Origin of the sequence: Parabacteroides chinchillae, assembly GCF_900108035.1 — a bacterium.
GTDB lineage: Bacteria > Bacteroidota > Bacteroidia > Bacteroidales > Tannerellaceae > Parabacteroides > Parabacteroides chinchillae.
Window position 1 is genome coordinate 1 of the sequence record NZ_FNVS01000018.1, and the last position, 57,671, is coordinate 57,671.

A 57,671-nucleotide genomic window follows, 5' to 3' on the forward strand; every position below is an offset into this window, starting at 1 on the left:
GACGTACCCTACGCCGGAACGGCAACGGCCAATCTATCATCCGGTTCTTTTGATGGCGTTGTTTCTGTCTCATTATACCGCACGCTGGCGAAAGTCACAGTAGTGAATCAAACCTTCTCCATACCCTACAGCTCACAAGGCGGAGGAAACATACCGCGCACAGGAATCCAACTCGTAAACGCAGGGAAAAAGTGCTTCGGAACAAAAAACAACTACGACGGAACAGGAAACAACACAAACCCTGTTGGCATAGAAAACTCCACCTCCCTAAACACAAACACCGCAACCTGGTATGTAGGAGAGAATGTACAATCCGGCTACTCGGCTACTAACGCCACCGAAAGAAACAGGCTGAAAGCACCCGATGCTGCGAGGGTAACGCTGACAGGAAGCAAAACCCTCGCAACAGACGATGCCTACACATGCCACTTCGACGTCTTTATGGGCAAAAGCAGCGATGTAAGCGACTTCTCACTACGCCGACACACAAACTACACGCTGACAGTAAACGTAAACAATTCACTCGAATTCATTAGAAACTATGTAACGAATAGTAGTGGCAACCTATATTACAAGAATGACGATCCCCGGATATGGCACAGCGTCGCTTCTGTGTGGATATCGGTTAATCAACCGTTGGCCAATACATATAAAACTTGGACAGGAAGTGATTTAACTAATTATCTACCTTTCAATTACGATGGTGGCGCTTCTTCCGGTACGGGTTCCGATTATATGGGCGTTTCTTCTACCGCTACTGTAAATACGCCTTATTCTTTCGAAGTCGAGAAGGCTGAACGTGGCAGTTCTGTTTCTAATTATCAGGCTGCTATTGACTATTGTAAAGGATTAGGTACAGGTTGGCGTATTCCTACAATTATAGAGTTAAAAGGAATGTATGATAATAGCTCAGCCCTCCAAAGCACCGGTTGCGCTGCGTTCATCAGCAGTGTCTACTGGAGTAGTTCGGTCTGCGGTGGCTACGCCGACAGACGCTGCGTACTGGACTTCAGCGGTGGCAATTACGGTTGGTACGGCACGAGCGGCAGCGCCGGCTTTGTCCGCTGTGTCCGGGATAACTTGCCACCAAATAAAGTCACCATCAACCAGGCCTTGGCCGATGCTTATAAAACTTGGACAGGAAGTTCAACTAATTACCCTCCATTCAATTACGATGGTGGTACAGTTTCTGGTACTACAGGTTCCGATAGGAACGGTACTTCTTCTACGTTTACAGTCACTAAGGAGTATTCAATAGAGGTAGAGAAAACACAGCGTGTTGGTACTGTTTCTAATTATCAGGCAGCTATTGATTATTGTAAAGGATTAGGTACAGGTTGGCGTGTTCCTACAATTATAGAGTTAAAGGAAATATATGATAATAGAGCTACATTGCAAAACAACGGCTGCGCTGCGTTCACCTACTATGGCTACTGGAGTAGTTCGGTCTACGTTGGCAATGTCGGTTTCCGCTGCATGCTGCTCTTCAGCCATGGCAGTTGCGTTTGTAACGTCACGAACTACAACGGCAACTATGTTCGCTGTGTCCGGGATATCTGATCAATGGATAGAATATGGCTTTAGCCTGGTTTCAATTGCCGTCGGTTTTAACCGACGGATAGTAGAGCCATCTTCTTTCAAGGGCTTTAGCCCAACCGGAAAGAAATTTGGCTAAAGCCAACAGGAATGTACATCCTTTAATCCGTCCACTAAAGTAGACGGCAACCGAACTTAGGCTAAAGCCTACAAAGAGAACCTTCTTTAAGCCGTCCGCTGAAGCGGACGGTAACTAAAACCAGGCTAAAGCCATTACATAGCAAAGAAATTCAAGCAAGTCACGGGAATGACCCAAAACCAATACCTTCCATTTCGTCATACTCTAATTGTAAATCAAACGAAATAATCATACATTTGTTCTATCTTTATATATAGGGTATCAATCCTTTTCAATTAGCATTCGGAAGCAATGGAGTAACATACCATCAGCAGGTTCGGGTAATTACTGGAGATTCGAAGCGGGTTTGCACCAAAGCATAAAGCCAGGACTATCAGAGCGGTTAAGTTATAATTTAAGCGGCAGACTATTTTTTAACCAGCACAACACTTATTTCGCCGATTTTCGTTATTTTGCTAAACATTATTTTCCGGAGCCTTGGGGAGACCATTTCGGAGGTGTTTTTCATAATCCGAACGTCTTTACCTGAGTCAGCTATGGACACCGGTGTTACATAATTACAGCAAATCAGGTTATGGGATAGGTAGCGACTTATTCAATGTCGCGCTTTTTCTTAGTTTCGATAAATTCAAATATCAAGCTCTCAGTGTAAAACTTGCGCTTGGATTATTCAGATAATTCACAACTCATAAAATATGAACTGACATGAAACAAAAAATGAAATCACACCTCCGTCGCGGATTTCTCATACTGGGAAATATCGCATTGGCACTTTCGGCTTTTGCCTGGGACTATGCAGAACATCGTAAAATCGGAGACCGTGCTATGTCACTTATGCCCCGGTATCTTGTAGAAAACGGGATATTTCCCGATGAAGCAACGGCAGACAGTGCTATGCTAACATTATTAAATATGTCACACATGCCCCAGTCTAACGCTTATGCAATGAATGAACTTACTCAATTGCCCAATATCGTTACTTACGGAACATTATGCGGTTTGGCCGGCGACCACGTAGAAAATCCTTTATTACTGGAAACAGGACTACAAACTCATTTCTCAAAGACAAACCGTACATTGGCTCTGGAGAATAAAGCTATGAATGAATTCCTGACCGGAGCATCAAGCAAAGAATTGCTAGACATCAACCTGGCTTATGGCATTTTGGCAATCAAGGACCTTTCCCATTTCTACGCTTACGGAAAAGGATTGAACGATCACCTGAAAATGATCGACGTAAACCTGATCCGCCGTCTGCTGCATCCTTCAGAGGTTAATGAGGTATTCGGCAAACTAAACAGTCTGCCTTCCATGAGTAAATATTTCTGCATTCACATTTTTGCAATCCATCTGGCACAAGAGGCCGGCAAAGAAATGCGCAAAGGAGATAAAGAAATGGCTAGCAACCTGATGTTCTATGCAACTCTTTATGAGGCATTCGCCGAACATTTTCTGCAGGATTCTTTTGCTTCGGGACATCAAATGGTACGGCGTGGCTTCTCGGCATCCGCTGTTTGCAACAATAAAAGTTTGCACGACTTTTATAATACAATTCCCGTACAAACAGCCAACCTGAAAGGTGAAAGCTGGTCTGCCTACGGAGACAAACGCCTTAACCAAAACATGGAAGAATATAAAGACGCTAACGACTACCGGAATATCCGCGTTACTCAAAAACGGCCGTATACACTGGATAAAGGTGATAGCTATGAACGCGAAACCCGTGTATTTTATCAAGCAGTAACTGCCACATGCGAATCTATCACAGAAGTATGGAAAGGATATTATAATGCGCTGAATGGAAATGAAAACGACATTATCAACGAATTACCCGAACACCATGATGATCTGCCTCAATTTATATATGCCCGTTTCCCTGTAGTTAAAGAATTTCCCATTCCATTCGGTACAAACCTGGACGATGTACCGCTTGAAGCAGAAGCCGCTACGCATAAAGAAGAACTACAGCTTATTGTGCAGGAACCTTTCACGCGCAATTTCATCCGTTCGCGAGTGGCAAACTCCTTTATGTTTTTAATAGGCAAACCTATTCATGGTAATAGCAGCGGCGTAATGACTTACGGAGGACGCTTAAATGTCAGTATGATTAACTGGCATAAGTTCGGAGATGGTAAAAGTATGCAAATGAAAGCCGGCGATATTGCTCAATGGCTATCACCTACAATATCCGGCTATTATATGCATGCTCCGTCTGATTCTTACACTATCAAAAACTGGAACGTAAAAGCCGGTGTGAATTATGATATGGATATTTTTGTTTCTCCCAAACGCTTCCTTGGTCTTTACGGTTATATGGAAATGGGTGTGGACCGCAGAAATGCGGAAACACGTTTTCTTGTTGCTCCGTCTTTAGGCATTCAGTTAGGATCACTGATAGGAATGCATAATTTCAATATGCCGGCTTGGTTACGTATTCCATTAGGAATTATTTTGCCTCTGAAATTTGCAGTTAGCTGCAATAAAGTTGCAGGCCGGCCGGTAGAGTGGATCAGCAATATGGAAGTGGATATTTTATTCTAATGGTTCCCATCTATTTTGGTTTAGGTAAAAATCGTTACATTTGTGGCTTACAATAAAATAAGAAAGAATGAGAAACTTTACTTGCGTACAGGATTTAGGCGATCTGAAGCAGGCGCTTAACGAAGCTTTCGAAATAAAGAAAGACCGTTTCCAATTTACAGAATTAGGAAAGAATAAAACTCTGTTAATGATATTCTTTAACTCCAGTTTACGTACCCGATTGAGTACTCAAAAGGCTGCCATGAATTTAGGAATGAACACTATGGTGCTGGATGTAAACCAGGGAGCCTGGAAATTAGAGACCGAACGCGGAGTCATAATGGACGGAGACAAGCCGGAACATTTATTAGAAGCTATACCTGTAATGGGATGCTATTGCGACATCATAGGAGTTCGTTCTTTTGCCCGTTTCGAAAGCAAAGAAGACGACTACAATGAAAAGATATTGAATCAGTTCGTCCAATACTCCGGCCGTCCTGTATTCAGTATGGAAGCTGCGACACGCCATCCGTTACAAAGTTTCGCTGATCTGATTACAATAGAAGAATATAAAAAGACAGCCCGTCCGAAAGTAGTAATGACATGGGCACCTCATCCAAAACCATTACCGCAAGCCGTACCCAACAGTTTTGCAGAATGGATGAATGCAACCGACTACGAGTTTGTAATAACTCACCCGGAAGGCTACGAATTAAATTCCAAGTTTGTAGGCAATGCCCATGTAGAATATGACCAAAGAAAAGCATTTGAAGGTGCGGATTTCATTTATGCTAAGAATTGGTCAGCTTACAATGATCCGAACTACGGAAAGGTTATCAATATGGATCGTAGCTGGACGGTCGACGCAGAGAAGATGGCACTTACAAACAATGCCTATTTTATGCATTGTCTGCCTGTTCGCCGAAATATGATTGTAACTGACGACGTTATTGAAAGTCCTCAAAGCATTGTGATACCGGAAGCAGCCAACCGCGAAATATCGGCCGAAACTGTTTTAAAGAAAATATTAGCCGGATTATAAAAAGAAGATGCTTATTTTTTGACAACAGCACAATTTAATATTTTCTTCCGCAACAGGGCCATTACTATACGTTTCAAAATGATCCCGATGTTTTTCTAAAAACATCGGGATCATTTTCTAAAAACATCGATATGATTTTTCAATAGCATCCGGGGAGATTTAGTTGCCTACCCAAATTCCGGCAAATACAAGTTTCAAATATGTTTACCCTGCAACACAAGAAAACGTTAAGCTATTAAGCTTCGCCTTTCATTCCACCCATCGGAGGAACAAAATCATCAAATTGAGCAGTCTTATCTCCTTTTTGCTGATCTTCGAATTTAGCCAGATTGTCCTGCAATGCAAAAAGCAATCGCTTCGCATTATCGGGAGTCAGAATCACGCGACTTTTTACCTGCGCCTTCGGAGCACCCGGTACAACACGGATAAAGTCCAATATAAACTCTGATGACGAATGGGATATAATAGCAAGATTGGCGTATGTTCCCTGAGCCATTTCTTCAGAAAGTTCAACCTGTATTTCGTTGGTTTGTTTATTATTTTCCATAATTATTACTCTTATATTAATTAATATTCATAGCAAATGTAAACAAATATCTTTTATTGTCGTATATTCAAACACAAATCTGGCAAAACAAAAGGAATAAAGTATCACTTTAATGCATTGTCTATAAGTATTGAACCGTACAAAAAGCGAAAAGGGCGCCCTTCACAGGTAGCCCTTTTCTAGTTGTGTTTTTAATTCTCAATTCTTTAGACCAATGTAAAAATACCTTTTGTGTTCATTATAATAGGTTTTGGCGTTTAGGTCAAGGTTTGAGTTTAAGTGCTAATCTCTTTCACTTGAACTTTACAAAAGTAGTAGGTTTAAAGGAACCTACCAAATACTATTCAAACAATAAATGATATTATTTTGTCAACTCTTGACATATATCAATGTAAATTTCTATAAAATCCTGTTTTAAATTCTGAAACGTGTGCGTGCATATTTCTCTCTGTATTCTGTCGGAGTATTCCCCTTACGGCTTTTAAATATTCTATTAAAGTTAGACAGATTATTAAAGCCAGACTTATAGCATATCTCAGAAATAGAATCACTTGTATCTATTAAACGACAAGCAGCCTCGGCTATGCGAATATCATTTAAGTTATCTATAAAAGTCTTTCCTGTCCACTTTTTCAAGAATCGGTTAAGAGAAGCTTCACTCATATTTATTAACGAAGCAGCATCTGATAATAGAATTTGCTGATAGTAATTTTCGTGCAAATAAAGCATCAGCCCTTCCAGCCTGTCATTGTCGCTCTTATTATAATTTTTAACTTTATTCACTGCATTCAATCGGCGAGCCTCGGAATCCAGAGAAAGCGTCTTTAAAATATCTATTAATTTTAGTAGATTATGAAAAGAATCAGGGCGTTCGTCATTCGACAACATTTTCAGCTCCGGCTGAATAAGCTGTATCATTTTCTTACTAAAAATCAGACCTTGAGAAGCTTTTTCAAACATATCTTTTATTGTTTTAAAATGCCTCTTATTAATCAGGCTATCAAATAAAGAGTGATGGAACTGGATAGTTATCTCGAAAATATCCTTACAAAAACAATTATGATTTGAATAAGCATGCTTTGTATTACCCGCAATCAAAACCAAGTCAAGGTCGTCCATTTCTTCAATAGAGTCACCCACTATCCGAATAGCTCCTGAAGCATTCTCCAGATAGTTAAGTTCAAACTCCGGATGTATATGAAGCGGATACTTGAATCCCTGTTTCAACCGTTGCATTATTAAAAAACAATCTTCGGTTGAAAGTGGGGTTATTTCTCGTAACACATCGCTCTCTTTATTCATAACAGACTTATTGAATTTCCAACACGCTAATTATAGGGCAATGATCCGAAGGAAATAGTTGGTTTAATGTCTCGGTAAGTACCCCATGGCGTAATACCTTGATATTACCTTTTACAAAAATATAATCGATCCATTCCCGTTTATCATAAGGAATCTTACCAAAGTTATGGAAAGTCCATTCCGGACCGTACTTAAATTCTGCAACTGCACGTGTATGTGTCAGATGCCGGGGATCACTCACATTCGTCAATACCCGGACAGGTTCATCTGAGGGAACAGCATTAAAATCGCCGGTTACTATAATTGGCAAATTTTCCGACAATTTTGCGGCTTGCTCCAATACCAAAGAAGCCCCTTCATGCCGTGCAACTTTTCCCATATGATCCAGATGCGTATTCAGAAAAAAGAATTTCTTTCCGGTTTCTTTATCTGACAAGATAGCCCAGGTAGCAACACGCTCACACGCAGCATCCCAACCTTTCTTTCCAACGGCATTTATATCTTCTGCCAACCAGAAATTACCGCTTTTGATAACAGAAAAACGATCTTTACGATAAAATATCGGGGCATACTCCCCTTTTGTCTTTCCATCTTCACGTCCGACACCAACATACGCAAACTCCGGTAAACGTTCTGTCAAATCCATTAGCTGATTATGCAAAACTTCCTGTGCGCCTAAAATATCCACATCGTGGAATTTAACAAGATTTCCCGCAAAGTCCCGGCGAAATTTCCATTGGTTATTTCCATCTTCCGGATTGTCATACCGGATATTATAAGACATTACATTCAATTTGGCATCTGAGTCTTTGGCGAATAAGCAACTTACAGACAGTAAAAATACGGCTAGGCATAGCACAATTCTCTTCATGATAGTCTCTGTTTTTAGTGTATTATTATGCATAAATATGCATATACTCACAAAAATAAAAGTTCTCCATTTATTAACCAAATTAGAAGATATAAAAAAAGGCCTCCGAGTTATCGGAGACCTTTCTTTTTAAGACTTATCTGATTTTATTCATCATCTCTGTCCATACCATTAAAATCAACAACATTCTTACGATTCGCAAAGATGCGTTCGAATTCATCTTTAGCACCAACCACAAGTTTATCGAAATCTCTCTGGCCTGTACCTGCAGGAATTAAGTGTCCGCAGATAACATTTTCTTTCAAACCTTCCAGGCGGTCTACTTTTCCGTTGATAGCAGCCTCGTTCAACACCTTTGTCGTTTCCTGGAAAGATGCAGCAGACATAAAGCTATTCGTCTGCAAAGCTGCACGGGTAATACCCTGAAGAATCTGGTTTGCTGTAGCAGGAACGGCATCACGTACTTCAACCAATTTAAGGTCACGACGTTTCAACATACTGTTCTCGTCTCTCAACTTACGGGCAGTTACGATCTGACCGGCTTGCAATGTCTGAGAATCTCCCGGTTCTATAACAACTTTCTTGCCCCAGATACGGTCGTTTTCATCCATTACTTCCAGTTTATCCACCACCTGTTGTTCCAGGAAGCGAGTATCTCCCGGATCAACCACTTCCACCTTACGCATCATCTGACGAACGATTACTTCAAAGTGTTTGTCATTGATCTTCACACCCTGCAAACGGTAAACATCCTGCACTTCATTAACAATATATTCTTGTACAGCCGTAGGTCCCTGGATAGCCAGAATATCAGAAGGTGTGATTGCACCGTCAGACAAAGGCATACCTGCACGTATATAGTCATTCTCCTGAACCAAAAGTTGTTTTGACAAAGGCACCATATACTTCTTAACTTCACCCAACTTGGAAGTTACTGTAATTTCACGGTTACCACGTTTGATCTTACCAAAGCCAATTTCACCATCAATTTCAGAAACAACTGCAGGATTAGACGGGTTACGGGCTTCAAACAACTCTGTAACACGTGGAAGACCGCCGGTGATGTCACCTGCTTTACCAACAGCACGAGGGATTTTAACAAGAACTTCACCAGCCTTAATCGGATCACCGTTATCTTTCACAACGTGTGCACCCAAAGGCAATGAATAGTTCTTCAAATAATTTCCATTTTCGTCTACGATATGAGCAGCCGGAGCCTTGGTTTTATCCTTAGATTCAATAATAATCTTTTCTTTCAAACCTGTAGTTTCATCACTTTCTACTTTGTAGGTAACGTTTTCAACTACACTTTCAAATTCAATCTTACCTGATACTTCCGATACAATAACGGCATTGAACGGGTCCCATTCAATAATTACATCACCCTTCTTAATAGTATCACCATTATTGAAGAATAACTTAGAACCGTAAGGTATATTATGAGTAAGTAAGACAATTTTTGTATTCGGATCGACAATACGCATTTCAGCCAAACGGCTTACTACAACCTGGTATTTCTTTCCATTGCTTTCATCCGCAGCTTCTACAGAGCGTAATTCGTCAATTTCAATAATACCATCATATTTAGAAGTAATGCTATTTTCTGTTGCAATATTGGAAGCGATACCACCCACGTGGAACGTACGCAATGTCAACTGAGTACCCGGTTCACCGATAGACTGTGCTGCAATTACACCGACAACCTCGCCCTTCTGAACCATACGCCCTGTAGCTAAGTTACGTCCATAACATTTAGCACAAACACCTTTTTTAGATTCACAAGTCAGTACAGAACGGATTTCTACGCTTTCAATCGGAGATTCCTGAATTTTCAGAGCTGCATCTTCGCGAATTTCTTCACCTGTATGTACAATCACTTCACCTGTTATCGGATGAATAATATCATGAACCGAAACACGTCCCAGGATACGTTCATACAAAGAAGCAATAACTTCTTCGTTATTCTTTAGCTCTGTACAAATCAAACCGCGTAAAGTACCACAATCCTCTTCATTAATGATCACATCATGTGATACGTCAACCAAACGACGAGTCAGGTAACCAGCATCAGCAGTTTTCAAAGCCGTATCGGCCAAACCTTTACGAGCACCGTGAGTAGAGATAAAGTACTCCAACACAGACAAACCTTCTTTAAAGTTTGAAAGGATTGGGTTTTCAATAATCTGTCCACCCTCAGCACCGCTCTTCTGCGGTTTTGCCATCAAACCACGCATACCAGACAACTGACGAATCTGTTCTTTAGAACCACGGGCACCGGAATCCATCATCATATAGATAGAATTGAAACCGTCATTATCCGCAGTAAGTTGCTTGATCAAAATATTTGACAACTTACTGTTAACGTGAGTCCACGTATCAATAATCTGATTATAACGTTCATTGTTTGTGATGAAACCCATGTTATAGTTTGCAAGGATTTGTTCTACCTCATCATAACCTTCCTTCACCAATTCGTCCTTTTCAGCAGGAATAAGAACGTCGGCCAGGTTAAATGACAAACCACCCTTGAATGCCATATAATATCCCAGATTCTTAATATCATCAAGGAACTGGGCTGTACGTGCAACACCACAAACTTTGATAACTTTACCGATAATATCACGAAGAGTTTTCTTTCCTAACACTTCATTGATATAGCCAACTTCAGTAGGTACAAATTCATTCACCATCAAACGACCGACAGAAGTTTCGATAATTTTCTTCACCAACTTACCATCTTCTTCTACATTATCTACATAGACTTTGATCGGAGCATGGATATCAACCTTCTTTTCATTGTATGCGATTGTTGCTTCTTCCGGACCGTAAAACATCAAACCTTCGCCTAAAGTACCTTTACGCAATTTTGTGATATAATACAAACCAAGCACCATATCCTGTGAAGGGACGGTAATAGGAGCACCATTTGCCGGATTCAAAATGTTATGTGATGCAAGCATCAACATCTGAGCTTCCAAAATAGCCTCATTACCTAATGGCAAGTGAACAGCCATCTGGTCACCGTCGAAGTCGGCATTGAAAGCCGTACAAGCCAACGGGTGCAACTGAATAGCCTTACCTTCAATCAATTTTGGCTGAAACGCCTGTATACCTAAACGGTGCAATGTAGGAGCACGGTTCAACAACACAGGATGACCTTTCATTACATATTCCAAAATATCCCAAACAACCGGTTCTTTGCGATCCACAATCTTCTTAGCAGATTTAACGGTCTTAACAATACCACGTTCGATCAATTTACGAATAACAAAAGGTTTATAAAGTTCGGCAGCCATACCTTTTGGCAAACCGCATTCATGCATTTTCAATTCAGGGCCAACGACAATAACCGAACGGGCTGAATAGTCGACACGTTTACCTAACAAGTTCTGACGGAAACGGCCTTGTTTACCTTTCAAACTGTCAGACAATGACTTTAACGGACGGTTAGCATCAGTCTTTACTGCACTCGATTTACGAGAATTGTCAAATAAAGAGTCCACAGCTTCCTGAAGCATACGTTTTTCATTACGCAAAATCACTTCGGGAGCCTTAATATCAATTAATCGTTTCAAACGGTTATTACGGATAATAACCCGACGATATAAATCATTCAAATCTGAAGTAGCGAAACGGCCACCATCCAGTGGAACCAACGGACGCAATTCCGGAGGAATAACAGGAACAACCTTGACGATCATCCATTCCGGTTTATTACGACCTCTGGATGCACGGAAAGATTCAACAACCTGCAAACGTTTCAATGCTTCATTCTTTCTCTGCTGCGAACCATCCGTGCTTGCACGGTGACGCAATTCATAAGACAAAGAATCCAGATCCAGACGAGCCAATAAATCATATACGGCTTCAGCACCGATCTTCGCAATAAATTTGTTAGGATCAGTATCTTCAAGTAATTGATTTTCTTTTGGCAGACTATCCAAAATCTGCAAATATTCTTCTTCTGACAATAAGTCTAATTCAGCAACTGTATCTACACAACCAGGCTGAATAACAACATATCGTTCATAATAAATAATGGAATCCAGTTTTTTTGTCGGAAGTCCCAACAAATAACCTATTTTGTTAGGCAATGAACGGAAGTACCAGATATGAGCTACAGGAACAACCAGATGGATGTGTCCCATACGTTCACGACGAACTTTTTTCTCTGTAACTTCCACACCACAACGGTCACAGACAATACCCTTATAACGAATACGTTTGTATTTTCCGCAATGACATTCATAATCCTTAATAGGACCAAAAATGCGTTCGCAGAACAAACCGTCACGTTCAGGCTTGTATGTACGATAATTAATCGTTTCGGGTTTTAAGACTTCACCACTGGAGTTTTCAAGAATCTCTTCAGGTGATGCCAGACCGATGGTTATTTTTGAAAAGTTACTCTTTATCTTGTTTTCTTTTCTAAAGGCCATATTTTTTATTTATAAAGAGTTATCAATAGATAAAGCAGATGAGCCAAAGCTCACCTACTCTTATTGTTTTTGAATTAATCCAATGTGAAACTTAAACCAAGACCTCTCAACTCATGCAACAATACATTCAGAGATTCCGGGATACCTGGTTGTGGCATCGCATCACCCTTAACAATTGCTTCATAAGCCTTAGAACGTCCGACAACGTCATCAGACTTGATTGTTAGTATTTCCTGAAGAATATGTGCCGCACCGAACGCTTCCAGTGCCCAAACTTCCATTTCTCCAAAACGCTGACCACCAAACTGAGCTTTACCACCTAATGGCTGCTGAGTAATCAATGAATACGGGCCAATAGAACGAGCATGCATCTTATCATCAACCATGTGGCCTAATTTCAAGAAATAAGTCACACCGACTGTTGCCGGTTGGTCAAAACGTTCGCCTGTTCCACCGTCATACAGATAGGTCTTACCATAACGCGGAAGGCCTGCTTTATCAGTCCATTCATTCATATTATCCAGTGTAGCACCGTCAAAGATCGGAGTTGCAAACTTAACATCCAAGGTACGGCCAGCCCAACCTAATACAGCTTCAAAAATCTGTCCAAGGTTCATACGAGAAGGCACACCCAGAGGGTTCAAACAAATATCAACAGGAGTTCCATCTTCCAAGAATGGCATGTCTTCCTGACGAACGATCTTAGACACGATACCTTTATTACCATGGCGACCAGCCATCTTATCACCTACCTGAATCTTACGTTTCTTAGCAATATAAACTTTAGCCATCTGAACAATACCTGTTGGCAATTCATCACCGATTGTGAGATCGAATTTCCGGCGTCTCAGTTCAGCATCCAGTTCTTTATATTTCTTCAGATAATTCAGAATAACTTGTTTGATCAACTCATTCTTATCAGCATCTGCCGTCCACTTACTAACCTGAACAGCATTATAGTCTAATTCTTCTAAAGCTTTACGAGAGAATTTAGCACCTTTGGCAATCACTTCGGTATTCATATAATCTTTCACACCCTGAGAAGTTTTGCCATTTGTAAGAACTAATAGTTTCTCAACTAATAAGTTCTTCAAGTCTATCATTTTTTGTTCGTATTCTTCATCCAGTTTCGGAAGAATAGCTTTATCTGTCAGTCTGGATTTACGTTTCTTGACAGCCTTTGAGAACAATGATGTTTCGATAACCACACCTCGCAAAGACGGGGTAGCTTTTAATGAAGCATCTTTCACATCTCCGGCTTTATCACCAAAAATAGCACGCAACAATTTTTCTTCCGGAGAAGGATCGGATTCTCCTTTTGGAGTAATCTTACCAATCAGAATATCTCCCGGTTCAATACGAGCACCAACACGAACAATACCTCTTTCATCCAAATCTTTCGTAGCTTCTTCGCTAACATTTGGAATATCGGAAGTAAGTTCTTCCATACCACGTTTGGTTTCACGTACTTCAAGAATATATTCGTCTACGTGAACAGAGGTAAAGAAATCTTCACGAACCATACGTTCGTTCAGCACAATAGCATCCTCATAGTTATATCCCTTCCAAGGCATATACGCAACTTTCACATTACGTCCTAAAGCAAGTTCGCCTTCCTGAGTTGAATAGCCTTCTGTCAGGATATCACCGGATTTCACACGTTGGCCACGATGACAGATCGGTCGTAAGTCAACAGTTGTACTCTGATTGGTTTTACGCCATTTCGGAATATTATATGTCTTAACCGCATCTTCGAAACTTACAAATTCTTCGTCTTCCGTGCGGTCATATTTAATCTTAATACAAGTTGCATCTACGAATACAATCTCCCCATCGCGTTCAGCCATAATCTGAGTACGGGAATCTCTTGCAACCTGGGCTTCAATACCAGTACCAACAATAGGAGCATCCGTACGCAACAAAGGCACAGCCTGGCGCATCATGTTAGATCCCATCAATGCACGGTTAGCATCATCATGTTCCAAGAAAGGAATTAAAGATGCCGCTATAGAAGCAATCTGTTGAGGAGCCACGTCCATCAAATCAATTTCAGCAGGCGGAACAACAGGGAAATCAGCTTCAAAACGCGCTTTTATTCGGTCACGTACAAATTTACCGTTTTCATCAAGCAATGCATTACCCTGTGCGATAGTCAATTCTTCTTCTTCTTCCGCTGTGTAATATTGCATATTTTCATTAGACATATCAACCACACCACTGTTTACCTTGCGGTATGGAGTTGAAATAAAGCCTAATTCATTAATTTTTGCATAGACACACAAAGAAGAAATCAAACCGATATTCGGACCTTCAGGGGTTTCAATCGGACAAAGACGGCCATAATGTGTATAGTGTACGTCACGAACCTCGAACCCTGCACGTTCTCTTGACAAACCGCCAGGACCTAGTGCAGACAAACGACGTTTATGCGTAATTTCAGCCAATGGGTTTGTCTGGTCCATAAACTGTGACAAAGCATTCGTTCCAAAGAAAGAATTAACAACAGAAGAAATTGTCTTTGCATTAATCAAATCAATCGGAGTAAACACCTCATTATCACGAACATTCATACGTTCACGTACTGTACGCGACATACGGGCCAAACCAATACCAAATTGATTATACAGCTGTTCACCAACTGTACGTACACGACGGTTACTTAAGTGGTCGATATCATCAACAATTGCTTTAGAGTTAATCAACTCTATCAAATATTTAATGATCTCGATTATATCTTCTTTAGTCAGGACTTTAACATCCTCACTTGTTGTAAGACCTAATTTTTTATTAATTCTATAACGGCCAACTTCACCCAGGTCATAACGTTTTTCAGAGAAGAACAGGTTCGTAATAACTTCACGTGCACTAGCTTCATCAGCAGGCTCTGCATTTCTTAACTGGCGATAAATATACAGAACAGCCTCCTTCTCTGAGTTACTCGGGTCTTTTTGAAGAGTATTATAGATTATAGCATAATCTGACAAATTCTGGTCTTCGCGGTGTAACAAAATGTTTTGCGTACCAGATTCCAGAATAGCCTCAATATTTTCGTTATCAAGAATAGATTCACGATCTATGATAACATCATTACGTTCAATAGATACAACTTCTCCAGTATCTTCATCTACGAAATCTTCCACCCAAGTCTTCAGAACACGAGCCGCCAGTTTACGGCCGATTAATTTCTTCAGATTTGCTTTTGAAACTTTTACCTCTTCCGCCAGATTAAAAATTTCAAGAATATCTCTATCACTTTCAAAACCAATAGCTCTTAAAAGGGTAGTTACAGGCAATTTCTTTTTACGATCAATATATGCATACATCACATTATTTATGTCTGTTGCAAATTCGATCCATGAACCCTTAAACGGGATAATACGTGCAGAGTACAATTTTGTACCATTCGCATGAATACTCTGTCCGAAAAATACACCAGGCGAACGGTGTAACTGAGACACAACAACACGCTCTGCACCATTTATCACAAAAGTACCTCTTTCCGTCATATAAGGAATCGGGCCTAAATATACATCCTGGATCACAGTATCAAAATCCTCATGATCAGGGTCAGTACAATATAGTTTTAACTTTGCTTTTAAAGGTACACTATAGGTTAGTCCGCGAGCAATACATTCGTCAATAGTATAACGGGGCGGATCTATATAGTAATCTAAGAACTCCAACACGAAGTTGTTACGAGTATCTGCAATCGGAAAGTTTTCTGCAAATACCTTATACAACCCCTCCTTTTTTCTCTTTTCAGGAGGTGTGTCAAGTTGAAGAAAGTCTTGGAATGACTTCAATTGAACTTCGAGGAAGTCAGGATATGGGAACTGATTCTTAATCGAAGCAAAATTAACTCTTTGGTTTTCAGCTGTTGAAGACATCTAGTAAGGAATTTATTGAACTTATTGAAATTATAGACACAAAAAGGTTAAGAGTCTTCCCTAGTCGGAGACTCTTAACCAAATCACCTGATTACCAGGTTATAAATACTATTTAAGCTCAACTTCAGCTCCAGCTTCTTCTAAGCTCTTTTTCAATGCTTCAGCATCAGCCTTAGCTACACCTTCTTTAACGTTGCTAGGAGCGCCATCAACTAAATCTTTAGCTTCCTTCAAGCCCAGACCAGTTAATTCTTTTACTAACTTAACGATAGCCAGCTTATTAGCACCAGCGGCTTTCAATACAACATCGAAAGAAGTTTTTTCTTCTGCAGCGGCAGCAGCACCACCAGCAGCAGGACCTGCAACAGCAACAGCTGCAGCAGCAGGTTCGATACCGTATTCTTCTTTAAGGATAGTTGCCAGTTCACTTACTTCTTTAACGGTCAAGTTCACTAATTGTTCTGCAAAAGCTTTCAAATCTGCCATTTTTGTATGATTTAAATGATTATTATCTGTATAAAATTAATTTATTATCTTTCTTCCAGAGTCTTCAACAGACCATGGATAGTTTGTCCTGATGACTGTAGAGCGGAAATAACATTCTTTGCAGGTGATTCCAACAATGCAATAACATCTGCAATAAGTTCATTTTTACTCTTGATATTTACTAATGTTTCAAGGTTTTCGCCACCAATATAGAAGCTTTCCTGAACATAGGCAGCCTTCAATTCCGGTTTTGTTGTTTCACCTTTTTTAGCACCTTTAGTAAATTCTTTAATCAGACGAGCAGGAGCATTAGCTGTCTGTGAAAACATTACAGCTGTATTGCCTTTTAAAGCAACCTGCAACGGAGAAAAATCACCGCCAACATTTTCAAGTGCTTTCTTAAGCAAGTTGTTCTTAACAACAACCAACTTTACATCTTGCTTGAAACATTCTCTTCTCAATTTGCTGGTTTTCTCAGCATCCAGTGCCTCGATATCAGTCAAATAAAAGTTAGGATATTCCTTTACAGTTTCTGTAAGCTGGCTTATTACTATGCCTTTATCTTCCTTTTTCATTGTGCAATAATTTTAATTAGTTTTCTTCAACTGATTTCGGGTCAATTTTAATACCCGCGCTCATTGTACTTGAAAGATAAATGCTCTTTATATACGTACCTTTAGCTGCAGACGGTTTCAACTTAAGCAAAGTTGAAATAAATTCCTTAGCGTTATCACGAATCTGGTCAGCATTGAAAGATACCTTACCAATTGATGTGTGAACGATTCCGGCTTTGTCTACCTTAAAGTCGATCTTACCTTGTTTAACTTCTTTCACTGCATTACCTACTTCATTGGTAACAGTACCACTTTTTGGATTTGGCATCAAACCACGAGGGCCTAAAACTCTACCCAAAGCACCGATTTTACCCATGATAGAAGGCATAGTAATGATAACGTCAATATCAGTCCAACCGCCTTTAATCTTTTCAATATATTCATCTAATCCAACAAAGTCAGCTCCTGCAGCAGTAGCCTCAGCTTCTTTGTCCGGTGTACATAATGCGAGAACCCTAACCTGCTTTCCAGTTCCGTGAGGTAATGAAACCACACCTCTTACCATTTGATTTGCCTTACGAGGGTCAACACCTAAACGAACGTCAACATCTACAGATGCATCAAACTTAGTCGTAGTAATTTCTTTTACTAAAGCTGAAGCTTCTTTTAATGTATATGCTTTCCCAGCTTCAATCTTGCCCAAAGCCAACTTTTGATTTTTTGTAAGTTTACTCATCTCAATTGAAGTTTATTAATTATTACCCGGGAATGTCCCTTTAACAGTTATACCCATACTTCTGGCAGTACCTGCAACCATTTTCATGGCTGAGTCAACAGTAAAGCAGTTTAAATCGACCAACTTGTCTTCAGCGATAGCTTTAACCTGATCCCAAGTGATTTCTGCAATTTTCTTACGATTAGGTTCTGCAGAACCACTTTTTGCCTTAGTAGCTTCAAGCAATTGAATAGCTACAGGAGGGGTTTTGACAATAAAGTCGAAAGACTTATCGGCATAATAAGTAATTATAACAGGTAATATCTTACCAGCCTTGTCTTGGGTCTTGGCATTAAATTGCTTGCAAAACTCCATAATATTAATACCCTTAGAACCCAAAGCAGGTCCTACTGGGGGAGAAGGGTTTGCTGCTCCTCCTTTAATCTGCAATTTGATTTGTCCAGCAACTTCTTTAGCCATTTTTCTAAAATTTAGATATATAACATCAAAAACAGAAAGCCCCGTACTTTTCGTAACAAAAGCACTTACTCTTTCTCAACTTGCATATAACCCAACTCAAGCGGTGTTTTACGTCCGAAGACCTTAACCATTACTTTGAGTTTCTTTTTCTCAGCATTTACCTCTTCGATCACACCCGTAAAACCATTAAATGGTCCAAAGGTGATTTTCACATTCTCTCCAACAAAAAATTGAATATCCAGTTCTTCCTGCTGTTCCTGCAATTCATCAACCGTACCTAAAATACGATTTACTTCTGCCGGACGCAAAGGCACGGGATTATCCGAACCTCCTAAAAATCCAATCACATTGGGAATGTTTCGCAATCGATGAGCTACTTCACCCACCAAAGCTGCCTCTACAAGTACATAACCCGGCAAATAGGCTCTTTCTTTCATAACCTTTTTACCATTACGCACAGTAAACGTTTTTTCGGTAGGAATCAAAACTTGTGAAACATACTCTCCTAAGTCTGTATTCTTCAACTCAGCTTCTAGATATTCTCTAACCTTATTCTCTTTACCACTTATGGCGCGAAGAACATAAAATTTCTTTTGGATATCAGACATATCAAAAACCGATTAAAAAATTTTCTCGTAGAAGAAACGCATCACGCTTTCAAAACCTAAGTCTACAACAAAGATTACTGCTGCGATTATAAGGGAAGCAAACATAACAACCACAGCACTATTGGAAAGCTCTGTTCTAGTAGGCCAAGAAACTTTATAAACAAGTTCGTTATAAGATTCCTTAATATAAGTAATTATCTTTTTCATCGAATCTATAGATTTTAGCACGGAAGGAGAGGCTCGAACTCCCGACACCTGGTTTTGGAGACCAGTGCTCTACCAACTGAGCTACTTCCGTAAAATAGCCAACCTCTCAACAAGGCTGGCTACATATTTATGTATATTGAATTAGTTTTCTAATTCTGTGATCTGACCTGCACCTACTGTACGTCCACCTTCACGAATAGCGAAACGAAGACCTACATTACAAGCTACCGGGTAAATCAGTTCAACGTCAATTGTTACGTTATCACCAGGCATTACCATTTCTGTTCCTTCAGGAAGAGTGATTTCACCTGTTACGTCCAATGTACGGATATAGAACTGAGGACGGTATTTGTTGTGGAACGGAGTATGACGGCCACCTTCTTCTTTCTTCAAGATATAAACTTCAGCCTTGAATCTAGAATGTTCTTTAACCTTACCCGGATGGCAGATTACCATACCACGTTTGATTTCGTTTTTGTCAATACCACGAAGCAACAGACCTACATTGTCACCGGCTTCACCCTGATCCAACAACTTACGGAACATTTCAACACCTGTAACAACAGATTTCTTTCCGTCAGCACCCAGACCAATGATCTGAACTTCTTCACCAACTTTTACAATACCTGCTTCGATACGACCTGTTGCAACTGTACCACGACCAGTAATAGAGAACACGTCTTCAACCGGCATCAAGAAAGGTTTATCGACATCACGCGGAGGCAGAGGAATCCAAGTATCTACTGCATCCATCAATTCCATAACCTTGTCTTCCCATTTCGGTTCACCATTCAATGCACCAAGAGCAGAACCACGGATAAACGGAGTGTTGTCACCATCAAACTGGTAGAAAGAAAGTAATTCTCTCATTTCCATTTCAACCAATTCCAACATTTCTTCGTCGTCAACCATGTCGCATTTGTTCATAAACACAACCAATCTCGGTACGTTTACCTGACGAGCCAACAAGATGTGTTCACGAGTCTGAGGCATAGGACCATCAGTAGCAGCAACTACAATGATAGCACCGTCCATCTGAGCAGCACCAGTTACCATGTTCTTTACGTAGTCGGCGTGACCCGGACAGTCTACGTGAGCATAGTGACGGTTTGCAGTCTGATACTCTACGTGAGAAGTGTTGATAGTGATACCTCTTTCTTTTTCTTCAGGAGCGTTATCGATAGAATCGAATGAACGCAATTCTGAAAGACCTCTCTTTGCCAATACTGTTGTAATTGCAGCTGTCAAAGTTGTTTTACCGTGGTCAACGTGACCAATCGTACCAATGTTCACATGTGGTTTCGATCTGTCAAATTTCTCTTTTGCCATAACTTAATTGTTCTTTATTTGATTAATGATCATGTTCTAAAAAATACCAATGAGCCGGTGCCGAGACTTGAACTCGGGACCTCTTCCTTACCAAGGAAGTGCTCTACCGCTGAGCTACACAGGCAATAAGAGCGGAAGACGGGACTCAAACCCGCGACCCTCAGCTTGGAAGGCTAATGCTCTATCAACTGAGCTACTTCCGCAATTTACTCTCAACATTAAACCAACCGGCCTGGCGGCATGTTCTATATCTCAAGTGTGGGCAGTGATGGATTCGAACCACCGAAGGCGAAAGCCAGCTGAGTTACAGTCAGCCCCATTTGGCCACTCTGGTAACTGCCCAAGCAGTTGACAGTTGACAGATAAAAAACAGGAAAGCGACATAAACTGCCAACTGTCAACTTTCCACCGTCAACCCTTTTGAGCCTCTTGTCGGATTCGAACCAACGACCCCGAGATTACAAATCACGTGCTCTGGCCAACTGAGCTAAAGAGGCGATAGAAACTTCTAAAAGAAGCCGTTCCGTCATGATGGCGAAACGGCTGCAAATTTAGATATTATTTCTTACATACCAAATTTATCTACCGTTTTTTTTATTTGGCTCTGATTTTTTCTTTGAATTTAATCAATTGCTTTTCTAATGCTTCAACACATTCATCAACAGATGCTTCAAAAGTATCTGTTACTTTTTCCGCAAAGCAATCTCCATTTTTGATTTTCAGCAAAATGCCTACCTGTTTATTATTGGCACTTTCAGGTTTCACAACCTTCAGAGTAACTTCAGCTAATATAATGCCGTCAAAATATTGTTCCAACTTAGACACTTTCTTCTGAATAAACGCCTCAAGCTGTACTGTTGCATCAAAATGGATAGCATGAATTCTAATTTCCATAATTACCTCCTTCTTTTTTTGCTCTGGGATGAGCATGATACACTTTTTTTAATTCCTCAAAGGTTGTATGCGTATAAACACTGGTTGAAGCCAAACTGCTATGTCCGAGTAATTCTTTCACAGCATTCAACTCCGCTCCATTATTTAACATACTGGTTGCAAATGAATGTCTCAATACGTGCGGGCTACATTTTGCCAATGTCGGGATTTCCGACAGCATCTTCTTTACTATATTGTATACAATACCTGTAGAAAGCTGCGTTCCATTCTTTCTTACAAAGAACCATTCACATTGTATGCCAACTTCACGATTTCGAACTTCAGTGTATGCAAGCATTAAGTTTTTTAAACCTTCTGCAAAAGGGATCAACCGCTGTTTATTACGCTTACCGGTAACTTTTAATTGCATCGCATCGAAATCCACATCCGAATTTTTAATTCCGATCAATTCCGAGCGCCGTATTCCGGTATCATAAAATAATTCCAGCATCAAACGATTCCTTATACCTTCAAAATCCTCATCAAACCCATCACCATCCAACAGTATATCCATTTCTCCTTCCTTTACAAAATAGGGTAATGGTTTCTTTGTTTTAGGCCCGGTTACTAACCGAAGCGGATTTACAGAAACAATTCTCTGTTTCATGAGAAACTTAAAAAAAGATTTCAAAGAACTCAATTTGCGATTTACCGACACGGGAGAAATCTTTTCATCCAATAAATAGACTATCCAACTTCTCACTATATCCGAATCAATAAGACCGGGACTAAATACACCTTCCAGACGATCCTTTACATACTCTTCAAATTGACTTAAATCTTTCGAGTAAGCATCAACCGTATAATCGGAATAATTCCTTTCATACCGCAGATAAGTTAAAAAATCATCTATCAGTTCGTCCACGTTGCATCAACTTTTATGCAACGAAAATAGGAATAAGAATTCAATAAAACAAGCCTGGCTCTATATTTATTCTTCTACTTGCTGCAAATGCTGAACGTATATTGCACGCATAGTTTGTTTTCTTTTTGCAACTGAAGGTTTTTCAAAAGCCTGACGACTTCTCAATTCTTTTACAATACCAGTCTTTTCAAACTTTCTTTTGAACTTTTTCAACGCTTTTTCAATGTTCTCGCCTTCTTTCAATGGAACTACGATCATAATTTTTAATGTATTATATTGTTTATTACTATATCCACAAATTGGGCAGCAAAATTACAGATAGTTTCGTTATTACCAAAACTTTCCGTAAAATATTTTCTACCATACCCCCTTTTCCGTAATAATAGCCGTTATCAGCTCACGAGGTGTGACATCAAATGCAGGATTATAAACTTTCACTTTTTCTGGCGCCATTCGTCTATTATACCACATATCGGTAACCTCTTCCGGATGCCGTTCTTCTATCACAATAGATTTTCCGTCGGGACACTGCATATCAATTGTTGATGTAGGCCCTAATACATAAAAAGGAATTCCATAATAACGAGCTAATACGGCAACACCAGAAGTTCCGATCTTATTTGCAACATCTCCGTTAGCCGCTATACGGTCGCATCCCACAAGCACTGCCTGCACCCACCCTTTTTGCATTACACTTGAAACCATATTATCGCAAATAAGAGTAACATCCACGCCTGCACGCTGCAGTTCATAAGTAGTTAACCGGGCTCCTTGTAACAGCGGACGTGTTTCATCTGCAAATACTTTAAAACCAAATCCTCTCTCCTGTCCTAAATAAACAGGGGCTAAAGCCGTTCCATACTCCGAAACTGCCAAATGCCCGGCATTACAATGCGTCAATACTCCCATACCCGGACGAAGTAAAGCCAAACCATTCTCTCCAATTTGACGACAAGCGGTTGCATCTTCTTCACGAATGGCAAGAGCTTCTTTCAACAACTCTTGTTTAATTTGCGGTACACTTTTCTCTTTATTCAATAAAATTCGCCGTTCCATCCTATCCAAAGCCGCTACTAAATTTACGGCAGTTGGACGAGCACCTGACAAAAAAACTTTTATCCTGCAAAATTCATTATAAAATTGCTCAAAAGAAGATGTTTTTATTTTACTACTACATATATAAATACCGTACGCAGCAGCAATACCTATTGCGGGAGCCCCCCTTACTTTCAGTTTAAATATTGCATCCCAAATATCCTGTTCTGTAAACAACGAGACATATATTTCTTTTTCAGGCAACAAGGTTTGATCCAAAATTACAACGGCATCTTTTGTTTCATTCAGACATACGGTTTTTAAACCGGCAAGCTCTTTTATCATATATATCTTCCTTAAAATTCAATATTAAAACTTTCATCACCCGGTCCTAATGCTACTCCGACCACTACACTTGCAACTCCCAGAGCCACCGCCCCAACAGCTATTCCAACACCCGCCCCTTTTACTTTCCGGGCATAAGAAAAGTCTCCGGATAACTGCTGTTGCTCGCTAAAATCCGATGGAGGGACATTGCCTGCTTTTATTAATTTTGAAATATAAAAATTACGTTCAAAAAACATATACTTACGTTGTTTGCCATTATGATCATCAGTATATAACGTAAGATAACTTCTAAAACACAACGGAGAATCACTTTCCGTAAACTCTTTTGTACGAACCGAAACCACGCTTAAATCATTAGTCGTAATATTTTCTTTAACATACTCTTCCTTGAGTATTTTATCAAAAGGAATACCTGGCAGATTCAGAGGTATATTTTCAATTTTCGATTTTGGAGGAATAAAGTCTACACCTTTGGGTAAAAACACAGATCCCGCAAAAGAGCCTCGGGAAGTAGCTACATTTTCTGTTATCCTACTATTCCATCTATATGATTCGCCATGGGAGACCGACTCTGTCTCTCCTTCTACCAACACCTTTTTATCTTGATAAACCGTAGCTATATCATCTATAATCAAAGCCGAACGTGTCCAGTCGACAAACAAAGGTTCATCCAGTTTATTATAAATAATGATAGATACCGGTGCATTCTCTCCATTAAAAGAATAAGAAACAACTACCGTATCCGTTTCTTGCACAAAATCTCCCAGATCGCTTCTTATACCAACACGATCATTTGAACTCAATATCGAATAGTAATAAGAAGAACAACCGCTTAAACTCAACAACAATACGACTGCAACAAAAAAGAAAAGCTTATTCTTCATAATACTAAAACTTTATAGTGTACACAAAAATAAGTAATTATAAATAAATGACAAACAGAAAAAGACATTCATTATAATCATCGGGATCTTTTTACAAATTCATCCCGATGATTTTCTAAAAAGATCCCGATGATTTCAAAAACGGTCAAAATATAAAAAAAGCTCTCTGCTAATTTATCCGTTTAGTTATTAAATTATTTTCTCAAATTTTAGTTCATAAATAAAAAACATTATATTTGTCATTTCTGATACTATAAAATATCTCATATTCATAAAAATCATTTCTTAAATTAAACAACATGAAAAGACGTAATTTTTTGGCACTAGCAGCTATCGCCGGAGGCAGTAAATTTCTCTTTCCATATTCGGCTTTTGCCAACACAGGAAAAGGGCAGATTCCAGGCATAAAAGATAGTCTATCCAACCAATTAGAAGCCGATATCATCATTTTAGGTGGTGGTATGGGAGGATGTGCAACCGCTCTTGCAGCTTGCCGTAACGGATTGAATGTAATAATGACCGAAGAAACCGACTGGATCGGGGGGCAAGCTTCACAGCAAGGTGTTCCACCAGATGAACACCCGTGGATAGAAACGCACGGGGCACCTGCCACCTACCGGGAATATAGAACTAGGGTCATGGATTATTACAAGCGCAACTATCCATTGACAGATGAAGCCCGCAACCGGAAATTCTTAAATCCCGGAGACGGTTCCGTTTCCCGCATTTGCCATGAACCTAAAGTTACAGTTGCCGTTTTAACAGAAATGCTAGCTCCATACATGAGTAACGGCAAACTCATTATATTGACAGACTATAAAGTAAAAAAAGCAGATGTCAACGGCGACAATGTAAAAGCAGTACAAGTTTATAATAAAAAAGAAGGCCGTACTCTTACCCTGATTGCCCCTTATTTCGTAGATGCTACCGAATGTGGAGATTTGTTGCCCTTAACAGGAACCGAATATGTAACAGGAACCGAATCGAAAGCGCAGACAAATGAACTTCACGCTTCCGATAAAGCTCGTCCAGGAAATAATCAAGCATTTACAGTTTGTTTCGCAATGGATTATGTTCCGGGAGCAAATCTGGTAATTGATAGGCCAAAAAATTACGACCATTGGAGCAACTATGTCCCCAACTTGACTCCGGCATGGTCAGGGAAATTACTCAGCCTTGCTTATTCGGACCCACGTACCCTGAAACCCAAAACACTGGGATTCCAACCCGAAGGTGAGCCAACCGGCGACGTTTTGAATTTATGGAACTATCGTAAAATAATCAACCGCCATAACTTCACTCCTGGTACTTATCAGGGAGATATAACGATGGTAAACTGGCCTCAGCAAGACTACATGCAGGGCAACCTGATTGATGTATCGGAGGATGAATTTGAAAAACATGTCAACGCCGCAAAGGAAATGAACAGATGTTTCTTCTACTGGCTACAAACAGAAGCACCCCGTCCTGACGGAGGAACAGGATGGGCTGGTCTGCGTTTGAGAGGAGATGTTATGGGAACAGAGGATGGTATGGCCAAATATCCGTACATCCGCGAAGCCAGACGTATCAAATCGGAATTTACAATTCTTGAAGAACATGTAGGTGCAGAAAACCGGGTACTAGTTGCCGGGAAAACAGCAGGCAAGAAAGCGGCCGATTTCTACGATAGCGTAGGTTTAGGATATTATCACATAGACTTGCATCCAAGCAACGAAGGAGACAATTACATAGACTTTGCATCTCTTCCTTACCAGATTCCATTAGGAGCATTGTTGCCTCAACGAATGAACAATCTGTTACCGGCAAACAAAAATATAGGAACAACACATATCACAAACGGTTGTTATCGTGAACATCCAACGGAATGGGGTATCGGCGAAGCTGTAGGTATGCTTATTACATACGCAAAAGCAAAAAAAGTTCCACCTCGCGCAGTCAGAGAACGCAAAGAGTTATTGGAAGATTTCCAGAAATGGATACGTACGCAAGGGCTGGAAACTCATTGGCCTGCTTAAGTATTGCCCGAATAGAAATAAAACAATCATTCATAATTCCATGCTGTTGAAACCGGAATGTTTCACCGGCATGGAATATAATGGAATACTTTATAAATTATATAAATCACAAAACAATCGGAAACCATGCATTGTATTATAAACATACTATTTAGTCTGTTTCTGGTGATGCCATTCAATTATTTATACAGTCAGAGCTTTACCGAAATTATTAACCGGGGAATACCCGGCAATAGTTCCGGCCAATTGTTAGAGCGCATACACAAAGACGTTATTAACGAACAACCGGATATGGTAATTATCCTCGTCGGAACGAACGACCTGTTAAATACGCAAAAACTTGTATCCGTTGAAACATTTAAACAGAATATCAATCTATTAACAGATTCATGTATAGAACATCATATCCCTGTTGTATTAGTAAGTCCGCCTACGGTAGACCCTATTTATTTATACCAACGGCACGACTCGGTAAAGTTCGGTATTTCTCCGATCAAAAAACTGGAACAAGGAAGAGATGCCATGAAACAAGTCTGCAAGGAAAAAAACATTCCTTTTGTCGATCTGCTGAGTTTTCTTCAATATCTGAATATTCCCCGGCATAACTCGGACGACATTATTATAAACTTAAAAAACAGTAACGCCGTAGATGGCGTTCATTTCACAAAGAAAGGAAACGAACTACTGGCAAACTACATCTATTGTCATTTACTAGCCATCTTCGATCTATCCAAAATAAAAAAGATTGTCTGCTTTGGCGATTCCATTACAAACGGCGTTTACATGGAAGGTGCCGGGACAAGCGAAGGCGATACATACCCTGCCGTACTGAAACGTTTAATCAATTACCCGTATAACAGAGAATAAGTACTGTTTTCTTTTGATTATTATTTTGATTAACTTTGCGAATAGTAATGTTGACAAAATACACAATACGATGAAAACAAATATTCCCGAACGTATTGCCGCCCTGCGCGAAGCAATGAAGCAGCATAGGATGGATGCCTACATCATCCCCAGTTCAGACCCGCACCTCAGTGAATATCCGGCAAGCCACTGGAAATCACGCGAATGGATTTCCGGTTTTGATGGTTCGGCCGGTACAGTAGTAATTACCGCTGATAAAGCCGGTTTATGGACAGATTCGCGGTATTTCCTGCAAGCGGCCAAACAACTGGAAGGTTCCGGTATTGAACTTTATAAAATGGCTTTACCTGAAACCCCTTCTATCCCTGACTTTTTATTACATAAACTGCACGAAGGGCAAACTGTCGGATTGGACGGTAAAACCTATAGTGTTACCGATGCGCGCACACTCGAAAGTAAACTCAAACGGAAACAAATCAGATTGGATGTTTCGTCCGACCTGATAAACGAAATATGGAAAGACCGCCCGGCTATACCTGCTAATCCATTATTTGAAATGCCCGAAGAACTTAGTGGCAAATCAGTACACGAGAAACTAGATGAAATATGCGACTGTCTACACGCAAACGGAGCGGACGGTATCATCCTTGCTGCTCTTGACGAAATAGCCTGGACATTTAATATTCGTGGAACAGATGTAGAATACAACCCGGTTGTTGTGAGTTATGCATTCGTATCCGACAAAGAAAACGTACTGTTTATTGACCCACGAAAACTGACAACTGAAACAGTCGAACATCTTAAAAAAGAAGGTGTCATATTAGCTGACTATAACAAAATACAATCATACCTTATTCACCTGGCAAAAAACAGCCGTATATTCGTGGACACGAACAAGACTAATGTTGCCCTGTTCAACGCAATTCCTTCCGAATGTACCATTATAGAAGGCATATCGCCTGCCAATCATCTGAAAAGTGTCAAAAACGAAACGGAGTTAAAAGGATTCCGCAACGCAATGGAGAAAGACGGCGTAGCCTTAACCCGTTTCTTTATCTGGCTGGAGAAAGAAATGGAGGCGGGGCACAAAGTAACAGAGATGAGCGCTGCAAAAAAACTAACATCCCTTCGGTCGGAACAATCGCAATATATCATGGACAGTTTTGCTACCATCTGCGGATATGCCGCTCACGGTGCCATCGTACACTATGAAGCAACTCCGGATACAGATACAGAACTGAAGCCCGAAAACCTCTTGCTTATAGACTCCGGTGCCCAGTACCTGGACGGTACAACCGACATTACCCGTACGATTGCACTCGGAGAACTTTCGGAAGCCATGAAAAAAGATTACACCCGTGTGCTGAAAGGTACAATCAGCTTGGCTAAATCAAAATTTCCTGCCGGGACACGCGGTTCTCAATTGGACATACTTGCACGCAAAGCATTGTGGGACTCCGGTCTGAACTATCTGCATGGTACCGGACATGGCATCGGGCATTGCCTTAATGTACACGAAGGCCCGCAAAGCATCCGTATGGAAGAAAATCCTGTTCCACTCAAACCGGGCATGGTTATAAGTGATGAACCGGGGCTTTATCGTACCGATGAATATGGCATCCGAATCGAAAACCTGATTACCGTACGCGAAGACAGCGAAACAGAATTCGGCACATTCCTCGGCTTCGATACACTCACCCTCTGTCCTATCGATACCCGGCCGATCCTTATTCCAATGCTTTCCGTACGCGAACGCACCTGGTTGAATAAGTATCATCAGATGGTATATGACAAACTAAGCCCTTATCTGAACGAAACAGAAAAAGAATGGTTAAAGAATAAAACAACAGAAATCTAAATGGCATTAATTAAATCCGTACGTGGCTTTACCCCAAAAATCGGTAAAGACACATTTCTTGCAGACAACGCCACAATAGTTGGCGATGTAGAGATTGGCGAAGGTTGCAGTATATGGTTTGGAGCTATACTGCGTGGCGATGTAAATTCCATCCGTATCGGCAATGGAGTGAACATACAAGACGGTTCCGTATTGCATACTTTATACGAAAAATCGACCATCGAGATTGGTGATGATGTATCGGTAGGCCATAACGTAACAATTCATGGAGCAAAGATATGCAACGGCGCTCTTATCGGAATGGGTTCGGTTGTGCTAGACCATGCCGTAATAGGCGAAGGTGCTATAATAGCTGCCGGATCGGTTGTACTTAGCAAAACGATTGTGGAGCCGGGCAGTATCTATGCCGGTGTTCCTGCCAAGTTCGTAAAAAAGGTCGATCCGGAACAAGCCAAAGAGATCAACCAGAAAATTGCAAAGAATTATCACATGTATTCATCCTGGTATAAAGAAGAGGGGGAAAAGTAAATGAAAAAGGCAGGATGGGCAATACTATTGGTTATCTGTTGTATCGGAGGCTATCTGGCATTGCCCTCCAACTACTACCTGCGGCGCGCAGCCGTTCACCTTTTTCCAAAAATCGACCAATATCCGATTTTCGAGAATCGCATCGTTAAGGCCGGAGCACCCGAACCATGGAAGGTTTCGGAAAATTACAACACACAATCCATACCGGAAAAATACCTCCAGGTCTTCAATGAATTGGGCACAGTAGCTTTTATCATTATTCAAAACGACTCTTTATTGTTTGAACAATACTGGGAGGATTATTCACCCGAATCACACAGCAATTCGTTTTCAATGGCAAAAAGCATTGTATCACTGGCGGTAGGATGTGCTATTGACGATGGTTTCATTCGGAATGTAGACCAGCCGGTAAGCGACTTTATTCCCCAATTCAAAGGGTTTAACGGTAAACAACTTACACTTCGCCATTTATTAACGATGAGTGCCGGAGTCGATTTTCGGGAAGCTTACGCCTCTCCTTTTTCACCTACCACCCAGTTGTATTACGGCAATAATCTGGAAAAGATCGCTTTCGGAATGAAAGAAATTGAAGAACCCGGAAAGTATTTCAATTATCAGAGCGGGGTTACCCAACTTCTGGCATTCATTCTGGAGAAAGCAACGGGTGAAAAACTTTCTTCCTACGTTTCCCGCAAGCTATGGACCCCCATGCATGCCGAAGAAGATGCACTATGGAGCCTTGACAAAAAAGATGGTACGGAAAAAGCATATTGCTGCTTCAACAGTAACGCACGCGACTTTGCCCGCTTCGGACAACTGGTATTAAACAAAGGAAGCTGGGACGACGGGCAACAACTTGTATCACCAGCTTACCTGCAAAAAGCTATTACTCCCGATTCTACCTTATTACTCAATGAAACGGAAGAAACAAACAAGAACTATGGCTTCCAGTTCTGGAATCTTGACTACAACGGAATGCGCATTCCATATATGAGAGGAATCCTGGGGCAATACGTATTTGTGATCCCTGAAAAGAATGCCGTCATTGTACGTCTTGGCCATAAGCGGGATAAAAAATATACATTCCAACACTATCCGGCAGATATAGACACTTGGTTAGGTGCTGCTATGGATATGCTTGATAATAAAAACACAAATAAAAATAAGCACAAATGAAACGAACAATTCTAATTGCGGCTCCTATGGCCGCTCTTATCCTGCTCTCGTGTACGAAGCCGGCATCCAAGACTAAAGAGATTACTTATACACCTCAACCCTCTTTCAATCCGCCAACTTATGTGTGTTATAAAACGCCAACACCTATTAAAGTAGACGGAAAGCTTTCTGCCCAAGAATGGGACGCCGTACCCTGGACTACAGATTTTGTAGATATCGAAGGTGACAAACAACCTAAACCACTCTTTCTAACACGCGCTAAAATGGCATACGACGACAATGGTATGTATTTTGCCGTATTGATGGAAGAGCCTCACGTTTGGGCAAACATAACGGAGCACGATGCCGTAATTTTTAACGATAACGACTTTGAGATTTTCCTCAACCCATCCAACGATACGCATAACTATCTGGAATATGAAGTAAATGCTCTCGGTACCGAATGGGATCTATACCTCACCAAACCTTACCGTGACAATCCGCAAGTATTAAACAACTGGGAACTTGCCGGAATGAAATCGGCAGTTTATGTTGACGGAACATTGAATAATCCGAATGATACCGACAAATCATGGAGTGCAGAAATATTCATTCCCTGGAGCACTATCTATCAGGTAATGCGCGGCAAGGAAAAACCCGAAGCCGGTGAGCAAATACGCGTTAACTTTTCCCGTGTGGAATGGACAACGGACGTACAAAACGGCAAATACGTAAAAGTACCGATCAAAGGTGAAGACAAAATACGCGAATACAACTGGGTATGGGCTCCTACCGGTGTAATCAACATCCATCTTCCCGAATACTGGGGCTATGTACAACTGTCCGACAAAGTTGCCGGTACAGGAGAAACTCCATTTGTAAAGGACCCGGCGGAAGAAACCAAATGGCTTCTGCGTAATTTATATTATCGTCAGAATGAATATGCAGCCACTTTCGGCAATTATGCATCTTCCATTGCTGACCTGAAGCCCGAAGAACTATGTTCTCCCAAACAGGCCAAGCAACTGACATTGCATACAACACCATCTATGTACGAAATATCAGCGCCTGCTCCTGATGGTACAGTATGGCATATCCGCCAGGATGGTTTGGTTTGGAAATAAAAAAAATAATTGTTAACTATTAAATTAGGATATCATGATAAAACACAACTTACTGGCCGGCTTTTTATTGCTGGTTTCATGTAATCAACCTGCTTCTAAAGACAAAGAGATTGAATACAAAGCTATGCCTGCGTATAATCCGCCGGAATATGTATGTTACAAAACACCTGCCCCCATTCAGATCGACGGGAAACTGACTGCCGGAGAATGGGGTTCTATTCCGGCTATTTCCGAATTTGTGGACATAGAAGGAAGCACCCGTTCAGCTCCGAAATTGAAAACAGAGGTAAAGGTTGCTTATGATGAACAGGGTATGTACATCGGGGCATTTCTGGAAGAACCCCACGTATGGGCTACTATTACAAAACACGACTCTATCATCTATCTGGACAATGCCTTCGAACTGTTTATCGAACCAGGAAACAACACACACAACTATTTGGAGTATGAAGTCAACGCACTCGGTACCGAATGGGATCTGTTCCTCACCAAACCCTATCGCGACGGAGCACAAACGCTGAGCAACTGGGAAACAGCAGGCATGAAATCGGCCATACATGTAGATGGTACGCTAAACAATCCGAAAGATATTGATAAATCGTGGAGCCTGGAAATATTCTTCCCATGGAGTTCCATATACCAAATGACACGGGGTAAGGAGAAACCGGAAGCGGGAGATTTGTTACGCATGAACTTCATGCGTGTACAATGGCCGGCTGTAATAAAAGACAATAAATACATAAAGACAGGAAAAGGTGAAAGCTATTGGATTTGGGCTCCGATGGGAATTGTCAGTATCCACCTACCCGAATACTGGGGCTATATACAACTGTCCGATAAAGTTGCCGGAACGGGAGAAACTCCATTTGTAAAGGACCCGGCAGAAGGAACCAAATGGCTTCTGCGTAATTTATATTACCGTCAGAATGAATATGCTACTGCATTTGGAAACTATGCTTCAAATATTGCCGATCTGAAACCGGAAGAATTCTGTACGACAGAACAAACAAGGCAGATTACCTTAAGCACCACCCCGTCCATGTACGAAATCTCAATGCCTGCTCCTGATGGTACAGTATGGCATATCCGTCAGGATGGGTTTATCTGGAAATAAACATTATATATTATGAAAACTACAAAACTATATTTGGCTACTGTAGCCGTAATGCTTTAAAGTAGAATTTATTCCTTCCGTACAATAACGGTAATATAACAAACAAGAATCCGTAGCCCCCGGTTTCACCGGCAAGCTACGGATTCTTTTATTTTAGACAAAAAGATACTCTCTATAAATTATATTTCCGGGATTTGGCTATAAATAGAATCACCACCGTCATTACAATAAGTACATCCAGGACAATCACCGCTTCCTTCAACCCCAATTTAACAAACGTAACTGTTCCTGCTAGCTGACATAATCCTCCTATCGCCATATACTTGCGAGCCAGTTTTCCAGCACCAGCCCAGTCTACATCATCTTCTTTTCTTTTCGGAAAAGAATTATAACGCATAAGTAATCCGGGAAATCTCCCGGCCAGAAAACCTGCAGCTATAAGAATGAAACCCACCAGAAACAAAGGCAAATCTTCCATATATCGTCTCAATAAAGTATTTTTTCAGATATTGGCACAGCATACACTGCCAAATACCACCACACAATAAGTATGTCTCGCCAATAGCTTCTCAAGTTACACAAAACTTTAAACGACTCACATATTACAAATATACTCAGTTATTTTACATCACAAAATGACAAAATCAAGATTTCCAAAGTTTTTCATGTACATTTGTAATCTACTTAATTATATAATCTACAGCAGACATGAAAAATACAAGTTTATGGGTGGCTGCACTGGCGGTAGGCCTTACGCTTACAGCCAACGGACAACAGGCTCCGGGCAGTATTACGCCGCAGATGCTACAGCAGATCAAGCAGGCTTATCAAAACACACCGGCCGATAAGGCTATACGCAATGCGATTGGCAACAACGACATCAACAAGCTGGCAGTAAACGGGGAGAACCGTAACAACTTCGACACATACTTTTCCCATAAGGTGAATAGCAAAGGCATTACCAATCAGAAATCATCGGGTCGTTGCTGGCTTTTCACCGGGCTAAACGTACTACGTGCCGAAGCGATCGACAAGTATGAAATGGGAGATTTCCAGTTTTCACAAAATTATTCCTTCTTTTGGGATCAACTGGAGAAAGCCAACCTCTTTCTGCAAGGCATCATAGACACACGATTGAAACCGATGGACGACAAAATGGTGGAATGGTTGTTCAAGAATCCGATTGGCGATGGTGGACAGTTTACCGGCGTTTCGGATATTCTTACTAAATACGGTGTAGTCCCTGCCGAAGTGATGGCCGAAACTTACAGTAGCGAAAACACCTCGAAAATAAGCAACCTGATCGGATTGAAATTAAAAGAATTTGGCCTTCAATTGCGCGAACTCGCCACAGTGAAAGGCACGACAACGGAAGTTTTGGAAAAAGAGAAAACCAAAATGCTCGGAACTGTCTACCGCATGCTTGTTATCAGCCTGGGCGAACCGCCTGCCACTTTCATCTGGACACGCAAGGATGCGACCGGCAATCCGGTTGAAACAAAAGAGTACACGCCTCTCTCGTTCTATAATGAATATATCGGACACGACCTGAAAAACGACTACGTTATGCTGATGAACGACCCAAGCCGCGAATATTATAAACTATATGAGATAGATTATGACCGACATGCCTACGATGGAAAGAACTGGACGTACGTAAATTTGCCCATCGAAGATATCAAACAGATGGCAATAGCTTCTATCAAAGACAGTACAATGATGTACTTTTCTTGCGACGTAGGTAAGTTCTTTGACCGCGAACGTGGTTTGCTCGATGTAAATTATTATGATTATGGTTCGTTGATGGGAACAACATTCGGCATGGATAAGAAACAACGCATACAGACCTTCTCTAGCGGATCATCGCACGCCATGACGCTGATGGCTGTGGATCTGGACATAAACGGCCAACCGAAAAAGTGGATGGTGGAAAATAGCTGGGGACCTGGCGCCAACGCCGGCCACCTGATCATGACAGACAAATGGTTCGACGAATATATGTTCCGTTTAGTGATAGACAAAAAATACATTACAGACAAGGTAAAAGAGGTAATGAAACAGCAACCTGTACGTCTCCCGGCATGGGATCCGATGTTTGCCGAAGAAAATTAAAACGGAGGGGCTGCCTCAAAAACGCATCATTAAATGCGGATAGCGCAGCCTCCTCTCTTTCAAACATATAGTATATCTAAAAAAAGACATGTCAATCAATTGCGAAAGACATGTCTTTTTTTAGACCAAACGGCTTTTATAACCGGATTAAAATACCTTTTTATCTTTACTTAATTCTTTCAGTATTTTATCCGTAGCTCCGATATTATTCTTTACAAAATCTCCTGCTGCCCGACCGGAAGCATCCAGCACTTCGTGGTAAGTCAAAAGTTCATCCATCTTACCCCTGAAAGCCTTTCCATCCTGAACAGCAAAACCCCCGTTCACAGCAATCAGGTCTCTGGCTTCTTTGAATTTATGATACCGTGGGCCAAACAGTACGGGAACCCCGTATACAGCAGCCTCAAGCGTATTATGAATGCCAGCACCAAACCCGCCGCCTATATAAGCGACATCGCCATACCGATAAATAGACGAAAGAAGCCCGAAGCTATCCACGATAAGACAACATTTATCAGTCAAGTCGTCATCATGTGCTTCTGACAAACGGATAGACGGGCGCTTCAAGAGCGACTCGATATACATCAAATGCTCACGATGAATCTCATGCGGAGCGATGATTAATTTCATTTCAGGGTGTTCGTTAAAGTAAGGTATCAGTATTTCTTCGTCCTGAGGCCACGAGCTGCCTGCGATAAGGGTTATCTGTTTTCCGCCTGTTTTATTTGTTACAAATTTCTCAACCAAAGGGATTTCACGTGCCTGATTACGAACACCCAGCACACGGTCGAAACGCGTATCACCCGCTACTGTAACGTTAGTTATACCGTACCCCTCAAGCAATTTTTGGGAACGCTCGTCTTGTACAAACAGATGGTTAAAGCAACTCAACATCTTACGGTACGGAGAACCATACCATTGAAAAAACAATTGATCCTGACGAAAGATAGCAGAAATAATATAGACTGGTATATTACGACGCTTTAGCTCGTTAAGGTAGTTTCCCCAAAATTCATATTTTATGAATACGGCAACAGCCGGATTTGCCAGATTAATAAATTTCTTGACCCTGTATGGCGTATCAAACGGCAAGTAGCATATAACATCTGCTCCATTATAATTCTTGCGTACTTCATAACCCGAGGGTGAGAAAAAGGTAAGCAGTATTTTATAATCAGGATGTTCTGCCTTAATCTTTTCCATCATAGGCCGACCTTGCTCAAACTCCCCCAGTGAAGAGGCGTGAAACCAGATATACTTGGCATTCCGGTCTATTTTGCTCCTTAATATAGAGTTGGTTTTCCATTGCCCCAAACGCATCATCCTTGCCTTCTTATGAAAAGGAGAAATCAGCGCTACAATGAAAGCATAGAAGTGTATTAATAAACTGTACATAGCATGTCCGGTTCTCAATCTGCAGTTATTTAAGTATTTCTATTGCACGTTGAATACGGCGAATAGATTCTTCTTTGCCCAATGCTTCGGTAATATCAAAGATATGAGGTCCTTTGCCTTCGCCTACCAAAGCCAAGCGGGTTGCATTCATTATATTTCCCAAATGATAGCCTTTGCTTTCAATCCAGGCTTTCACTTCTGCTTCAGTACCTTCTATATCGAATGGTTCACGTGTGCGTAATACTTCTATCAGTTCGGCTAGTTGGGTAGCCGATTCGTCTTTCCAACGTTTCTTCGTAGTCTTTGCGTCGTACTGCGTTGGAGCAACGAAGAAGAAGGAACAAACGTCCCATAATTCTTTCACGAAGTTTACGCGGTCTTTCATCATGGCTACCACTTTTTCTACGTATGCAAATTCTGCTTTTATGCCGTGCTCTTCAAGAAAAGGCAAAAACATTTCAGCAATTTCTTCATTGCTTTTTTGCTGAATATACTGGTGATTGAACCATTTTCCTTTCTCATAATCAAACTTGGCTCCGCTACGGCTGCAATGAGACAGATTAAAATATTGTATCAGTTCATCCATACTCATCACTTCCTGGTCATTGCCTGGATTCCAACCCAAGAGAGCGAGAAAGTTCACAACAGCTTCGGGCAAGTAACCGCTTTCGCGATATCCTGACGAGATGTCTCCGGTTTTTGGATCATGCCATTCCAACGGAAATACAGGGAAACCCAGACGGTCACCGTCACGTTTACTCAACTTGCCATTGCCTTCAGGCTTCAGGAGCAAAGAGAGATGTGCAAACTGAGGCATTGTTTCAGTCCAACCAAAGAAACGGTAGAGCAATACGTGCAACGGAGCACTTGGCAACCATTCTTCACCACGGATAACATGAGTTACTTCCATCAGATGGTCGTCTACAATATTTGCCAAATGATATGTGGGAAGCTCGTCTGCCGACTTATAAAGTACCTTGTCGTCCAGAATAGAAGAGTTGATAATAACTTCGCCACGGATAAGGTCGTTTACATGAATATCTTCGTTGGGTTCTATCTTGGCACGCACCACGTATTGGTTTCCTGCTTCGATTAATGCATTTACCTCATCTGCCGGAAGTGTAAGCGAATTGCGCATTTGCAAACGGGTGGAAGCATCATACTGGAAGTTGGATACTTCAGCGCGTTTAGCCTCCAGTTCCTGAGGGGTATCAAATGCGATGTAGGCATGACCGGCGTCCAGAAGCTGGTCTACATATTTCTTATAAATATTTCTACGTTCGCTCTGGCGGTACGGGCCGTAGTTTCCGCCAAACCCTACTCCTTCGTCAAACTTAATGCCTAACCAGGTAAGAGCTTCGATTATGTAATCTTCTGCTCCGGGAACGAAACGTTGTGAATCTGTATCTTCTATACGGAGAATCAAATCTCCACCTTGTTGTTTTGCAAATAGATAGTTGTATAAAGCAGTACGAACACCACCAATATGCAACGCCCCCGTAGGACTGGGTGCAAAACGTACTCTTACTTTTCTTTGAGTCATAGTGCTTACCTTTAATAATGCGGCAAAAGTACATCTTTTATTTCTCATAGTAAACTTTTTTATGTACATTTCGCCCCGACAAAGAAACATCAATTATGAAATTAAAGAGTTACAGCATACCTTCCGTTATCTACTTTATCGTATCAGCTTTGCTGATCGCTTATTTTTTTCCGCGCGAAGGAAAGTTCCGGTATCAGTTTTACGAAGGTAAACCGTGGCGTTACGGATTGCTAACTGCTCCAAGTGACTTCCCTATTTATAAGACAGACGAAGAAGTAAAAGCAGAAAAAGACAGCGTCCTGAAGAATTTCGAACCTTATTACAGATTAGATACAAAAACAGAAAACAACGAAATAGCCAAGCTCCGTACCAACTATAACGCGACACTGCACAGCAAAGCCACCCCGGCTTATATGCAATACATCGAAAAAAGCCTGATATACCTTTACAACAAGGGTGTCATCTCTCCGCAAGCATTGGAAGATTTAAAAAAGGAAGATATCTTTAAAGTGAATCTACTCGAGAACAACATTGCCAGGCCTTGCTATATAAGCGATTTTTTCACCGTAAAAACAGCTTACGAATACATCATCAATAATTGTCCGTCACATCTGGACAAAGCCGTTCTGCAATCGTGCGACATAAATAACTATCTGGAAGAAAATATCACTTACGACCAGGGCACCTCCGAAAAAGTACGGACAGACATACTTCAAAGCGTCTCCATCTCCAACGGCATGGTACAAGCAGGAGAACGCATTGTAGACCGCGGAGAAATCATAGACAACCATACATACAACGTACTCCGTTCCCTCAAAACCGTACACGAATCAAAAACCGGAGGGACGCAACGGCAAAGCATCATTCTTGCCGGACAGTTTGTACTTGTCTTTGGTATCATGTTTTGTTTTTGGTTATACCTGTGGTCTTTCAGGCCAAGAATATTTCACAATAAAAAAAATACGTTTTTCTTGTTGAGCTGCATATTCACCGGTTGTATCCTGACAGAATTATGCGTCACTTACGGACTGTTTAACATTTACATCCTGCCGTACGCCATTGTGCCAATTGTGATCCGTACGTTTTTCGACTCAAGAACAGCTCTGTTCACACATCTGGTTACAATTCTGATCTGTTCGCTGATGGCACCTTTCCCTCACGAATTCCTGATCCTGCAAATTATCGCAGGTATGGTAGTAACATTCAGCTTGAAAGAATTGTCGCAACGCTCGCAATTAATCCGCTGTGCATTCTTCATCTTTATGTCATACACTATTGTATATATCAGCCTCACGATTTACCAGGAAGCTGACTTTAAAAAGATAAACTGGATGATGATGCTCTATTTCGGTATTAATTTCATCCTCCTGATGTTTACCTACGTATTGGTTTATATGTTGGAAAAGACTTTTGGCTACGTATCGAGTATCACATTAGTAGAATTATCCAACATCAACACGCCGATATTAAAGAAGCTCAGTGAAACCTGCCCCGGTACATTCCAGCACTCTCTGCAGGTATCTATTCTTGCTTCTGAGGCAGCAGCCAAAATCGGGGCAGATTCGCAGTTAGTCCGTACCGGAGCTATGTACCACGATATAGGAAAAATGAGCAACCCGGTTTTCTTTACCGAAAATCAAAGCAGCGTGAATCCCCATGACAAGCTGGCCTTTGACGAAAGCGCACAAATCATCATTAGCCATATCACCGAAGGTGTTAAAATTGCAGAGAAAGCAGGATTGCCAAAAGCCGTAATCAACTTTATCCGTACCCACCACGGACGCGGCAAAGCAAAATACTTCTATAACTCTTTCAAGAATCAATATCCCGACAAGGAGATAGACGAAGAAGCATTTACATACCCTGGTCCGAATCCGTTCTCGAAAGAAACCGCCGTCTTAATGATGGCCGACTCTGTAGAAGCCGCCTCGCGAAGCCTCAAAGAGCATACGGAAGAAGGCATACAACAGTTGGTAAACAAAATTATAGATAGCCAGATTGCCGATGGATTATTAAGAAACACACCTCTTACATATAAAGATGTAGAGACGATAAAAAACGTCTTTGTTGAAAAACTAAAAATCATGTACCATACCCGAATCAGCTACCCGGATTTGAAGAAGTGATGTGCTCCAACAAACCCGCACACGCATCTTCCAGCAAATCGAGGACGAGTTCGAAACCTTCTTCTCCGCTATAATACGGGTCGGGGATATAATCATATAATTTGTTACGTGAATACTCGGTCATCTGATGTATCTTCCGTACGGATTCCAGGTCGGGTGCTTTCTGTTTCAAACGGTCTGTATTTTGATCGTCCATACCAATAATCAGATCAAAGTCAAAGAAGTCCGATGTACAGACCGGACGGGAAATGGATTCCAACACATATCCGCGACGCGCAGCATGAGCACGCATCCGGGGATCAGCTTTTTCGCCTTGATGGTAGCCTATCAAACCCGCCGAATCAATCTCAAAGCGGTCTGCCATCCCAGCATCTTTCACCATTTTTTTCATCACTGCTTCTGCTGACGGAGAGCGGCAAATATTACCGAGACACACAAATAGTAACTTTGTTTTCTTCTTTTCCATAATTATCTATATTTTCAATTATTTTTCAGGCCGGATCCACATCATAATGCACCAGCAATTGCTTAAACGCAGGATATTGCATCATCTCCGCATAAACTGTCTCCAGTATTTCCCGTACCGGAGCTATAGCTGCTGCTATTTCAATCTTCAATATAATTTTCTTTATATGCAATGTTTGCACACGGGTAACAGGTGGAGTAACCGGTCCCAAGACACGTTCTCCCAAATGTAAACGCAGCTTGCCGGCATACATCGAAGACATTTCCGACAATACGGATTCATTACGGCTACGAAGCACCAGCACTATCAACCGATAATAAGGCGGATACCGGAACATACTACGCTCACTCAACTGCAAACCTACCATCTCTTTGTAGGCAAAATGTTGTACCATCCGGATAATCGGATGTTCCGGTTGTGAAGTCTGAAGAATAACAGTTCCTCGTTTATCCCGTCTGCCTGCACGTCCACTGACCTGTACCATCAACTGAAAGGCCCGTTCGTGAGCACGGAAATCCGGGAAGTTCATCAAACTATCAGCATTCAGAATCCCGACAACCGAGACATTTCCAAAATCCAATCCTTTCGAAAGCATCTGCGTACCAATCAGTATTTGCGTTTTACCTTGTTCAAAATCCGAAATAATACGCTCATAAGCGGTGCGGGTACGAGCCGTATCAAAATCCAATCTCTCCACCTTAGCCACAGGGAAAAGTGTTGCTATCTCTTCTTCCACCTTCTCCGTACCGAAACCCATCATCCGCAAATCAGCTTCTTTACATTCCGGGCAAGCAGGTGGCAACTGGATCGCATAACCACAATAGTGACAAACTAGCCGGTTATGTATCTTATGATACGTCAGGCTTACATCACAGTTTACGCAATGGGGCACCCAACCGCAACTCTTACATTCTATCATAGGGGCAAAACCACGACGGTTCTGAAACAAAATAACTTGTTCGCCAACGGCTAATGCATCGTTTATCTTTGTCACCAGCAAAGGCGAAAAAAGTGTATCTTTCATTATCTTCTTCCGTTTCAACTCCTTTATGTCTACAGGTATTATTTCCGGCATCAAGACGTCTCCATAACGGGTGGAAAGTTCCACCAAACCATACTTTCCGGTAGTTGCATTGAAATAAGAATCTATAGATGGAGTAGCCGAGCCCAAAAGCGTTTTAGCTCCATGCATACCGGCAAGCACAATGGCCGCATTACGTGCATGATAGCGGGGAGCCGGGTCTTGCTGTTTATAAGTATTCTCGTGTTCTTCATCAACAATAATCAGCCCTAAATCTTTAAACGGCAAGAATAAAGACGAACGGACTCCCAGAACCAGCATCGGTTCATTGCCATGCAAAAGTTTATTCCAGACCTCCACCCTTTCATTATCCGAGAATTTAGAATGATAAACCAATAAGCGATTGCCAAACAATTTAGCCAGCCGCTCTGTTATTTGTGTAGTAATAGCTATCTCGGGCAACAAGTACAAAACTTGGCGTCCTAATTTCAGGACCTCATCAATCAAATGAATATACACCTCCGTCTTGCCACTGGAAGTAACGCCATGCAACAAGCAAACCTCTTTGGTTTTAAATACATCATGGATATCACCGTAAGCCTTTTCTTGAGCAGCGCTAAGTGGCAGCAACGGAAGCAAACGGCAAACGGATATTTGTAAACGCCCTACTTCCTTTTCATAACATTCCAAAACACCTCGTTTCAGCAGACCATCCAACACATTAGACGTGAATCCGCTACGTTCCAGCAATTCTTTTTTAGAAAGCTCCTTGCGAAGTACCGGGTTCAATGTATGACTGAGGTCAAGAAAGCTAACAAGCAACAATTCCTGTTTCTTTGCCCTTTTCAATTCATTAAAGACCTCCTGAAGCTTTTCCTCATCATAAAAAGTCTCTACCAAGCGGATAAATGTCCGAGTCTTCGGCACAAAGCCTCGTTTTAACTCTTCACTAACCTCTACGGCTCCACGTGACATCAAAGAAGCCACAACAGGAACAACATTACGCAATCCGGTTTTTTTTTCGAGTTCGGACACAGTCAGCTTCAACGCGCCGCCAAAAGCATCCAGAACGCTCTGCTCGTTAGGACGTAATGGAGTATCAGCTTCGTAGTCTTCATTGTAAATCACAGATGTTTCGCTCTCCAGTTTCAATCCCGAGGGCAAAGCTGCTTTATAAACATCTCCCAGCTTACAGAGATAATATGACGAAATCCATTTCCAAAAACGCAATTGTGGACGGCGAAGTACAGGCGAAGCATCCAGTAAGGCATAAATATCTTTCGTTTCAAATGAAGACAGTGGTTCCTTATCATGCACTGCCATTACGATAGCCGTATAATATCGTTTCTTTCCGAAGTGTACAATAACACGGCAACCGGGCGTCACCGCTTTTTCCATATCCTCAGGAATACGGTAAGTGTAACTATTCTCCAGAGGCAATGGGAGTATCACGTCTGCAAACTTCATCTTCTGTTCTTCGTTTTATCGCTTGTTTGAACCATCTTATTCTCGGGCTACTCTGCCGGACGTTTGTATTGATGCGTTATACTTACCGGTAGAAACGTTCAATACTTGTAAACAGAAATTTCGCCCTGCGAAAGCCAAGCCAAAAGTAACAAAAAAAGACCGGACTTGTTAGTCCGGCCTTCCTTTATCTATAAATATTGTCAGAACAAAATGGCCGCTGTAACAGACCAACCGCGGTTCTTTGCTTTCAGGTCTACCTTGGAAGCGCTAAAATCATCAGTCAAGCCCAGTCCGTAATTGAAGCCTACCTGCAAATGTTTGATCAGTTCCACGCCTGCACCAAAATTCAACCCGGCATTAAAGTTTTTTGCTTTTAATTCTCCGTCAATCTGTCCCGGGATATCCCAGATTTTATCTCCTCCTACGCGGAAGCCGATATAAGGGCCTGCTGCCAGATAAACCTTAACGATAGGCAATCCGAATTTCCATTTCAAATTAACGGGAATATCAAGATAATCGGTCTTCAGGCTCTTCGAATTAATCGAGTTGGAAGCATCCACCCCTTTTTGGGAATACAAGACTGCCGCATCAATTCCCATACCAAACATCGGCATCATGGCTTCGATCATCGGCCCTACCTGGAACCCTGTCACATTACTGGAGTTAAGAATATCTTTATTAAAGTGTACGGATGAGATATTCACACCACCTTTAATACCGAATTTAACCTGAGCTTTCGCCGGAACAACGGTCAAAGCGAATAAAGCTATTAAAAGGAGTCCTGCTATTTTCTTCATATTTTTCTCTTATTAATTGTATTCCTGGCTGCAAATAAACAGACTTTTCACCTAATAAACAAATATTCCCCAACAAGTGTTCAAACATCCGTAAAAAGGAAAGCACGGGCCGAAACGGAGCTCATCCCGTCTGTAGACCGTGCTTCTTTTCCTAATTATTATGGCAAAATAATTAAAGACAACGTTATACAACGTGCCTCTTTGACAAACGAATGGATAAAAGAATAAGAGGAAACCGCGGACGGTTCTTTTTGTTCTCTCTTCCGGTCTTTCCTCGAGGCCGTCTGAAATTTACCGGCTTTGCAGGTCTTCTGACTTACTTCCGGTCTGGACGCCTTCCCATTCTTACGAAGAACAGTGGCAATGGTGTTGTCCAATCCGTTTACGAAGTTTACAGCAGCGGGACTGTCCGGGATTTACACCCGATTCCCTTTTAATTCCTTCTTGCGATTGCAATACGGAAACAAAGCTTGTGACAAAGATACATAAAGTTTTATATCAACCAACCTCCCGGCATATCTTTTTATTTATATATGCAAGAGCAGCGCCTATGGCTGTACAATATTCGGCATGTGCCGGTATCAGGAAACGCACGTTACACATTTCTTCCAGACGCGGAAAGATGTCGGCACATTGTGGCAAACGCGTCAAATTACCTATCAGTACAAAATCTTTGATCGTACTGTTCAAAGAAGCGAAGATCGTACATTGGCCAATGGTTTGCAGAACCATGTGTACAATACCCAATGCCACATCTTCGGCCGGCGCATTAGCATCGGCTTTTCCGAAAACCGAAGCCGTAACATCGAGCGGCAAGCCTGGCAACGGATAGCGGGTAATGTCCTTTATCTGCAAATCGATATTGTCAAGAGAACCGTGTTCGGCCAGTGAAACAATATGGTGAAAATCTTGTGTCTTCAACAACAATTTGGACAGTCCCAGGATAGTTCCGCCGCCAACCCCCAGACCTCCGATATGTTCAACCTTATCATTCATCACCTTGACAATCGAAGTTCCCGTACCCATACTGACAACAAGCAGGTCTTTCAGGTCTGTCATATACTGAGCTCCTAAACCATTAGCCAAAAACTCGTCAGCTTTCGCCGTTGGCAAACCATAAAGCGGCTGGTCTATATATGCACTACCCACACCGGTTAGAATGACTTTCTCTATTGTAGACAACGAAATATCATTATCATAAATATATTTACCCAAAGCCCCGAAAAGCGAAGTCACAGGATCTGTTGCTTTTACAAACATCGGATTCTTTATTTTCCCATCAGCAACACCAACGATTTTCGTCGTGCTGCCCCCCACATCGATACCTATAACAATACCCATAGTAGTCTAAGTTATTAATGTTACCGCCGCGAATTTACACATTATTTATATACCCTCGGCCGCCACTAGAAAAAGAGGTTGCGTCAAAGACTATCCCAAGCCCGTATATACCGCCTGCACGCCCTCTTTGTCTTAGCCTCCTGCCTCGCGTTCGGCGTCCCGCTCTCCCCCCGTTAGACCAATCTCCCTAGGTAGGGAGAAAAAACATCCCCAGGTAGGGGGAAGGAATCTCCCTAGATAGGGAGTAATAGTCTCCCCAGGTAGGGAGATAGTCCTGCAAGGAGAGTGTCTAAGCCTCACCCTATAGTTTTACACCACGCATGGATCTAAGCGGCAAAGGCAAAAGACAATATAGCAGGACTGTGAACCATATAAAAAAGGTTGTGCCAGCGTTCTGACACAACCTCTATTATAGAAAAGCCTTATGCTCTGATTGCTTATTCGCCAAGCAAGATTTCCAGTATCTGGCAAGCGGCCTTAGCTACAGAAGTACCAGGACCAAAAATAGCGGCAACTCCTGCCTTATATAAGAAATCGTAATCCTGTGCAGGAATAACACCTCCGGCAATAACGATGATGTCTTCACGACCCAGCTTCTTCAACTCTTCAATTACTTGAGGAATTAAAGTCTTATGGCCTGCAGCCAAAGAAGAAACACCCATTACATGGACGTCGTTTTCTACAGCCTGGCGGGCAGCTTCTGCCGGAGTCTGGAACAAGGGTCCCATATCTACGTCGAATCCACAGTCTGCATAACCTGTAGCAACAACCTTTGCACCACGGTCGTGTCCGTCCTGACCCATCTTAGCGATCATAATACGGGGCTGGCGACCTTCTTTCTTAGCAAACTCAGCCGTAAGTTCACAAGCCTTTTCGAAGTCTGCATCTTTCTTTGATTCTGATGAATACACGCCTGATATAGTTCTAATGATTGCTTTATAACGACCTACTACTACTTCGCAGGCATCCGAGATTTCGCCCAGGGATGCACGCAAACCGGCAGCTTTAACTGCCAATTCAAGCAAGTTGCCTTTTTTTGTCTTCACACATTCGGTAATATCGGCCAATGCTTTCTGAACAGCAGCTTCGTCACGGTTTTCACGCAGCACCTTCAAAGCAGCTATCTGTTCGTTACGTACGGCTGTATTATCGATCTCAAGAATATCAATAGGATCTTCCTTCGGTAAACGATATTTATTAACGCCTACGATTGTCTGGATACCAGAGTCTATACGAGCCTGTGTACGTGCGGCAGCTTCTTCAATACGCATCTTTGGCAGACCGGTTTCGATAGCTTTCGCCATACCGCCCATGCTTTCGATTTCCTGAATCAAAGCCCAGCCTTTATGTACCAGTTCGTTTGTCAATGTCTCGATGTAATAAGAACCGGCCCAAGGGTCGATTTCCTTACATATCTGAGTTTCTTCCTGGATATAAATCTGCGTATTACGTGCGATACGGGCAGAGAAGTCTGTCGGTAATGCAATAGCTTCATCCAAAGCGTTGGTATGCAAAGACTGAGTATGTCCCAGAGCTGCAGCCATTGCTTCGATACAAGTACGGCCTACGTTGTTGAACGGATCTTGCTCTGTCAACGACCAGCCAGAAGTCTGGCAGTGTGTACGCAAAGCCAGTGATTTCGGGTTCTTGGCGCCGAAGCTGTTCACAATCTTAGACCACAACATACGTGCAGCACGCATCTTGGCAATTTCCATGAAGTGGTTCACGCCGATAGCCCAGAAGAATGACAAACGCGGAGCGAATGCATCCACATCGATACCTGCATTTACGCCGGCACGGAGGTATTCCATACCGTCGCACAATGTATAAGCCATTTCTATATCTGCGGTAGCACCGGCTTCCTGCATGTGGTAACCGGAAATAGAGATAGAGTTGAATTTCGGCATCTTCTGTGATGTATATTCAAAGATATCAGCAATAATCTTCATTGAAAATTCCGGGGGGTAAATATAAGTATTACGCACCATGAATTCTTTCAGGATATCGTTTTGGATTGTACCTGCCATTTCTTCCAGTTTAGCACCCTGTTCCAAGCCGGCATTGATATAAAATGCCAGAACAGGAAGTACGCCACCGTTCATTGTCATAGATACAGACATCTTGTTCAATGGAATGCCGGCAAACAAAACTTTCATGTTTTCCAGTGAGCAGATAGATACACCGGCCTTACCAACGTCGCCTACTACACGTTCGTTGTCGGCATCATAACCACGGTGAGTCGGAAGGTCGAATGCTACAGACAGACCTTTCTGGCCTGAAGCCAGGTTACGACGGTAAAAAGCATTTGACTCTTCTGCTGTAGAGAAACCTGCGTACTGGCGGATTGTCCAGGGACGCATAGCGTACATGCCACTATACGGGCCACGCAGATAAGGAGCCAGACCGGAAGCATAGTTCAAGTGTTCCATGCCTTCGAGGTCTTCTTTTGTATATACGGGTTTCACCTCGATGTGTTCGGGTGTTTTCCAATTGGCTTCAATACCATTGGCTTTTGCCCATTCGGCAACATTGGTTGCTGCGAATCCGGCATTCTTTATATCTATATTTTTAAAATTCGGTCTCATAATTGTTTCTACTTAAGCGATTCCTAATTTAGCGTTGAAAGCCTGCAATGTTTCAAGCACATTACTCTTAACATGAATAAACTGATCGATACCCTGAGCTTTCAGGTCTTCCATGCAAGCAGGAGCACCAGCTACAACAAACTGAGCACGTCCGGCCAACGCCTTCAATGCCGCAGGAGCATATTCTGCATATTCATCATCGCTGGAACAAAGAACTACAATAGAAGCACCTGCCTTAACAGCTGCATCTACACCAGCTTCAACCGTATCGAAACCTAAGTTGTCAATTATCTTATATCCGGCACAACCAAAGAAGTTACTAGAGAACTGAGAACGAGCCAGACGCATAGCCAGATTACCGATAGTAAGCATAAATACCTTCGGTTCTTTTCCGCTCTTTTCAGTAGCCAGACGCAAAGCTTCAAACTGTGACGCGCCGCGAGAGAAGTCCAATGCAGTAACTGTAGCCTCGCCACAATGACCGCCACCACAGCAACAAGAAGCTTCTTCTTTTATCTTTCCGGCAGCTACTTCGTTGAAGTTAGGGAACTGGTTAGATCCCAACAGGATTTCACGACGGGTAGCAACATTCTTCTTACGGGCATCATTAGAAGCATTTACTGCTTTCTGGATTTCACCGGCTTTGGCAGCAACACCGAAACCGCCCTTTTCTTCTGTTTCCAGGAACAACTTCCAAGCTACATCAGCCATAGAGTTTGTAAGAACTTCTACATAATATGAACCTGCAGACGGATCAACTACCTTGTCAAAATGGCATTCTTCTTTCAACAGTAATTGTTGATTGCGGGCAATACGTTCGGAGAAATCGTCCGGAGTCTGATAAGTTTTATCAAACGGACGGACAGTGATTGAATCAACACCTGCAATAGCAGCAGACATAGCCTCTGTCTGAGAACGCAACAAGTTTACGTGAGCATCGTAAATTGTCATATTCCATTCTGAAGTCTGCGCATGGGCAACCATCTTACAAGCGCAGCGGCACATTCCGTTTTCTGCCTTATTAGGACATTCCGACGGGCAGTGGCAAACAGGATTGTAGGCAGCCACGATTTCAGCCCACAACCAACGTGCTGCACGGAACTTAGCAATTTCCATGAAGTAGTTAGAGCTGATACCCATATTGAATTTGATCTTCTTCGCAACTTCGTCAGCTTCGAATCCGGCTTCTGTCAATTTAGCCATCAATTCGTTACCCCAAGCTAAAGCGAAACCTAATTCCTGAGCAATATAAGCTCCTGCATTCGTGAAATAGAATGAATTTACAGCCAATACACGGTAGCGAGGCAGAGCCTTACCAGCCTTGAGCACGGCGGCGGCGGCTTCTACCCAGTTTTCGTTGTCTTTGCCTTTTACTAAAGGTTTCTTGAATGCATCATAATTAACAGAACCAAAACACTTACTCAGATCTGCGCCCTTACCCTTGAAGTAATCCGCCAGAATACCGATCAGCTTCTCAGCTTTGCAGTTGCAAGTGTTGAAATTAAGTTCCACACATTCCGGGCAAATACCATCCAGCAATGCAGCAATATTTTCAGCATTTACTTCATCGCCCTTGATAATAAATCCAAGAGAGTTAACACCTTTGTTCAGTAAATCGAGGGCCTTTTCGTTTGCACCTTTAAAACATTTTACTTCAATGTTCTGGCGTACTTTCCAGTCGTTGTCTTTTTTCGTACCCCGAACATACGGAAATTCACCGGGAAGAGACTCGGTAGTTTTCAGACCTTCGATGTCTTCTGCACGATAGAAAGGATTTACATTAAACCCTTCGCCTGTTTTCCATACAAGCTTTTTCTCAAACGGTACCCCTTTCAGGTCGGCCGTAATCTTCGCCATCCATTCTTCAGTAGATATGGGAGCGAATTCTGAGAAAAGTTTTTCTTTTAGTTCTGCCATAATATTAGTTGTTTATAAAACTTGGTATTAGTAATATTGAATATTTCGTTCAATTACAGCAGGCAAAGGTAGAATAAATAAACAGGACGAACAACGAAAAATAAACGAAATCATGCCCAATTTTAACGCCTTTTAGAGATGATGTGCCATCTTTAGTTTACATAATGACAGAAAGTATAAAAATAATCTTCAAAAAAAATAGAGTAATAATTTGACGGTTTAAAATTATCACTAATTTTGCATCGTCGTACAGCAACAAGCTAAACGATACAAATGGTGCATTCGTCTAGTGGTCCAGGACGCCGCCCTCTCACGGCGGAAACTCGGGTTCGACCCCCGGACGCACTACCCTTCAAAAAAACAAAACATCCCGATCATTTTTGAAAATCATCGGGATGTTTTTCAAAAATGATCGGGATGTTTTTTACAGACAAAAAAGATCTATAATCCAAGACCTGCTAATCTCCCCGCGGCCTGCTAAACACTGAGACAAGCCATAAGACAATAACTGCACCAATTGTAGCAGTGATCAGACTACCTATCAAACCAATTGCAGATATACCGAACATACTGGACAGGATATATTTACCTGTTTTACCATATCTAAAACCTTTGCAGAATTTATATTCAGCAAAAGCCTCATATAAGTTTCTCTGTAATAGCCAGCTTTACCATAGCTGCTGTATTTTTCACCCCCAGTTTCAATAATAGGTTTTTACGGTAACTATTCACTGTTTCTACTCCAAGAAACAGCTTTTCTGCTATTTCTTTATTTGTATACCCCTCTACTATGAGGCTCAGTAACTCTGTCTCACGGATGGTAAGAAAAAGTTTTCCTTTTTCTTTCCGTGCAGAGATTACAGAGCCGGCCTCCTCACTGAAATAACGTTCTCCCTTATAAACACTGCGTATTCCTTCCAGTATCTCTTCCGGCAAAGCATTTTTCAGCAAATAACCGCTAGCACCATTTTGCAACATTTTCTGCATATAGAAATATTCCTTAAAACCGGTTAGGGCAATAATACGGATAAACGGATAGCGATTATGTACATATGCGCAAAGATCCATGCCATTCATATCCGGCAGATTAATATCAAGCAGGATAATATCCGGTGTTGTGTTTTGCAATAATTCTTTGCAATCTTTACCACACATGGCAGTTCCCACAACATCCATTCCCGCCTCTTCTGAAATCAGCTGCCGGATTCCGTCAGCAACAATGGGATGATCGTCTACTATTACTACTTTAATCATAACCTATAGTTTTTAGCAGTTTAATTCTACAGTGATTTCTGTTCCCCGTTCTTTGCCGGAAACAATATTAAGAGTTGCACCAAGCAGTTCGATACGCGAACGGACAGTTGACAACCCCTGCCCTTCTGTTGATCCGCCCATTCCCCTGCCGTCATCCTGGACAGTCAAAGAAAGACTATCATCGGCTTGTATCAACTGTACGTTGATCTGGGAGGCCTCGGCATGCTTTAATGCATTATTGATTAGTTCACAGGCTATACGGTAAATATTTATTTCTATATCCCTGTCCAGACGCCGTTCTTTTCCGTAGAAATAGAAATCAACGCTTGACGAACCGGCACAAAATTCTTCCAACACAGGATATAGTCCAAAACGTGCCAACGATTCGGGCATCAGGTTATGTGCCAGCCGGCGCATTTCTGTAATAGATCGATCCATCAGGCTGATGACATGTTCCAATCTCTCTTTTTCCGTTTCTTTCTCCTGTCGGAATTTGTCAAGGTCTAGTTTTGCCATAGTAAGTAATCCGCCTAGTCCATCATGCAACTCACGGGAAAGTCGTCCCCGTTCCTGATTCTCTCCATCCAGCAAAGATTTGGCTGCAACCAGTTCCTTTTCTTGTTCCAGCTGTTCCACACGCTTCTCTGCCAATTCTTTTTTCTGGTTAATAAACCGTTGACGGAAAACCAACAGAACAAGAAAAAGGGCCAGTAAAGCAATACAGGAAAGCGTCAACCAAAGGATCAAACGTTTTTCTTCTTCAACAGAGACAATCTGCATTTCTTTCTTCTCCGTTTCGTAGGCAATCTTCAAATTCTGGATTATCCGGGCACTTTCGAGCGTATGCATTGAATCTCGATCGGCCTGATATCGTACACGATACCGTAAGGCGGATTTCAGATCGCCATTCCTCTCACTTATTTCGCTAGCATCGTTCAGTACGGCCAGATAAAATTCACGATTATTCACTTTCCTCGCCAGAATTGATTGATAAAGAGAAATAGCTTTATCATACTGCTTCTGTTTATTATAAATAGTTGCCAACGCATAATCGGCATAATAATCCCAGCCATCTATCGCCTTCACTTCATCAAGCAATTGAAGGGCTTTCTCCAGATTACCTTTTCCGATGCAAATGTCAGCCATCGTGATACGAATAGTTTGCCGGCCTTCCCAATAACCTATCCGGTCGGCTATAGCAAGCCCCGTTTCAAAATAAGAAAGTGCTCCATCTAAATCTTTTTTGATCGTAGCACAAGCATTCCCCATATTATTCAAGGCCCGTACCATACTTATCGAATCACCCCGGACAGCAGCTATTTCATAAAATTTATGATAATGCCCTATGGCTTGGTCTGCATCACGCTGATTAAAATACAAAATACCAATATTGTTATGAGCCTTACCCTGCAACACAGGATCGTCTATTGCCTCTGCTGCACGGAGGGCACAATATAAATTATAACCTGCCTGGTCATACTTACCGGTAATATCCAGAGCCACTCCTTTTGACGAATAAGCATTATACGCCCACACAGAAAGAGTATCGGGAGTTACCGCCTTCAACAGACGGTCTGCTACAATATAAATAGAATCATATTCTTTCCGCGCCAATAATTCCTGCATATAGGCACATTCCTCCTCATACCCCGGATCGTGGTCGAAAGAAACCGGATGGCAACCTAATACAAAAGTTATTATTCCGAGTAATATTCCAGCCAGTTTTTTCATATTGTATATCTTTCAAAAATATGTATTTATGCACCAACAAATATAATGAATATCGAGCATAGCAACACCCCTAAAAAGGGGTATTTACCCACCTATGGCACAAGAACCCCTTTTTGGGGATAAAAGGTAAACTCTCAATCTTCTAATTTTGACACCAGAGCAAAGGGAAAGATGCAAAAATTTGTCCGTATAAATTTGAGCGGACACGGAGGTTGCATAGATAGCCTTTTGTTAAACAAGAAATACTTTCTTTTGTAAATAAAAGATAAAAGCATGAATATGCGCTATGCAAGATCAAGATTGAGCGAAAAAGAAATGGAGCAAAATTGTGAGAAAATACAATCTTTCCTCCGTCACTCGGATGATTATAAAAATCCGAACCTTTGCATTTGGGATATCTCCCTGGCAACGGAAATTGCTCCGGCTGCCATTTCTCAATCTTTAAACCGTTTCCTGAACCTGAATTTTTTTGATGTGGTAAACAGAAAACGGCTAGAAGAAGTAAAGCGCATCCTACTATCAGACAATACCAACAGCTACACAATAGAAAGTGTTGCCTATGACTGTGGATTCCGGTCACGTTCTACCTTCTATGCCGCCTTTAATAAACTGGAAGGAACCTCACCTGCCAAATGGCTGAAAACAGCTTTGGAAACAGACAAGGCAAATGAGAAGACCCCTCCGGGGTGATGATGAAATATTAACCATCAAATACATTAAATATCATGAGAGCTTTATTCAGATTTATCACAGCAATTATCTTAACTACGTTACTGGTACCGACAACCATTTATGCACAGAACCCATTTTTTCCCAACAAGGAAGGAATTATATTGACATATGCCAATTACGATAAAAAAGGCAAAACGACCGATTACGTCCGCTATACCATTTCAAAAGTAAATGGGACAGACGCACAAAATTTTGAAGTCACTTACGACACAGAAGCATTAGACAAAAAGAAAGAAGTATTATTCAAAATGCCTGTTGAAATACAAATCAAAAATGGAGCAGTCTATTTTGATCCCTCTTCCAGTGCAGGCAAGTTAATGGAAGGGGTGACCATTACAGGCGAAGGAACCGTTGTTCCTGCCACCCTGGAAGAAGGCATGACGCTGGAGGACTCCAATGTTACCGTAAAAATGGGTTCACTTACCGTCGCTTCTTCAAAAATCACCGAGACGAAAGTCGTAGCCAAGGAAGATATCACCACGCCTGCGGGAACCTTTGAATGCTATAAAGTGCAAAGCAAAGTCAGCGGGAAAGCCATGGGGTTCAAATCAGAAAATACCCTCTGTGTATGGTACGCCCGCAACATCGGAACCATCCGGACTGAAACGTACGACAAGAAAAACAAACTGATAAGTTCAGGTGAACTGATATTGATGGAGGGCAACTAATATGAAACGATTCTATACCTTATTCATAATAGCACTGTTTGCCTCTCCCCCGATCTACGGACAAGGGTTCCTGAAAAAGCTCGGCAAGAAAGCGCAGGAGATCAGCAAAACCGTACTCGGTGAGGACGAGAAGCAAAAAGAAAAGGAAGCAGAAGAGATCGACTACGACTTCCCGCCGGCGGAAGATATCTACCCGGAAGAGATGTATGCGGAAGAAGAAGCCGAAGCTCCCACGCTGGGATCCACCGATCCGAATGCCCCACGTATCCTCACCTTCTCCATCGGAAAAGAAAAAGGTAAGATAGACCATAAAAAAGGGATAATTGAAATCACAGTCGATCCGGATACAGATTTCGAGAACATCATACCTGTTTATACCACCGGAAGCAACGTCACCAGTTCACCGGCATCCGGCAAACGGATCGGTGGAGAGGATAGCTACTTTACGGTAAAAGATAAAGCAGGCCGCAAATGCGTGTACGAAGTCGTTCTGCATATCCGGGGCATGGAAAAGAAAGACCTCAAAGCCGGAACAAAAAGCGGAACGCTGCGGATGGTCAACACGATGCAAGGCTTCCCCCAAATAAACAGTACCTACTATTTCGATAACTACGGGAAGCTGTTTGCCATGATGAACGATATGGGGACAGGCACGATCTACGATTATGCTGCCGGAAAAGTAACCATTCTTACCGCCGTCGCCTCTATCGAAAAAGTAAGGCGGATAACCGACCAGGCAGCCAGCCTTCAGATACCCGACATCAAAGAGCCAACGATGAAAGATCTGGAAAACGCTTTGAATAACGGGCTGAAAGATGTGGAATTCGTCTACTTCTCCTACGAAATACCCGGCCTGGACAAGAAGCTCGAATGTCCGATCATCAGCAATTATGAGGTGATGCCCCCCTCCTTTCTGGTCCGGATGAATGCCCGCAAGGTAGCGAACACCACCATAGCCGGCAAATCCTGCTTCACATTAGAGATCACCGAACCGGAAAGCGGCATGAAGATGCTATACTACAGCTGGAAGAACATCAACTTCGGCGGCGGAATAAAAGGAATGGCGTGGAGCCAGGTGGAAAGTTTCAAGGAAAGCACTCCGGCGGGTATCTTCTCGCCCCCCAAAGGCTACCGTCCTTATGCGGAATATCAGGCAGAGGTGGATGCCATCACCGAAGCAGCAGGCAAAAAGCTTCAAAAGAAAGCAGAGCCGCTGATGAACGCGCCGGAAATCCAGGCCATCAAACAGTTTCTCGACGAATACGAGAAAGAGCTGAAAGCAACCGATATTAATAAATAAACTTTTAAAACTTACAGATATGAAAACAATCATAAACATACTGCTCTGCCTGGCGATAGCAGCCGGCATGACCTCCTGCGGAAATAGTGGAAAGAAATCGGATGAAAGCGATGACAAACTTTCCCGCAGTGAAAAGAAAGAACTGACAGAAATGATGAAAGATCTGTCCGACAAGGTTGAGATCAAGGGGGACAAGGTCATCAGAACGACAAAAGCATTTGGTGGCATAGTCACCAAAACGACTTACCATTTCACCGGCGACAAATGTACCCGCCTGGTGGTCGAGGCCAAATACCCGGACAAAAAAATGGCGGAAAAAATTCACACCGGATACAAAGAAGTAAGCCACCTCTTCGATGATATAAAGATGGAAGGAAACACCGTCATTTACGAGCAAAGCGGCGAGATAGTCGAGCTCGGATACGGCGAATACACGAAGAAAAGCCTTCGCAACAAACTCCAGAAAGATATCGACGATTCCAAAGAAATAATGGATGCTCTCAAAGATGAACTTTAGAGTCGGGAAGCCGTAACGGAAAATGAATCGTAAACCATTAAAACGAAAGCATATGAAACGCATTATCACATTAATAATAATAGGCATAATCGCCCTCTTTGCCGCCCCGCAAGCCGAAGCGCAATGGATCAAGGATCTGGGCAAAAAAGCAGTCAAACGAGCCAAAGACCGCTCGAAACAAAAAGTGGAGGACAAGGTGAACGAGAAAGTGGATAAAACTGTCGATAAGGTTTTTGAAACCGGAGAGGATATTGTAACCGGCAACGAAAAAGAAGAAGAAAATACAGAAGAGGAAGCTGTAGAAAAAAAAGCCACTCCTGCCGCTGATCCCAAAGCAAAAAAAGACGAACAACCCCAGGTTGAGAAAAACGCCGAAATGTCATGGAACAAGTTCGACTTCGTGCCCGGCGATGAAGTCATCTTCGAAGATAATCTCACAGGAGAGCAACTCGGCGAATTTCCCAGCCAATGGGATCTGATTGATGGCAATGCCGAGATCGCCAAACTCAACGGCGAAACCGTGATCCAACTGATGGAGCATACAACGATCACTCCTCTGATGAAAGATACTAAAAACTATCTGGGGGAGATATACACCATCGAGTTCGATTACTGGAGCCAGTATCATTCAAATGAAGACGACCATTACGCGAATTACGGCCTGATCGATTTCTATATTAAAGAAAGTAGTTACGATCAGACGACTTTCAGGTTGAATTTTCTCACTCAGGTGTTTGAATCGGAGCCGTTAAATAATTTCGAATACGAATGGAAACCGACTTCGGGAGATGAAATGCGGCGTGGCGAGGATCAAGCGAAACTCGAAGCCAGGAAATGGCAACATGTCTCTCTCTCATTCAATAAGCGTGCCATGAAAATATACATCAACCAAACCCGAGTGGCCAATATTCCGAACATGGTCAATACGGGAAGTTACATGACTATCGGAAGCTCCTTCGAGAACGAAGTCTTTATCAAAAACATCCGTATCGCCAAAGGTGCCGTTCCGCTCTACGACCGGATGATGTCCGACGGGAAGTTCATCACCTACGGCATCACCTTCGACGTGGGCAAGAGTACGATCAAGCCGGAGTCGATGGGCGAGATCAACCGCATCGTGCAGTTGATGACCAAAAACCCCGACCTGAAATTCTCCGTCGAAGGCCATACCGACAGCACCGGCAACGCCACTTCGAACCAGACACTCAGCGAAGCCCGCTCGAAATCCATCGTCGACAAGCTGGTGGAAATGGGCATTGCCGCCGATCGTCTCACCTCCTCAGGCAAAGGACAAATATCCCCTATCGC

At 41.9% G+C, this 57,671-nt stretch carries 47 protein-coding genes, 6 tRNA genes and 1 riboswitch (1 of these 54 running past the window's edge); of the genes, 19 read left to right on the forward strand and 34 right to left on the reverse strand.

Annotated features, from left to right (window positions below; genetic code table 11):
- The 4 genes from C4S38_RS13125 to C4S38_RS13140 form a co-directional block, all read left to right on the forward strand.
- Positions 1 to 1,560: DUF1566 domain-containing protein (locus C4S38_RS13125; RefSeq protein WP_146059490.1), on the forward strand; the 1,560-nt coding region annotated here is incomplete at its 5' end.
- A 416-nt stretch (positions 1,561 to 1,976) separates the two neighbouring features.
- Positions 1,977 to 2,204, forward strand: coding sequence for a DUF5686 family protein (locus tag C4S38_RS16120; RefSeq protein WP_234999385.1), 228 nt, complete (start codon positions 1,977 to 1,979; stop codon positions 2,202 to 2,204).
- Positions 2,205 to 2,380: 176 nt separating this feature from the next.
- Positions 2,381 to 4,216: a hypothetical protein gene (locus tag C4S38_RS13135; protein ID WP_103984079.1), complete on the forward strand. Its 1,836-nt coding sequence runs from the start codon at positions 2,381 to 2,383 to the stop codon at positions 4,214 to 4,216.
- A gap of 67 nt (positions 4,217 to 4,283) precedes the next feature.
- Positions 4,284 to 5,237: an N-acetylornithine carbamoyltransferase gene (locus C4S38_RS13140; RefSeq protein ID WP_103984080.1), complete on the forward strand. Its 954-nt coding sequence runs from the start codon at positions 4,284 to 4,286 to the stop codon at positions 5,235 to 5,237.
- A 235-nt stretch (positions 5,238 to 5,472) separates the two neighbouring features.
- On the opposite strand, the gene C4S38_RS13145 is transcribed toward C4S38_RS13140, so the two are convergent.
- The 22 genes from C4S38_RS13145 to C4S38_RS13250 form a co-directional block, all read right to left on the reverse strand.
- Entirely contained in the window at positions 5,473 to 5,784 is a 312-nt protein-coding gene (locus tag C4S38_RS13145) for a DUF3467 domain-containing protein (RefSeq protein WP_103984081.1), read from the reverse strand.
- Positions 5,785 to 6,198: 414 nt separating this feature from the next.
- On the reverse strand, positions 6,199 to 7,086 hold the full coding sequence (locus C4S38_RS13150; RefSeq protein WP_103984082.1) for an AraC family transcriptional regulator: 888 nt from the start codon (positions 7,084 to 7,086) through the stop codon (positions 6,199 to 6,201).
- 7 nt (positions 7,087 to 7,093) lie between these two features.
- Positions 7,094 to 7,957 (reverse strand): endonuclease/exonuclease/phosphatase family protein, encoded by an 864-nt coding sequence (locus C4S38_RS13155; protein WP_103984083.1) that lies wholly within the window; start codon positions 7,955 to 7,957, stop codon positions 7,094 to 7,096.
- Positions 7,958 to 8,103: 146 nt separating this feature from the next.
- Positions 8,104 to 12,396, reverse strand: a complete 4,293-nt coding sequence (rpoC, locus tag C4S38_RS13160) for a DNA-directed RNA polymerase subunit beta' (RefSeq protein WP_103984084.1) — start codon at positions 12,394 to 12,396, stop codon at positions 8,104 to 8,106.
- A gap of 74 nt (positions 12,397 to 12,470) precedes the next feature.
- Positions 12,471 to 16,283 carry a DNA-directed RNA polymerase subunit beta gene (gene rpoB / locus C4S38_RS13165; RefSeq protein WP_099463480.1) on the reverse strand — a complete coding sequence of 1,271 codons (3,813 nt, stop codon included), beginning with the start codon at positions 16,281 to 16,283 and terminating at the stop codon, positions 12,471 to 12,473.
- Positions 16,284 to 16,391: 108 nt separating this feature from the next.
- On the reverse strand, positions 16,392 to 16,769 hold the full coding sequence (gene rplL / locus C4S38_RS13170) for a 50S ribosomal protein L7/L12 (RefSeq protein ID WP_099463481.1): 378 nt from the start codon (positions 16,767 to 16,769) through the stop codon (positions 16,392 to 16,394).
- A 44-nt stretch (positions 16,770 to 16,813) separates the two neighbouring features.
- Positions 16,814 to 17,344: a 50S ribosomal protein L10 gene (gene rplJ / locus C4S38_RS13175; RefSeq protein WP_103984085.1), complete on the reverse strand. Its 531-nt coding sequence runs from the start codon at positions 17,342 to 17,344 to the stop codon at positions 16,814 to 16,816.
- A gap of 16 nt (positions 17,345 to 17,360) precedes the next feature.
- Positions 17,361 to 18,059, reverse strand: a complete 699-nt coding sequence (rplA, locus tag C4S38_RS13180) for a 50S ribosomal protein L1 (RefSeq protein ID WP_099463483.1) — start codon at positions 18,057 to 18,059, stop codon at positions 17,361 to 17,363.
- A 15-nt stretch (positions 18,060 to 18,074) separates the two neighbouring features.
- Positions 18,075 to 18,518 (reverse strand): 50S ribosomal protein L11, encoded by a 444-nt coding sequence (gene rplK, locus C4S38_RS13185; RefSeq protein WP_099463484.1) that lies wholly within the window; start codon positions 18,516 to 18,518, stop codon positions 18,075 to 18,077.
- A 65-nt stretch (positions 18,519 to 18,583) separates the two neighbouring features.
- A complete protein-coding gene (nusG, locus tag C4S38_RS13190; RefSeq protein ID WP_103984086.1) occupies positions 18,584 to 19,126 on the reverse strand; it encodes a transcription termination/antitermination protein NusG in 543 nt (180 codons plus the stop codon).
- 12 nt (positions 19,127 to 19,138) lie between these two features.
- Positions 19,139 to 19,333: a preprotein translocase subunit SecE gene (gene secE / locus C4S38_RS13195; RefSeq protein ID WP_007654183.1), complete on the reverse strand. Its 195-nt coding sequence runs from the start codon at positions 19,331 to 19,333 to the stop codon at positions 19,139 to 19,141.
- Positions 19,334 to 19,351: 18 nt separating this feature from the next.
- Positions 19,352 to 19,424, reverse strand: a tRNA-Trp gene (locus tag C4S38_RS13200).
- 50 nt (positions 19,425 to 19,474) lie between these two features.
- Complete coding sequence (gene tuf / locus C4S38_RS13205) at positions 19,475 to 20,662, reverse strand: elongation factor Tu (RefSeq protein ID WP_099463486.1); 1,188 nt, start codon at positions 20,660 to 20,662, stop codon at positions 19,475 to 19,477.
- Between the two features lie 52 nt (positions 20,663 to 20,714).
- Positions 20,715 to 20,786, reverse strand: a tRNA-Thr gene (locus C4S38_RS13210).
- 6 nt (positions 20,787 to 20,792) lie between these two features.
- Positions 20,793 to 20,865: transfer RNA gene (locus C4S38_RS13215), tRNA-Gly, on the reverse strand.
- Between the two features lie 56 nt (positions 20,866 to 20,921).
- Positions 20,922 to 21,004 (reverse strand) — tRNA-Tyr (locus C4S38_RS13220).
- Positions 21,005 to 21,085: 81 nt separating this feature from the next.
- Positions 21,086 to 21,159: transfer RNA gene (locus tag C4S38_RS13225), tRNA-Thr, on the reverse strand.
- 97 nt (positions 21,160 to 21,256) lie between these two features.
- Positions 21,257 to 21,556 (reverse strand): ribosome hibernation-promoting factor, HPF/YfiA family, encoded by a 300-nt coding sequence (gene hpf / locus C4S38_RS13230; protein ID WP_099464058.1) that lies wholly within the window; start codon positions 21,554 to 21,556, stop codon positions 21,257 to 21,259.
- A complete protein-coding gene (locus tag C4S38_RS13235) occupies positions 21,546 to 22,460 on the reverse strand; it encodes a tyrosine-type recombinase/integrase (protein ID WP_103984087.1) in 915 nt (304 codons plus the stop codon). Before C4S38_RS13235 ends, hpf begins: the two co-directional genes overlap by 11 nt.
- A gap of 66 nt (positions 22,461 to 22,526) precedes the next feature.
- On the reverse strand, positions 22,527 to 22,718 hold the full coding sequence (gene rpsU, locus C4S38_RS13240; RefSeq protein WP_103984088.1) for a 30S ribosomal protein S21: 192 nt from the start codon (positions 22,716 to 22,718) through the stop codon (positions 22,527 to 22,529).
- Between the two features lie 99 nt (positions 22,719 to 22,817).
- Positions 22,818 to 23,840, reverse strand: a complete 1,023-nt coding sequence (gene mtnA / locus C4S38_RS13245; protein ID WP_103984089.1) for an S-methyl-5-thioribose-1-phosphate isomerase — start codon at positions 23,838 to 23,840, stop codon at positions 22,818 to 22,820.
- 11 nt (positions 23,841 to 23,851) lie between these two features.
- On the reverse strand, positions 23,852 to 24,727 hold the full coding sequence (locus C4S38_RS13250; RefSeq protein ID WP_103984090.1) for a hypothetical protein: 876 nt from the start codon (positions 24,725 to 24,727) through the stop codon (positions 23,852 to 23,854).
- Positions 24,728 to 25,026: 299 nt separating this feature from the next.
- Between C4S38_RS13250 and C4S38_RS13255 the strand changes: the two genes are divergently transcribed.
- The 7 genes from C4S38_RS13255 to C4S38_RS13285 all read left to right on the forward strand — a co-directional run bounded on the left by C4S38_RS13255 (position 25,027) and on the right by C4S38_RS13285 (position 33,391).
- The gene (locus C4S38_RS13255; protein ID WP_103984091.1) at positions 25,027 to 26,745 is read left to right on the forward strand and encodes an FAD-dependent oxidoreductase; all 1,719 of its coding nucleotides are present in this window, start codon (positions 25,027 to 25,029) and stop codon (positions 26,743 to 26,745) included.
- 126 nt (positions 26,746 to 26,871) lie between these two features.
- Positions 26,872 to 27,612: a GDSL-type esterase/lipase family protein gene (locus C4S38_RS13260; RefSeq protein WP_103984092.1), complete on the forward strand. Its 741-nt coding sequence runs from the start codon at positions 26,872 to 26,874 to the stop codon at positions 27,610 to 27,612.
- Positions 27,613 to 27,682: 70 nt separating this feature from the next.
- Complete coding sequence (locus tag C4S38_RS13265) at positions 27,683 to 29,470, forward strand: aminopeptidase P family protein (protein WP_103984093.1); 1,788 nt, start codon at positions 27,683 to 27,685, stop codon at positions 29,468 to 29,470.
- Positions 29,471 to 29,998: a gamma carbonic anhydrase family protein gene (locus C4S38_RS13270; protein ID WP_099463494.1), complete on the forward strand. Its 528-nt coding sequence runs from the start codon at positions 29,471 to 29,473 to the stop codon at positions 29,996 to 29,998. It begins immediately after the preceding gene.
- Positions 29,999 to 31,174 carry a serine hydrolase domain-containing protein gene (locus tag C4S38_RS13275; protein ID WP_103984094.1) on the forward strand — a complete coding sequence of 392 codons (1,176 nt, stop codon included), beginning with the start codon at positions 29,999 to 30,001 and terminating at the stop codon, positions 31,172 to 31,174.
- Positions 31,171 to 32,277, forward strand: coding sequence for a carbohydrate-binding family 9-like protein (locus C4S38_RS13280; protein ID WP_103984095.1), 1,107 nt, complete (start codon positions 31,171 to 31,173; stop codon positions 32,275 to 32,277). Before C4S38_RS13275 ends, C4S38_RS13280 begins: the two co-directional genes overlap by 4 nt.
- 34 nt (positions 32,278 to 32,311) lie before the next feature.
- Complete coding sequence (locus C4S38_RS13285) at positions 32,312 to 33,391, forward strand: carbohydrate-binding family 9-like protein (protein WP_103984096.1); 1,080 nt, start codon at positions 32,312 to 32,314, stop codon at positions 33,389 to 33,391.
- Positions 33,392 to 33,563: 172 nt separating this feature from the next.
- Here the strand turns inward: C4S38_RS13285 and C4S38_RS13290 are convergent, their stop codons facing one another.
- A complete protein-coding gene (locus tag C4S38_RS13290; protein ID WP_158228502.1) occupies positions 33,564 to 33,881 on the reverse strand; it encodes a DUF3784 domain-containing protein in 318 nt (105 codons plus the stop codon).
- 218 nt (positions 33,882 to 34,099) lie between these two features.
- Here C4S38_RS13290 and C4S38_RS13295 point away from each other — a divergent pair, with 218 nt between their 5' ends.
- Complete coding sequence (locus C4S38_RS13295) at positions 34,100 to 35,503, forward strand: C1 family peptidase (protein ID WP_103984097.1); 1,404 nt, start codon at positions 34,100 to 34,102, stop codon at positions 35,501 to 35,503.
- 147 nt (positions 35,504 to 35,650) lie between these two features.
- Here the strand turns inward: C4S38_RS13295 and C4S38_RS13300 are convergent, their stop codons facing one another.
- Positions 35,651 to 36,898 (reverse strand): 3-deoxy-D-manno-octulosonic acid transferase, encoded by a 1,248-nt coding sequence (locus C4S38_RS13300; RefSeq protein WP_103984098.1) that lies wholly within the window; start codon positions 36,896 to 36,898, stop codon positions 35,651 to 35,653.
- 25 nt (positions 36,899 to 36,923) lie between these two features.
- A complete protein-coding gene (gene gltX / locus C4S38_RS13305; protein WP_103984129.1) occupies positions 36,924 to 38,441 on the reverse strand; it encodes a glutamate--tRNA ligase in 1,518 nt (505 codons plus the stop codon).
- 95 nt (positions 38,442 to 38,536) lie between these two features.
- On the opposite strand from gltX, the gene C4S38_RS13310 reads away from it, so the two are divergent.
- Positions 38,537 to 40,567 (forward strand): HD family phosphohydrolase, encoded by a 2,031-nt coding sequence (locus C4S38_RS13310; RefSeq protein WP_103984099.1) that lies wholly within the window; start codon positions 38,537 to 38,539, stop codon positions 40,565 to 40,567.
- Here the strand turns inward: C4S38_RS13310 and C4S38_RS13315 are convergent.
- The 6 genes from C4S38_RS13315 to mutA form a co-directional block, all read right to left on the reverse strand.
- Positions 40,542 to 41,033, reverse strand: a complete 492-nt coding sequence (locus C4S38_RS13315; protein ID WP_103984100.1) for a low molecular weight protein-tyrosine-phosphatase — start codon at positions 41,031 to 41,033, stop codon at positions 40,542 to 40,544. The two genes, C4S38_RS13310 and C4S38_RS13315, sit on opposite strands and share 26 nt — an antisense overlap.
- A 25-nt stretch (positions 41,034 to 41,058) precedes the next feature.
- Complete coding sequence (gene priA, locus C4S38_RS13320; RefSeq protein ID WP_103984101.1) at positions 41,059 to 43,521, reverse strand: replication restart helicase PriA; 2,463 nt, start codon at positions 43,519 to 43,521, stop codon at positions 41,059 to 41,061.
- A 200-nt stretch (positions 43,522 to 43,721) separates the two neighbouring features.
- Positions 43,722 to 44,318, reverse strand: coding sequence for a porin family protein (locus C4S38_RS13325; RefSeq protein ID WP_099463505.1), 597 nt, complete (start codon positions 44,316 to 44,318; stop codon positions 43,722 to 43,724).
- A 284-nt stretch (positions 44,319 to 44,602) separates the two neighbouring features.
- Positions 44,603 to 44,802: riboswitch (cobalamin riboswitch) on the reverse strand.
- A gap of 14 nt (positions 44,803 to 44,816) precedes the next feature.
- Entirely contained in the window at positions 44,817 to 45,659 is an 843-nt protein-coding gene (coaW, locus tag C4S38_RS13330) for a type II pantothenate kinase (protein WP_099463506.1), read from the reverse strand.
- Between the two features lie 437 nt (positions 45,660 to 46,096).
- Complete coding sequence (gene scpA / locus C4S38_RS13335; protein WP_103984102.1) at positions 46,097 to 48,244, reverse strand: methylmalonyl-CoA mutase; 2,148 nt, start codon at positions 48,242 to 48,244, stop codon at positions 46,097 to 46,099.
- 12 nt (positions 48,245 to 48,256) lie between these two features.
- A complete protein-coding gene (mutA, locus tag C4S38_RS13340; protein ID WP_103984103.1) occupies positions 48,257 to 50,161 on the reverse strand; it encodes a methylmalonyl-CoA mutase small subunit in 1,905 nt (634 codons plus the stop codon).
- Positions 50,162 to 50,436: 275 nt separating this feature from the next.
- On the opposite strand from mutA, the gene C4S38_RS13345 reads away from it, so the two are divergent.
- Positions 50,437 to 50,509 (forward strand) — tRNA-Glu (locus C4S38_RS13345).
- A 110-nt stretch (positions 50,510 to 50,619) separates the two neighbouring features.
- Here C4S38_RS13345 and C4S38_RS13350 read toward each other — a convergent pair.
- The 3 genes from C4S38_RS13350 to C4S38_RS13360 all read right to left on the reverse strand — a co-directional run bounded on the left by C4S38_RS13350 (position 50,620) and on the right by C4S38_RS13360 (position 53,146).
- A complete protein-coding gene (locus C4S38_RS13350; RefSeq protein WP_103984104.1) occupies positions 50,620 to 50,730 on the reverse strand; it encodes a GlsB/YeaQ/YmgE family stress response membrane protein in 111 nt (36 codons plus the stop codon).
- Positions 50,731 to 50,800: 70 nt separating this feature from the next.
- Positions 50,801 to 51,415, reverse strand: coding sequence for a response regulator (locus tag C4S38_RS13355; RefSeq protein ID WP_103984105.1), 615 nt, complete (start codon positions 51,413 to 51,415; stop codon positions 50,801 to 50,803).
- 12 nt (positions 51,416 to 51,427) lie between these two features.
- Positions 51,428 to 53,146: a tetratricopeptide repeat-containing sensor histidine kinase gene (locus tag C4S38_RS13360; RefSeq protein WP_103984106.1), complete on the reverse strand. Its 1,719-nt coding sequence runs from the start codon at positions 53,144 to 53,146 to the stop codon at positions 51,428 to 51,430.
- Positions 53,147 to 53,419: 273 nt separating this feature from the next.
- Here C4S38_RS13360 and C4S38_RS13365 point away from each other — a divergent pair, with 273 nt between their 5' ends.
- The 5 genes in view from C4S38_RS13365 to C4S38_RS13385 are tightly spaced (at most 52 nt apart) and all read left to right on the forward strand, a layout consistent with a single transcriptional unit that may run on beyond the window.
- A complete protein-coding gene (locus tag C4S38_RS13365) occupies positions 53,420 to 53,836 on the forward strand; it encodes a helix-turn-helix domain-containing protein (RefSeq protein WP_103984107.1) in 417 nt (138 codons plus the stop codon).
- 35 nt (positions 53,837 to 53,871) lie between these two features.
- Positions 53,872 to 54,546 carry a TapB family protein gene (locus C4S38_RS13370; RefSeq protein WP_103984108.1) on the forward strand — a complete coding sequence of 225 codons (675 nt, stop codon included), beginning with the start codon at positions 53,872 to 53,874 and terminating at the stop codon, positions 54,544 to 54,546.
- Position 54,547: 1 nt separating this feature from the next.
- Positions 54,548 to 55,846 carry a hypothetical protein gene (locus C4S38_RS13375; protein WP_103984109.1) on the forward strand — a complete coding sequence of 433 codons (1,299 nt, stop codon included), beginning with the start codon at positions 54,548 to 54,550 and terminating at the stop codon, positions 55,844 to 55,846.
- A 19-nt stretch (positions 55,847 to 55,865) separates the two neighbouring features.
- Positions 55,866 to 56,363: a hypothetical protein gene (locus tag C4S38_RS13380; protein ID WP_103984110.1), complete on the forward strand. Its 498-nt coding sequence runs from the start codon at positions 55,866 to 55,868 to the stop codon at positions 56,361 to 56,363.
- Positions 56,364 to 56,415: 52 nt separating this feature from the next.
- Positions 56,416 to 57,671 carry the 5' portion of an OmpA family protein gene (locus C4S38_RS13385; protein WP_103984111.1) on the forward strand. 61 nt of this gene lie beyond the right edge of the window, so the window shows 1,256 of its 1,317 coding nt (coding positions 1-1,256); its start codon is at positions 56,416 to 56,418; its stop codon lies beyond the right edge, outside the window.

Coding starts and splice junctions, on each gene's coding strand:
- C4S38_RS13145 (WP_103984081.1), bottom strand. CDS start 5,784: ATGGAAAATAATAAACAAACCAACGAAATACAGGTTGAACTTTCTGAA.
- mutA (WP_103984103.1), bottom strand. CDS start 50,161: ATGGCAGAACTAAAAGAAAAACTTTTCTCAGAATTCGCTCCCATATCT.
- hpf (WP_099464058.1), bottom strand. CDS start 21,556: ATGGAAATTAGAATTCATGCTATCCATTTTGATGCAACAGTACAGCTT.
- C4S38_RS13155 (WP_103984083.1), bottom strand. CDS start 7,957: ATGAAGAGAATTGTGCTATGCCTAGCCGTATTTTTACTGTCTGTAAGT.
- C4S38_RS13350 (WP_103984104.1), bottom strand. CDS start 50,730: ATGTTCGGTATATCTGCAATTGGTTTGATAGGTAGTCTGATCACTGCT.
- C4S38_RS13300 (WP_103984098.1), bottom strand. CDS start 36,898: ATGTACAGTTTATTAATACACTTCTATGCTTTCATTGTAGCGCTGATT.
- C4S38_RS13375 (WP_103984109.1), top strand. CDS start 54,548: ATGAAACGATTCTATACCTTATTCATAATAGCACTGTTTGCCTCTCCC.
- C4S38_RS13255 (WP_103984091.1), top strand. CDS start 25,027: ATGAAAAGACGTAATTTTTTGGCACTAGCAGCTATCGCCGGAGGCAGT.
- rpoB (WP_099463480.1), bottom strand. CDS start 16,283: ATGTCTTCAACAGCTGAAAACCAAAGAGTTAATTTTGCTTCGATTAAG.
- C4S38_RS13380 (WP_103984110.1), top strand. CDS start 55,866: ATGAAAACAATCATAAACATACTGCTCTGCCTGGCGATAGCAGCCGGC.
- C4S38_RS13325 (WP_099463505.1), bottom strand. CDS start 44,318: ATGAAGAAAATAGCAGGACTCCTTTTAATAGCTTTATTCGCTTTGACC.
- C4S38_RS13270 (WP_099463494.1), top strand. CDS start 29,471: ATGGCATTAATTAAATCCGTACGTGGCTTTACCCCAAAAATCGGTAAA.
- rpsU (WP_103984088.1), bottom strand. CDS start 22,718: ATGATCGTAGTTCCATTGAAAGAAGGCGAGAACATTGAAAAAGCGTTG.
- rplJ (WP_103984085.1), bottom strand. CDS start 17,344: ATGAAAAAGGAAGATAAAGGCATAGTAATAAGCCAGCTTACAGAAACT.
- rplK (WP_099463484.1), bottom strand. CDS start 18,518: ATGGCTAAAGAAGTTGCTGGACAAATCAAATTGCAGATTAAAGGAGGA.
- C4S38_RS13135 (WP_103984079.1), top strand. CDS start 2,381: ATGAAACAAAAAATGAAATCACACCTCCGTCGCGGATTTCTCATACTG.
- rpoC (WP_103984084.1), bottom strand. CDS start 12,396: ATGGCCTTTAGAAAAGAAAACAAGATAAAGAGTAACTTTTCAAAAATA.
- C4S38_RS13265 (WP_103984093.1), top strand. CDS start 27,683: ATGAAAACAAATATTCCCGAACGTATTGCCGCCCTGCGCGAAGCAATG.
- scpA (WP_103984102.1), bottom strand. CDS start 48,244: ATGAGACCGAATTTTAAAAATATAGATATAAAGAATGCCGGATTCGCA.
- C4S38_RS13360 (WP_103984106.1), bottom strand. CDS start 53,146: ATGAAAAAACTGGCTGGAATATTACTCGGAATAATAACTTTTGTATTA.
- C4S38_RS13280 (WP_103984095.1), top strand. CDS start 31,171: ATGAAACGAACAATTCTAATTGCGGCTCCTATGGCCGCTCTTATCCTG.
- C4S38_RS13250 (WP_103984090.1), bottom strand. CDS start 24,727: ATGAAGAATAAGCTTTTCTTTTTTGTTGCAGTCGTATTGTTGTTGAGT.
- C4S38_RS13140 (WP_103984080.1), top strand. CDS start 4,284: ATGAGAAACTTTACTTGCGTACAGGATTTAGGCGATCTGAAGCAGGCG.
- nusG (WP_103984086.1), bottom strand. CDS start 19,126: ATGTCTGATATCCAAAAGAAATTTTATGTTCTTCGCGCCATAAGTGGT.
- rplL (WP_099463481.1), bottom strand. CDS start 16,769: ATGGCAGATTTGAAAGCTTTTGCAGAACAATTAGTGAACTTGACCGTT.
- C4S38_RS13275 (WP_103984094.1), top strand. CDS start 29,999: ATGAAAAAGGCAGGATGGGCAATACTATTGGTTATCTGTTGTATCGGA.
- C4S38_RS13315 (WP_103984100.1), bottom strand. CDS start 41,033: ATGGAAAAGAAGAAAACAAAGTTACTATTTGTGTGTCTCGGTAATATT.
- gltX (WP_103984129.1), bottom strand. CDS start 38,441: ATGACTCAAAGAAAAGTAAGAGTACGTTTTGCACCCAGTCCTACGGGG.
- tuf (WP_099463486.1), bottom strand. CDS start 20,662: ATGGCAAAAGAGAAATTTGACAGATCGAAACCACATGTGAACATTGGT.
- C4S38_RS13260 (WP_103984092.1), top strand. CDS start 26,872: ATGCATTGTATTATAAACATACTATTTAGTCTGTTTCTGGTGATGCCA.
- C4S38_RS13370 (WP_103984108.1), top strand. CDS start 53,872: ATGAGAGCTTTATTCAGATTTATCACAGCAATTATCTTAACTACGTTA.
- C4S38_RS13310 (WP_103984099.1), top strand. CDS start 38,537: ATGAAATTAAAGAGTTACAGCATACCTTCCGTTATCTACTTTATCGTA.
- C4S38_RS13285 (WP_103984096.1), top strand. CDS start 32,312: ATGATAAAACACAACTTACTGGCCGGCTTTTTATTGCTGGTTTCATGT.
- mtnA (WP_103984089.1), bottom strand. CDS start 23,840: ATGATAAAAGAGCTTGCCGGTTTAAAAACCGTATGTCTGAATGAAACA.
- priA (WP_103984101.1), bottom strand. CDS start 43,521: ATGAAGTTTGCAGACGTGATACTCCCATTGCCTCTGGAGAATAGTTAC.
- C4S38_RS13150 (WP_103984082.1), bottom strand. CDS start 7,086: ATGAATAAAGAGAGCGATGTGTTACGAGAAATAACCCCACTTTCAACC.
- C4S38_RS13355 (WP_103984105.1), bottom strand. CDS start 51,415: ATGATTAAAGTAGTAATAGTAGACGATCATCCCATTGTTGCTGACGGA.
- C4S38_RS13295 (WP_103984097.1), top strand. CDS start 34,100: ATGAAAAATACAAGTTTATGGGTGGCTGCACTGGCGGTAGGCCTTACG.
- secE (WP_007654183.1), bottom strand. CDS start 19,333: ATGAAAAAGATAATTACTTATATTAAGGAATCTTATAACGAACTTGTT.
- rplA (WP_099463483.1), bottom strand. CDS start 18,059: ATGAGTAAACTTACAAAAAATCAAAAGTTGGCTTTGGGCAAGATTGAA.
- C4S38_RS13365 (WP_103984107.1), top strand. CDS start 53,420: ATGAATATGCGCTATGCAAGATCAAGATTGAGCGAAAAAGAAATGGAG.
- coaW (WP_099463506.1), bottom strand. CDS start 45,659: ATGGGTATTGTTATAGGTATCGATGTGGGGGGCAGCACGACGAAAATC.